The 55,817-nt window shown below is 62.2% G+C and carries 51 protein-coding genes, 3 tRNA genes and 1 pseudogene (1 of these 55 running past the window's edge); 29 read left to right on the forward strand and 26 right to left on the reverse strand.

Annotated features, from left to right (window positions below; all coding sequences use genetic code 11):
• Positions 1-85 precede the first annotated feature (85 nt).
• Entirely contained in the window at positions 86-1,582 is a 1,497-nt protein-coding gene (locus AC19YR_RS16780) for a M60 family metallopeptidase (protein ID WP_500599327.1), read from the reverse strand.
• A gap of 273 nt (positions 1,583-1,855) precedes the next feature.
• Between AC19YR_RS16780 and AC19YR_RS16785 the strand changes: the two genes are divergently transcribed.
• Entirely contained in the window at positions 1,856-2,299 is a 444-nt protein-coding gene (locus AC19YR_RS16785; protein WP_500599329.1) for a carboxymuconolactone decarboxylase family protein, read from the forward strand.
• A 64-nt stretch (positions 2,300-2,363) separates the two neighbouring features.
• Here the strand turns inward: AC19YR_RS16785 and AC19YR_RS16790 are convergent, their stop codons facing one another.
• The 5 genes from AC19YR_RS16790 to AC19YR_RS16810 form a co-directional block, all read right to left on the reverse strand.
• On the reverse strand, positions 2,364-3,515 hold the full coding sequence (locus tag AC19YR_RS16790) for an MFS transporter (RefSeq protein ID WP_500599331.1): 1,152 nt from the start codon (positions 3,513-3,515) through the stop codon (positions 2,364-2,366).
• A 336-nt stretch (positions 3,516-3,851) separates the two neighbouring features.
• Positions 3,852-5,447 (reverse strand): glucan 1,4-alpha-maltotetraohydrolase domain-containing protein, encoded by a 1,596-nt coding sequence (locus AC19YR_RS16795; protein WP_095110994.1) that lies wholly within the window; start codon positions 5,445-5,447, stop codon positions 3,852-3,854.
• Between the two features lie 250 nt (positions 5,448-5,697).
• A complete protein-coding gene (gene codA, locus AC19YR_RS16800; RefSeq protein WP_095110993.1) occupies positions 5,698-6,939 on the reverse strand; it encodes a cytosine deaminase in 1,242 nt (413 codons plus the stop codon).
• Between the two features lie 164 nt (positions 6,940-7,103).
• On the reverse strand, positions 7,104-7,460 hold the full coding sequence (gene queD / locus AC19YR_RS16805) for a 6-carboxytetrahydropterin synthase QueD (RefSeq protein WP_017736453.1): 357 nt from the start codon (positions 7,458-7,460) through the stop codon (positions 7,104-7,106).
• Positions 7,461-7,563: 103 nt separating this feature from the next.
• A complete protein-coding gene (locus AC19YR_RS16810; protein WP_095110990.1) occupies positions 7,564-8,643 on the reverse strand; it encodes a patatin-like phospholipase family protein in 1,080 nt (359 codons plus the stop codon).
• A 124-nt stretch (positions 8,644-8,767) separates the two neighbouring features.
• Between AC19YR_RS16810 and AC19YR_RS16815 the strand changes: the two genes are divergently transcribed.
• From AC19YR_RS16815 to AC19YR_RS16830, 4 genes are read left to right on the forward strand one after another with little or no spacing between them, the layout of a single operon-like run.
• A complete protein-coding gene (locus AC19YR_RS16815; RefSeq protein ID WP_095110989.1) occupies positions 8,768-9,076 on the forward strand; it encodes a PepSY domain-containing protein in 309 nt (102 codons plus the stop codon).
• Complete coding sequence (locus AC19YR_RS16820) at positions 9,076-9,390, forward strand: PepSY domain-containing protein (protein ID WP_095110988.1); 315 nt, start codon at positions 9,076-9,078, stop codon at positions 9,388-9,390. Before AC19YR_RS16815 ends, AC19YR_RS16820 begins: the two co-directional genes overlap by 1 nt.
• Complete coding sequence (locus tag AC19YR_RS16825) at positions 9,390-10,058, forward strand: response regulator transcription factor (protein ID WP_095110987.1); 669 nt, start codon at positions 9,390-9,392, stop codon at positions 10,056-10,058. Before AC19YR_RS16820 ends, AC19YR_RS16825 begins: the two co-directional genes overlap by 1 nt.
• Positions 10,055-11,386, forward strand: a complete 1,332-nt coding sequence (locus AC19YR_RS16830) for a sensor histidine kinase (RefSeq protein ID WP_500599332.1) — start codon at positions 10,055-10,057, stop codon at positions 11,384-11,386. Before AC19YR_RS16825 ends, AC19YR_RS16830 begins: the two co-directional genes overlap by 4 nt.
• Positions 11,387-11,556: 170 nt before the next feature.
• On the opposite strand, the gene AC19YR_RS16835 is transcribed toward AC19YR_RS16830, so the two are convergent.
• Together AC19YR_RS16835 and AC19YR_RS16840 are read right to left on the reverse strand one after the other, a co-directional pair.
• Positions 11,557-12,312: a methyl-accepting chemotaxis protein gene (locus AC19YR_RS16835; protein WP_500599385.1), complete on the reverse strand. Its 756-nt coding sequence runs from the start codon at positions 12,310-12,312 to the stop codon at positions 11,557-11,559.
• Between the two features lie 102 nt (positions 12,313-12,414).
• Positions 12,415-13,704, reverse strand: a pseudogene (locus AC19YR_RS16840) (methyl-accepting chemotaxis protein); the annotation flags it as partial.
• A gap of 299 nt (positions 13,705-14,003) precedes the next feature.
• Between AC19YR_RS16840 and AC19YR_RS16845 the strand changes: the two are divergent.
• Positions 14,004-15,323: a Na+/H+ antiporter family protein gene (locus AC19YR_RS16845; RefSeq protein WP_176465168.1), complete on the forward strand. Its 1,320-nt coding sequence runs from the start codon at positions 14,004-14,006 to the stop codon at positions 15,321-15,323.
• Positions 15,324-15,560: 237 nt separating this feature from the next.
• On the opposite strand, the gene trhP is transcribed toward AC19YR_RS16845, so the two are convergent.
• The gene (trhP, locus tag AC19YR_RS16850; RefSeq protein ID WP_500599333.1) at positions 15,561-16,931 is read right to left on the reverse strand and encodes a prephenate-dependent tRNA uridine(34) hydroxylase TrhP; all 1,371 of its coding nucleotides are present in this window, start codon (positions 16,929-16,931) and stop codon (positions 15,561-15,563) included.
• A 154-nt stretch (positions 16,932-17,085) separates the two neighbouring features.
• On the opposite strand from trhP, the gene AC19YR_RS16855 reads away from it, so the two are divergent.
• Positions 17,086-18,147 carry an AI-2E family transporter gene (locus tag AC19YR_RS16855; protein WP_500599334.1) on the forward strand — a complete coding sequence of 354 codons (1,062 nt, stop codon included), beginning with the start codon at positions 17,086-17,088 and terminating at the stop codon, positions 18,145-18,147.
• Here the strand turns inward: AC19YR_RS16855 and AC19YR_RS16860 are convergent.
• From AC19YR_RS16860 to AC19YR_RS16870, 3 genes are all read right to left on the reverse strand, one after another.
• On the reverse strand, positions 18,144-18,317 hold the full coding sequence (locus tag AC19YR_RS16860; RefSeq protein ID WP_500599335.1) for a hypothetical protein: 174 nt from the start codon (positions 18,315-18,317) through the stop codon (positions 18,144-18,146). The genes AC19YR_RS16855 and AC19YR_RS16860 overlap by 4 nt on opposite strands.
• A gap of 105 nt (positions 18,318-18,422) precedes the next feature.
• Complete coding sequence (locus tag AC19YR_RS16865) at positions 18,423-18,617, reverse strand: hypothetical protein (RefSeq protein ID WP_095110980.1); 195 nt, start codon at positions 18,615-18,617, stop codon at positions 18,423-18,425.
• Positions 18,618-18,841: 224 nt separating this feature from the next.
• The gene (locus tag AC19YR_RS16870) at positions 18,842-19,234 is read right to left on the reverse strand and encodes a hypothetical protein (protein WP_095110979.1); all 393 of its coding nucleotides are present in this window, start codon (positions 19,232-19,234) and stop codon (positions 18,842-18,844) included.
• A 185-nt stretch (positions 19,235-19,419) separates the two neighbouring features.
• Here AC19YR_RS16870 and AC19YR_RS16875 point away from each other — a divergent pair, with 185 nt between their 5' ends.
• Positions 19,420-20,238: a shikimate 5-dehydrogenase gene (locus AC19YR_RS16875; RefSeq protein WP_500599338.1), complete on the forward strand. Its 819-nt coding sequence runs from the start codon at positions 19,420-19,422 to the stop codon at positions 20,236-20,238.
• Positions 20,239-20,503: 265 nt separating this feature from the next.
• Here the strand turns inward: AC19YR_RS16875 and AC19YR_RS16880 are convergent, their stop codons facing one another.
• A complete protein-coding gene (locus tag AC19YR_RS16880) occupies positions 20,504-21,148 on the reverse strand; it encodes a YceH family protein (RefSeq protein ID WP_095110977.1) in 645 nt (214 codons plus the stop codon).
• 118 nt (positions 21,149-21,266) lie between these two features.
• Between AC19YR_RS16880 and AC19YR_RS16885 the strand changes: the two genes are divergently transcribed.
• Positions 21,267-21,776, forward strand: coding sequence for a DUF1993 domain-containing protein (locus AC19YR_RS16885; protein ID WP_095110976.1), 510 nt, complete (start codon positions 21,267-21,269; stop codon positions 21,774-21,776).
• A 64-nt stretch (positions 21,777-21,840) separates the two neighbouring features.
• Here the strand turns inward: AC19YR_RS16885 and sstT are convergent, their stop codons facing one another.
• Positions 21,841-23,070 carry a serine/threonine transporter SstT gene (gene sstT / locus AC19YR_RS16890; RefSeq protein WP_500599340.1) on the reverse strand — a complete coding sequence of 410 codons (1,230 nt, stop codon included), beginning with the start codon at positions 23,068-23,070 and terminating at the stop codon, positions 21,841-21,843.
• A gap of 262 nt (positions 23,071-23,332) precedes the next feature.
• Here sstT and AC19YR_RS16895 point away from each other — a divergent pair, with 262 nt between their 5' ends.
• A complete protein-coding gene (locus AC19YR_RS16895; RefSeq protein ID WP_095110974.1) occupies positions 23,333-24,487 on the forward strand; it encodes an MFS transporter in 1,155 nt (384 codons plus the stop codon).
• Here AC19YR_RS16895 and nhaR read toward each other — a convergent pair.
• Complete coding sequence (nhaR, locus tag AC19YR_RS16900; RefSeq protein WP_095110973.1) at positions 24,484-25,383, reverse strand: transcriptional activator NhaR; 900 nt, start codon at positions 25,381-25,383, stop codon at positions 24,484-24,486. The two genes, AC19YR_RS16895 and nhaR, sit on opposite strands and share 4 nt — an antisense overlap.
• 137 nt (positions 25,384-25,520) lie before the next feature.
• Between nhaR and AC19YR_RS16905 the strand changes: the two genes are divergently transcribed.
• Entirely contained in the window at positions 25,521-25,772 is a 252-nt protein-coding gene (locus AC19YR_RS16905) for a hypothetical protein (protein ID WP_095110972.1), read from the forward strand.
• Between the two features lie 28 nt (positions 25,773-25,800).
• On the forward strand, positions 25,801-26,550 hold the full coding sequence (locus AC19YR_RS16910; protein ID WP_095110971.1) for a TerC family protein: 750 nt from the start codon (positions 25,801-25,803) through the stop codon (positions 26,548-26,550).
• Between the two features lie 74 nt (positions 26,551-26,624).
• Here the strand turns inward: AC19YR_RS16910 and AC19YR_RS16915 are convergent, their stop codons facing one another.
• A complete protein-coding gene (locus tag AC19YR_RS16915; protein WP_500599343.1) occupies positions 26,625-26,792 on the reverse strand; it encodes a hypothetical protein in 168 nt (55 codons plus the stop codon).
• 209 nt (positions 26,793-27,001) lie between these two features.
• Here AC19YR_RS16915 and AC19YR_RS16920 point away from each other — a divergent pair, with 209 nt between their 5' ends.
• Positions 27,002-27,676 (forward strand): peptidase C39 family protein, encoded by a 675-nt coding sequence (locus tag AC19YR_RS16920; protein WP_500599344.1) that lies wholly within the window; start codon positions 27,002-27,004, stop codon positions 27,674-27,676.
• A gap of 53 nt (positions 27,677-27,729) precedes the next feature.
• On the opposite strand, the gene pbpG is transcribed toward AC19YR_RS16920, so the two are convergent.
• The 3 genes from pbpG to folD all read right to left on the reverse strand — a co-directional run bounded on the left by pbpG (position 27,730) and on the right by folD (position 30,128).
• Positions 27,730-28,668 (reverse strand): D-alanyl-D-alanine endopeptidase, encoded by a 939-nt coding sequence (gene pbpG, locus AC19YR_RS16925; protein WP_500599345.1) that lies wholly within the window; start codon positions 28,666-28,668, stop codon positions 27,730-27,732.
• Positions 28,669-28,868: 200 nt separating this feature from the next.
• Positions 28,869-29,117, reverse strand: coding sequence for a DUF1654 domain-containing protein (locus tag AC19YR_RS16930; protein ID WP_095110969.1), 249 nt, complete (start codon positions 29,115-29,117; stop codon positions 28,869-28,871).
• Positions 29,118-29,273: 156 nt separating this feature from the next.
• Complete coding sequence (gene folD, locus AC19YR_RS16935) at positions 29,274-30,128, reverse strand: bifunctional methylenetetrahydrofolate dehydrogenase/methenyltetrahydrofolate cyclohydrolase FolD (protein ID WP_500599347.1); 855 nt, start codon at positions 30,126-30,128, stop codon at positions 29,274-29,276.
• A gap of 280 nt (positions 30,129-30,408) precedes the next feature.
• Between folD and AC19YR_RS16940 the strand changes: the two genes are divergently transcribed.
• The 10 genes from AC19YR_RS16940 to AC19YR_RS16985 all read left to right on the forward strand — a co-directional run bounded on the left by AC19YR_RS16940 (position 30,409) and on the right by AC19YR_RS16985 (position 40,864).
• Positions 30,409-30,485: transfer RNA gene (locus AC19YR_RS16940), tRNA-Arg, on the forward strand.
• Between the two features lie 40 nt (positions 30,486-30,525).
• Positions 30,526-30,601, forward strand: a tRNA-His gene (locus tag AC19YR_RS16945).
• A 57-nt stretch (positions 30,602-30,658) separates the two neighbouring features.
• Positions 30,659-30,743: transfer RNA gene (locus AC19YR_RS16950), tRNA-Leu, on the forward strand.
• A gap of 411 nt (positions 30,744-31,154) precedes the next feature.
• A complete protein-coding gene (tig, locus tag AC19YR_RS16955; protein ID WP_095110444.1) occupies positions 31,155-32,465 on the forward strand; it encodes a trigger factor in 1,311 nt (436 codons plus the stop codon).
• A gap of 91 nt (positions 32,466-32,556) precedes the next feature.
• A complete protein-coding gene (clpP, locus tag AC19YR_RS16960; RefSeq protein ID WP_095110445.1) occupies positions 32,557-33,198 on the forward strand; it encodes an ATP-dependent Clp endopeptidase proteolytic subunit ClpP in 642 nt (213 codons plus the stop codon).
• A gap of 106 nt (positions 33,199-33,304) precedes the next feature.
• Positions 33,305-34,588, forward strand: coding sequence for an ATP-dependent Clp protease ATP-binding subunit ClpX (gene clpX / locus AC19YR_RS16965; protein ID WP_095110446.1), 1,284 nt, complete (start codon positions 33,305-33,307; stop codon positions 34,586-34,588).
• A 161-nt stretch (positions 34,589-34,749) separates the two neighbouring features.
• Positions 34,750-37,146, forward strand: coding sequence for an endopeptidase La (gene lon, locus AC19YR_RS16970; protein WP_095110447.1), 2,397 nt, complete (start codon positions 34,750-34,752; stop codon positions 37,144-37,146).
• 148 nt (positions 37,147-37,294) lie between these two features.
• Positions 37,295-37,567: an HU family DNA-binding protein gene (locus AC19YR_RS16975; RefSeq protein ID WP_095110448.1), complete on the forward strand. Its 273-nt coding sequence runs from the start codon at positions 37,295-37,297 to the stop codon at positions 37,565-37,567.
• 229 nt (positions 37,568-37,796) lie between these two features.
• Positions 37,797-39,656: a SurA N-terminal domain-containing protein gene (locus tag AC19YR_RS16980; RefSeq protein ID WP_095110449.1), complete on the forward strand. Its 1,860-nt coding sequence runs from the start codon at positions 37,797-37,799 to the stop codon at positions 39,654-39,656.
• 314 nt (positions 39,657-39,970) lie between these two features.
• Positions 39,971-40,864, forward strand: a complete 894-nt coding sequence (locus tag AC19YR_RS16985) for a DUF2242 domain-containing protein (RefSeq protein ID WP_500599350.1) — start codon at positions 39,971-39,973, stop codon at positions 40,862-40,864.
• A gap of 286 nt (positions 40,865-41,150) precedes the next feature.
• Here the strand turns inward: AC19YR_RS16985 and AC19YR_RS16990 are convergent, their stop codons facing one another.
• Both AC19YR_RS16990 and AC19YR_RS16995 read right to left on the reverse strand, forming a co-directional pair.
• A complete protein-coding gene (locus AC19YR_RS16990; protein ID WP_095110451.1) occupies positions 41,151-42,206 on the reverse strand; it encodes an AraC family transcriptional regulator in 1,056 nt (351 codons plus the stop codon).
• Positions 42,207-42,209: 3 nt separating this feature from the next.
• Positions 42,210-43,238 (reverse strand): carbon-nitrogen hydrolase family protein, encoded by a 1,029-nt coding sequence (locus tag AC19YR_RS16995; RefSeq protein WP_500599351.1) that lies wholly within the window; start codon positions 43,236-43,238, stop codon positions 42,210-42,212.
• A 208-nt stretch (positions 43,239-43,446) separates the two neighbouring features.
• On the opposite strand from AC19YR_RS16995, the gene AC19YR_RS17000 reads away from it, so the two are divergent.
• Complete coding sequence (locus AC19YR_RS17000; protein WP_500599353.1) at positions 43,447-45,486, forward strand: oxidoreductase; 2,040 nt, start codon at positions 43,447-43,449, stop codon at positions 45,484-45,486.
• A gap of 83 nt (positions 45,487-45,569) precedes the next feature.
• Positions 45,570-46,502, forward strand: coding sequence for a 1-aminocyclopropane-1-carboxylate deaminase/D-cysteine desulfhydrase (locus tag AC19YR_RS17005; RefSeq protein ID WP_500599354.1), 933 nt, complete (start codon positions 45,570-45,572; stop codon positions 46,500-46,502).
• 301 nt (positions 46,503-46,803) lie between these two features.
• Here AC19YR_RS17005 and AC19YR_RS17010 read toward each other — a convergent pair whose 3' ends face one another.
• Positions 46,804-47,352 carry a cytochrome b gene (locus AC19YR_RS17010; RefSeq protein ID WP_095110454.1) on the reverse strand — a complete coding sequence of 183 codons (549 nt, stop codon included), beginning with the start codon at positions 47,350-47,352 and terminating at the stop codon, positions 46,804-46,806.
• A 322-nt stretch (positions 47,353-47,674) separates the two neighbouring features.
• Here AC19YR_RS17010 and AC19YR_RS17015 point away from each other — a divergent pair, with 322 nt between their 5' ends.
• Complete coding sequence (locus tag AC19YR_RS17015) at positions 47,675-48,115, forward strand: hypothetical protein (protein WP_500599355.1); 441 nt, start codon at positions 47,675-47,677, stop codon at positions 48,113-48,115.
• Between the two features lie 75 nt (positions 48,116-48,190).
• Here the strand turns inward: AC19YR_RS17015 and phnX are convergent, their stop codons facing one another.
• Positions 48,191-49,018 (reverse strand): phosphonoacetaldehyde hydrolase, encoded by an 828-nt coding sequence (phnX, locus tag AC19YR_RS17020; protein WP_095110456.1) that lies wholly within the window; start codon positions 49,016-49,018, stop codon positions 48,191-48,193.
• An 80-nt stretch (positions 49,019-49,098) separates the two neighbouring features.
• A complete protein-coding gene (locus AC19YR_RS17025) occupies positions 49,099-50,208 on the reverse strand; it encodes a 2-aminoethylphosphonate--pyruvate transaminase (protein ID WP_095110457.1) in 1,110 nt (369 codons plus the stop codon).
• 111 nt (positions 50,209-50,319) lie between these two features.
• Between AC19YR_RS17025 and AC19YR_RS17030 the strand changes: the two genes are divergently transcribed.
• A complete protein-coding gene (locus tag AC19YR_RS17030; protein ID WP_095110458.1) occupies positions 50,320-51,177 on the forward strand; it encodes a LysR substrate-binding domain-containing protein in 858 nt (285 codons plus the stop codon).
• Between the two features lie 31 nt (positions 51,178-51,208).
• Here AC19YR_RS17030 and AC19YR_RS17035 read toward each other — a convergent pair whose 3' ends face one another.
• Complete coding sequence (locus AC19YR_RS17035) at positions 51,209-52,084, reverse strand: LysR substrate-binding domain-containing protein (protein ID WP_500599357.1); 876 nt, start codon at positions 52,082-52,084, stop codon at positions 51,209-51,211.
• Between the two features lie 287 nt (positions 52,085-52,371).
• On the opposite strand from AC19YR_RS17035, the gene AC19YR_RS17040 reads away from it, so the two are divergent.
• Together AC19YR_RS17040 and AC19YR_RS17045 are read left to right on the forward strand one after the other, a co-directional pair.
• A complete protein-coding gene (locus AC19YR_RS17040; RefSeq protein ID WP_500599358.1) occupies positions 52,372-53,697 on the forward strand; it encodes an MFS transporter in 1,326 nt (441 codons plus the stop codon).
• 44 nt (positions 53,698-53,741) lie between these two features.
• Complete coding sequence (locus AC19YR_RS17045; RefSeq protein ID WP_500599359.1) at positions 53,742-55,133, forward strand: FAD-dependent oxidoreductase; 1,392 nt, start codon at positions 53,742-53,744, stop codon at positions 55,131-55,133.
• 7 nt (positions 55,134-55,140) lie between these two features.
• Here AC19YR_RS17045 and tssI read toward each other — a convergent pair whose 3' ends face one another.
• Positions 55,141-55,817 carry the 3' portion of a type VI secretion system tip protein TssI/VgrG gene (tssI, locus tag AC19YR_RS17050; RefSeq protein WP_500599360.1) on the reverse strand. 1,297 nt of this gene lie beyond the right edge of the window, so 677 of the gene's 1,974 nt are visible here — the last part of the coding sequence; its start codon lies off the right edge, out of view — the gene reads right to left on this strand; its stop codon occupies positions 55,141-55,143.

Here is a 55,817-nt window from a genome sequence, read left to right on the forward strand (position 1 = left end):
TAAACGCTTCGATTTCAAATGTCCGATCGAAATGATGGGCGAGGTGATGCAGAACGCCATGACTATGCGGCACGATGCGCCCGCTTCAATTCAATAACCGTGTTGCACTCAGCTCCTGCAACCGCCCGCCTATGGGGAAATTATTGAGATGGATCTCAGGTGACGTGATCGTTTGCAAGCGTGAAATGTTGCTGCCGTCTTTTATCAGCAGCACTTTGCCTTGGCTTTCCTTGAAACTCTGGGCATTCATGGTGAGCTTCAGGCTGCCTTTGAGGTCGGTGGTTTTCAACTGGCGGCTATCGACCAGGGAAAGGGGCGTTTTAAGGCGCAGGGTCTGCTGGATCTGCCGCAGGCTGGCCGCAGGGACCAGGCGATAAAGCGGCCAGGCAGGTATCAGGTTGTTGTAGAGGTTGGTGTTGCGCAGGCGGTAGGACAGTGGCGCCTGTACAAATGCCATGAAGGGGCCGATATCCACGTTTGCCCGTGTAGCACAAATGCGTGCGATGACATCCATCATGGGGTGATCTGCCAGTTTGAAGTCGTCTTTGGAAACGAGGTGACGATATTCCTGGTTGAACAAACTGATAACGTGCTCCCCCGCCTTGTCGAAGATGAATAGGAAGAAAAACAACCGCTCCCAATAGTGCCATGTCGTGATGGGCGTATTGCTGTCTAAGCGGTTTTGCAATTCAACGAAGGTGCGTTCCGAGTTTCCACCGTACATCCAGCCTCGTTCATAAATTTCATTGCCCATTATTTTATGCTGGTAATACGCGGCGTAGACGTTGTTCCAGACTTCGCCACTGGGAACCGTGGTGTTTTGCATAAAGACACCTTGGTAGCCGTGGGCTATTTCATGCAGGGCGCACCAGTTGTCCGGGCGCACGTCCAGGCCGCAGGTGGCTATTGAAGGGCTGACTTGCGCTATCCAGCTGTGACCATAATAGGCCCCCCCGCCACCGCTTTTATCCGCCTTTATAAAGTAACGGTTGGGGATGTTTCTGTCGGTGCGCACGGTGGTGGTAAAGGATATTCCAGCCAGTGAGTTGAAGTACTCGAAAACGCTGGTGTAGAACGTCTCCAAACTGTCGAGCCCACAGGTTTGGTGCAGTTCTTTGGTTTTCTGTTTATCGAAGGCCGGTACGAGTAAGTTGGCATAAGTGGTTTGGATAAGTGCAAATTCTGCGTCCTGTTCGTCCCAGGTTTGGAAGAAAGCTTGGGCATTGCCTTGTGGGGTGTAGATTGGCAGCGGTTTTTCGCGGGTAACGGTGTATTCAATCTCGGCTGTAATTGCGCTATAGGGCGTCTGGATAAAAACAACGGCCGGGTGAGTGGCGGTAAATGTGGTCCACTGGCTGGTAATAACGACGCTACTCTCGGTGCGTCTGTCATCATTAAAGAAGTTGAGTATCAGGTCGGTATCAATGGGGCTTGAGCGCCGCACGTTGATACTTTCCCCCGCGGGCAGAATGAACCCCAAGGCCTGCCGATCATGGAACGTGCCTTTTCTCAAGTCAGCTGCCAATAACCAGACGGGGTTTTCCAGGGTGTAAGGCGTGAAGCGTTTAATGGGGTTGTTCATTATGTCTGCCTATTGTGTGATAGGGCTTGGGGTACATAACGTTGTAAAGCGCAAGTGAGGGAATGGCTACTGTCATAATTGACAGTTTTTTAGAGGCTCTTTGCTGGTTTTACATCGGGGTTATTCACTCGCGGTCTATGGTGTTGGTTTTTTTTTGGAGGTTTTTACCCCGCGGCGCACATTGGCTCCCTCATCTTCCCTCGCATTGGCTATTTGTGCCGGGCCGCCAGGGGGCTAACGTAGCGCCTCCCCATCCTCAACGGAGCCACCCACATGCAACCGCGTATCGATTTCTACACCGCATCCCCCAATGCCCTCAAAGCTATGCTGGCCCTGGAAACCGCGGTGTCGAAACTGCCTCTGGAAAAAAACCTGCTGGAGCTGATCCGCCTGCGGGTGTCGCAGATCAACGGCTGCGCCTTTTGCGTGGACATGCACGCCGCCGATGCTCGCAAGGATGGCGAAACCGAGCGACGCCTATACGCCGTGGCGGTGTGGCGCGAAGCGCCGTTCTTCACCGCCCGCGAGCGCGCCGCCCTGGCCTGGGCCGAATCGGTGACCCTGATTAGCCAGACCCACGCCCCGGAGGCCGACTACGAGCAACTGAGCGCCGAGTTCAGCCCCGCCGAGATGGTCGACCTGACCGTGGCCATCGCCACCATCAACAGCTGGAATCGCCTGGCCGTCGGTTTTCGCAAACTGCCCCAGGAGGATTGAGGTGCTAGCCCGGCCGCCCTAGCACGGGCAAGCCTGCTGGCTACAAAGGGGCGTACACGGGGCCTCAGGCCTTGAGGATTTTGCCGCTGATGGCCACGCCCAGTAGCGCCACGGCGATCAGGCCGAAGGCCAGGCTCAGGCTGCTGGCGTGGGCGACGAAGCCGATCAGCGCCGGGCCGGCGAGGATGCCGGCGTAGCCCAGGGTGGTGATGGCCGGTACGGCGATGCTCTCGGGCATGAGGGTTTGCTTGCCCACCGCGGTGTACAGCACCGGCACGATGTTCGAGCACCCGGCGCCCACCAGTGCATAGCCCACCAATGCCGCTTCCCAGGACGGCGCCAGGGTGGCCAGCAACAGGCCCGCGGCGGCGGTCAACCCGCCCAGCACAATCACCCGGGTGGTGCCGAGGCGGCGCACGATGGCATCGCCGGTCAGGCGCCCCACGGTCATGGTCAGGGCAAACGCCGCATAGCCAAGGCCGGCATAAGCGGCGTCCAGGTTGCGCTCGGCGGTGAGGAACACCGCACTCCAGTCCAGCACCGCGCCTTCGGCCAAAAACACCACAAAGCACAGGCAACCGATAAACAGCACCACGCCATGGGGGATGGCGAAGGCCGGGCCGCTGCTTTGACTGCCATAGGCCAGCATGTGCGGGCCGGCCTTGAGCAAGGCCAGCAGGATCAGGGCCACCACCACCCACATCGCCCCCAGCGGCGTCATGCCCAGGCCCAGCAAGGCACTGACCCCGGCCGCGCCGACGATTCCGCCCAGGCTGAACATGCCGTGGAAGCCCGACATCATGGTCTTGCCGCTGGCGCGTTCGACGATCACCGCTTGCAGGTTGACGGTGGAGTCCACGCAACCGAGCCCGGCGCCGAACACAAACAGCGTCGCGATCAGCAACGGCAGCGAAGTCACCGTGGCCAATAACGGTAACGCCAGGCAGATCAGCAAGGTGCCGCCGACCATCACCCGCCGGCAGCCATAGCGCGAAGCCAGCGCACCGGACACGGGCATGGCGATGATCGAACCTACCCCCAGGCACAGCAGCAATAACCCCAGGGTGCCTTCATCCAGGGCCGCGCGGGCCTTGGCGTAGGGCACCAACGGCGCCCAGGCAGCGATGCCGAAACCGGCGATGAGATAGGCGAGGCGAGTGGACATTTGCTCCAGGCGCCCGGGGATCACCGGGGCTGGGGTGCTGATGGCGGTCATGAAAATCCTTGGCATTGCGGGGTGGATTAAAGGCAGGGCGCCATCCTTGCACATCGATCCAACCGCCGCGAGGGTAAAGCCCCTGCCTGTGGTGCCGCGCAGGTGGGTGGCCGCTCTATTGTGGAAGCGGGCGGTGTCGGGGGGCGGGTTGTGCAGATGCAGCGCCTGGGTTGGCCTCATCGCGGGCCGGCCCGCTCCCACAGTTGAACGGTGGTGTGGGGCGGGATTTTCATTTTCCTCTGCGGGAGCGAGCCTGCTCGCGACGGCGGCACTGGGGGGGCGATGGCGAGTGGGAAGACAGTTGCTCCCACACAAGCCCGCCCCCTCAGAGGTTGCCTAGAAGCTCCCCACGCTTTCAGCCGTGGCTCCCGGCACGACGCGGTTGTTGGGGTCGCCTTGCCAGTACACCTCGTTGACGTTGCTCAGGCTGCGGATCAGGCATTTCCACTCGATGCTCTGTTGCGTCGCCAGGCTTACAGTGCCGCTCCAGCGGTTTTGTGTGCCCGGTTGCAGGGCGATGGCGTGGGCCGGGTCCCAGGCGCCCAGTGCCAACGGCGCGCCCACGGCAAACACCGCTTGCCCGGGGCCGGGGCGCACGTTGTCGCAGTGCAGGGTGGTGGCCGCGCCGGGGGTGGCCGGGGCGGCCAGCCACACGCGAATGCGCTGCCCGTCGGCGTCCAGTACCGGGGTAAAGCCCTCTGGTACTTTCGACAGGTCCGAGTCCAGGGCCAGCAGCACCTGCTGGCGGCTGCCCTCGGTGGCCGCCACCAGCCCGGAATACTGGGCCTGGAAGCGGATGGGCGAGTCGGCCTTGATGCCGGCGTCCTTGCGCAGCTTTATCAGTTTGCGGATCAGGTCACCGCGGCCCCAGTCGTACATGTCCGGCCAGTACACGGTGGGCGTGCCGGGGCTGAGCAGAATGTAGGTGTAGGCCAGGTTGCGCAGCGGGTCGGGCAATGCCCAATGGTGCTGGCCACCGTACTGGCCAGGGGAGTAGCCGGTGTCGTGGTTGTCGACGAAGGTCACTGCGGTTTGCCGCCACGCCGCCTCGGGGTTGCCGTTCAGGCCATGGCGCCAGTCGGCTACACCGCCATTTTGCAGGCGCTCCTTGAGGGCGAAATCGAACACCGCGCAGTGGGAGCGATCTGCCCAGTCCTTGAGGGCGTCCTGCCAACTGGCCTGGTTGCGCCAGTCCGTGGCCGGGTATTCGCCGGGGCTTTTCCACAATTCGCCCACGCAAAACGCCTGGTCGTTGAAGTCCTTCATCCACAGGTCGACCCGTTCTGGCGTGTAGCCGCGTACGAAATCGAAACGCAGGCCCTTGGCTGCGTAGTTGTCGCGCAGGTTGCGAAATTCCTGCATGAAACGCGGCGAGACTTCGGGGCTCGCGGTGTTGAGGTCGGCAAGCCCGTTCATGAACGGGTCGCCTTCATCGCACTGTGCAGGCGCCGTGCAGTCGTCGCGCCACAGTTTGTAGCCCCGGGGCCAGCGCACCAGGGTGGCCGGGAGCTTGTCGTTCTTGTGGTTGGGCACCACGTCGTACACCGCTTGCACGCCGGCGCTGGTCAGGGCCGCGACCGCTTGTTTGAGTTGGGCGTCGGTGCCGTATTGGCTGTTTTTGTCGAAGTCGTGCCAGAAGTAGCCCTCACCGCCGCCCGAGGTGCCCTTGGCCGGGTCGCTCCAACTGGATTGGTCCGTCCAGGGCGGCGGCAGCCAGATTTTGCTGAAACCGTCCTGGCCAATCGCGGGTGCCATGCGTGTGAGCACCTCGTACCACTTTTGTGGGCTGTTGCGGCTGGAGTTCCAGTGAAAGCCTTGCAGGATGATGTCCTCGCCGCCGCCATTGCGCACGGTGGGGGCGGCAGCGTTGGCCAGGCTGGCCAGCAGGCAGGCCGCGGCTGCGGCTGCGTAGTAGAGCAATGAGCGTTTCATGTTGAGCCTCCCGTTAACCGGAACAGGCTTCACTCTGCGCCGGGGGTGGGGGCTTGTCTGCTGTCAGAAATGACAGGTAAAAGGGATCGTTTTGTGCTAATTCACCGCCTCAAAATAACCAAAGCCCACTGGACATGAGCATGGAGCAAGTGGGCTGGCCCGCGCTCGGTTGCACCGCGGCCGTAAAATCTTTCTGGGCGCTCCACCGCTGAGGGGCTGCTCTGCACCCCGGTGCGGGCCAGTTCGCCTGCTACCGTTGCGGCCACTCCAGTTCGGCCATGCGGCGTTTCATCAACACCCGGCCATGACGGATCGAGTACAGCGCCAGGCCCTGGCTGCGGATCATCTCGTAGTCGCTGTCGGCCGAGAGGATCAGCAGGTTGGCCGGGCGCCCGGGGTGCAGGCCATAGCCTTCGCCCAGGGCCATGGCCCGGGCGCTGTTGTCGGTAACCAGGTCCAGGGCGCTTTGCAGGTTGCGGTAGCCGAGCATGTGGCAAATGTGCAGCCCGGCCTCCAACACCCGCAGGATGTTGCCGTTGCCCAGGGGATACCAGGGATCGACGATGGAGTCCTGGCCAAAACATACGTTCATGCCCGCGTCGAGCAGCTCACTGACGCGGGTCACGCCCCGGCGCTTGGGAAAGCTGTCGAAGCGCCCCTGCAAGTGGATGCTCTCGGTGGGGCACGAAACGAAGCTGATGCCGGCGTGGCCCAGCAGGCGGAACAGTTTGGCGCAGTAGGCATTGTCGTAGGAGCCCATGGCCGTGGTGTGGCTGGCCGTGACCCGTGCACCCATGCCACGGCTGCGGGCCTCTTCGGCCAGCACTTCGAGAAATCGCGAGTGCGGGTCGTCGGTTTCGTCGCAGTGCACATCCACCAGGCAGCCGCTGCGCTCGGCCAGGTCCATCAGAAACTTGATCGAACTCACGCCTTGCTCGCGGGTGTACTCGAAGTGGGGAATGCCACCCACCACATCCGCACCCAGGCGCACGGCTTCTTCCATCAGTTGCCGGCCATTGGGGTAAGACTCGATCCCCTCCTGCGGGAAGGCGACGATTTGCAGGTCCACTAGGTGCCGGCATTCCTCGCGCACCTGGAGCAAGGCCTTGAGGGCAGTCAGCGCCGGGTCGGTGACGTCCACATGGGTGCGCACATGCTGGATGCCGTGGGCGGCAAGGGCCTGGAGTGTTTTGTGGGCGCGGTTGCGGGTGTCGTCGAAGGTCAGGGTGGCCTTGCGCTCGCCCCAGCACTCGATGCCCTCGAACAGCGTGCCGCTCATGTTCCAACGCGGCTCGCCCGCCGTCAGCGTGGCATCGAGGTGGATATGGGGCTCGACAAAGGGCGGCACCACCAGGTTGCCGGCGGCGTCCAGGTCGTCGGGGCCGAGGGTCGGTGCTTCGGCCTGGCGGGCGATGCTGGCGATCAGGCCGTTTTCCAGGTGCAGTACGTGCAGGCCGTCGTGGTGGCGCAAGCGGGCGTTGATGATGAGCATGCGGCGGTCCTCGGGGCGTGGGGCGAATGCTTACTGTAGCCGTTGCTGTTGCGTAGGAACCAGGGCGGGTGGCCTGCGACGGCCCCCAGATGGCGGTGCGGCCCTCAGTGCTAGCAGGCTCGCTTCCACAAGCCTGGCTGCAGGGGCGTTCGCCGGCGGGACTGTTACTCCCCGCGATAGATACAGCCGCTGGTGCAAGTTTCGTGGATGCGGATGGCGGACAGTTCCGGGAGCAGGGGCTTGAGTTCGGTCCAGATCCACTTGGCCAGCACTTCGCTGGTGGGGTTTTCCAGGCCGGGGATGTCGTTGAGGTAGTTGTGGTCCAGGCGCTCGTAGAGCGGCTTGAAGATCGCTTTGATTTCGGAGAAGTCGCGGATCCAACCGGTGTGCGGGTCGAGGTCGCCGCTCAGGTGGATCGCGACTTTGAACGAGTGGCCGTGCAGGCGCCCGCACTTGTGGCCATCGGGCACGTGGGGCAGGCGATGGGCGGACTCGAACGTAAATTCCTTGAAAATTTCCACAGTGTCTAAAGCTCTGTCAGGTGGCGGGCGGGCGCGGCGTTAAAGGCGGCGGCGAGTTTAGCAGCTTGGCTTTGGCCGTGCGGAAAAAGCCTGACGGGGGGCGTTACAGGGCCAGCAGGCGTGGGCCGAGGCCGCCGTTGTCGGCCAGTTCGAGGAACTCGTCGCCCAGGCGTTGGCTGGCGTCCATAGCGGTGCGCCAGTATTTTTGCCGGCCGGCCGGGTCACCCATAAAGCGCTTGAAGTCGTTGCGGTCGGGCAGTTTGCCGTAGGGCAGGCGTGCCAGGTACTCGCGCGACGGCGCCACCAGCAGCACATCGCGCAAGCGCTGGGGGCTGGCGCGGCGCCAGGGCAGGCTTTTGTCGAACCAACCGGGGATGACCCGGTCGGTGAAGTGCGGGTAGAGCACGATGTCATCGCCGCTGTAGGGCAGGTCGAGGTGGTAGTCCAGCAGGCCGCCGTCGCGGAAGGTGCCCGCGCCGGCGCCAGGCAGGTCGCGTACGCCCTGCATCACCATCGGGATGGAACCGGAGGCGAGCAAGGCCTGGCGCAGGTTGGCGGCATCGAGCGGCACCAAGCGCGAGGGGAAGTCGGTGAGGGCGTGCAGCGGCGGGGCCAGGCGCGGGTCGTGCAGCACCAGGCGCTCGAAATGCCGCGCCAGGCGCGAACGGCCGCGCAGGTTGTCGGCAATCACCGACGACAGCCCCAGCCCCAGGCGCCCACGGTGGTCGTCGGCGAGCAGGCCGTGGCTTTTGACCACCATGATGTTGAGGCGGTAATGGGGGTTGTCGAGGATTCGCGCGTCGCGGCCATCGAGCAGGTCGTGGAGCATGCGCTGCGAGCTTTGGCTGATCTGCGCCATGGTCACGCCTTTGGCAAAGCGTTGCTCGTTGTAGAGCTGGCCGAGGCGGCGCAGGCCTTCGGCGGCGTCCGGTAGGCAAGCGCTGGCAAAGCGCCAGGAACCCACCGAAGCGCCGATCAGCGAGCGCTCGCGGGGTGCCGCCGCCAGCCATTGGCCGAACAGCGCCAGGTCCAGCCCCTGGATGCCCAGGGCCTTGGGGCCACCGGCCGCGCCGGGCAGGGTGCCGACGTCGCGGGCATGCAGGCCGTTATCGCGGATGCGCGCCAGGGCACGGGGGCCGGCCTTGAGGGTGAGGGCGGGGAACTTGATGTGGATGGCGGTCATACCGGCCTCTTTGCGGGCGAGCGGGTGATTATAGAAGGCTGGCCGATGATGGCTATTCAGTTTCAGTTAAGTTCGGCGCGCTACCGTACAGGCCTTGTGCTACACCGCCTCAATGGAGAACCCCATGAAAATCCTCATTGCCCTGTCCGCCACCTGCCTTCTGGGCTTGGGCATCGGTCTGGTCCAGGCCCGCGACCTGGGCCCCGACGAAGCCCTGCGCCTGCGCGACGCTGGTACTATCGCCTCCTTTGAAACCCTCAACGCCAAGGCCCTGGCCGAACACCCTGGGGCGACGATCACGGAAACCGAGCTTGAGCAGGCATACGGCAAGTACATTTACCAACTCGACCTGCGCGATGCCCAAGGTGTTGAGTGGGACCTGGAATTGGACGCCGTTTCCGGGCACATCCTCAAGAACCATCAGGACAGGTAATGACGCGAAATAGGCGCGCCCGCACTCGAGCGGCGTTGGTATTGATGCTGTTTTGCTCCCTGGCACTGGCCCGCGACCTGGACCAGGACGAAGCCCTGCGCCTGCGCCAGCAGGGGGTGATCCTGCCGCTGGAGCAATTGCTGCAACAGGCGCTGGGCCGCTACCCCGGCGCGCGCTTGCTGGAGGCCGAGCTGGAAGAAAAGCACGACGTGTACATCTATGAAGTGGAGTTGCTGACGGCCCAAGGCGTGGTGCGCGAGCTGGACCTGGACGCCACCACCGGCCGCTTATTGAAAGACGAGGAAGACGACTGATGCGCCTGCTTTTGGTGGAAGACCACGTACCCCTGGCCGACGAACTGATGGCCGGGCTCAGCCGCCAGGGCTATGCCGTCGATTGGCTGGCCGATGGCCGCGACGCGGTGTACCAAGGCAGCAGCGAACCCTACGACCTCATCATCCTCGACCTCGGCTTGCCGGGCCTGCCGGGGCTTGAGGTGCTGGGCCAGTGGCGCGCCGCCGGGCTGGCCACGCCTGTGCTGATCCTCACCGCGCGCGGCTCCTGGGCTGAGCGCATCGAAGGGCTCAAGGCCGGGGCCGACGACTACCTGAGCAAACCCTTCCACCCGGAGGAACTGCACCTGCGGGTGCAGGCATTGCTGCGCCGCTCCCACGGCCAGGCGAACCAGCCGACCCTTAAGGCTGCCGGCCTGCACCTGGATGAAAGCCGCCAGTGCGTGACCCGCGACGGTGCCGAGGTGCAACTGACGGCGGCGGAATTTCGCCTGTTGCGCTACTTCATGCTGCACCCGGGGCAGATCCTCTCCAAAAGCCATTTGGCCGAGCACCTGTACGACGGCGAAACCGAGCGCGACTCCAACGTGCTGGAAGTGCACGTCAACCACCTGCGCCGCAAACTGGGGCGCGATGTGGTCGAGACTCGCCGTGGCCAGGGCTATCTGTTTGGCGGGCCGGGGCAGTGAGGTCGATCCAGCGGCGCTTGAGCCTGGGGCTGGTCAGCGTGCTGGTGATTGTCGGCCTGGTGCTGGCGCAGACCAGCCTGTGGCTGTTTGAAGTGGGTTTGCAGCGCTACCTCGAAGCGGGCCTGCGTAACGACAGCGAGAACCTGCTGGCGGCCCTGGTGCGTGGCCCGCAAGGGCTGCAACTGGATGAGCGGCGGTTGTCGCCGGCCTATCAGCGGCCGTTTTCCGGGCACTACTTTCGCATCGATTTTGCCGACACCCATTGGCGCTCGCGCTCGCTGTGGGACCAGGAGCTGCCCCAACTGCAACAGGCCGGGTTGCAGAGCAACCTGCAACTGGGCCCCGAAGGCCAGCAGTTATTGGTGCTGCGCAGCGATTACCGGCGTCTGGGCCAGGCGATTTCCATCAGCGTTGCTCAGGACTACACCCCGGTACGCGACAGCTTCTTGCGCATGCGCCAAGTGGGCCTGGCCCTGGGCGCGGCGGCGTTGCTGCTGATCCTCTTGCTGCAACGGCTCACCGTGCACCGCGCCTTGCGCCCGCTTGAGGCGGCGCGCGAGCAAATCGCCCAATTGCAGCGTGGCCAGCGCTCGCAACTCGACACCCAGGTGCCCCAGGAACTGGAACCGCTGGTGGCGCAGATCAACCATTTGCTGGCCCACACCGAAGACAGCCTCAAGCGTTCGCGCAATGCCTTGGGCAACCTGGGCCATGCCCTCAAGACGCCCCTGGCGGTACTGATGAGCCTGGCCGCCAGCGAAAAACTGCGAGGTCAGCCGCAGGTGCGGCAACTGCTGGAGCAACAACTGCAACAGGTACAGCAACGCCTCAACCGCGAACTCAACCGCGCGCGGCTGGCCGGCGACGCCTTGCCCGGCGCGCAGTTCGACTGCGACGCCGAAGTGCCGGGTTTGCTCGCCACCTTGAACATGATCCACGGCCAACACCTGGCCCTCGACGCGGTGATGAGCCCCGGGCTGCACCTGCCCCGAGACCGCGAAGACGTGCTGGAACTGCTGGGCAACCTGTTGGATAACGCCTGCAAATGGGCCGACGCCCAGGTACGCCTGAGCATCGGGCAGGACGGTGCGGGGTTTTACCTGGCGGTGGAAGACGACGGCCCGGGCATTCCTGCATCGCGCCGCGACCAGGTGCTGGGCCGTGGCACGCGCCTGGATGAGCAAACCGACGGCCATGGCCTGGGCCTGGGCATCGTGCGCGACATTGTCGACGCCTGGGGCGGGCGGTTGTACTTGGCCGACAGTGACTTGGGCGGGTTGAAAGTGCTTGTCGAGTTGCCGCAAGGCGCAGGCCCTGCCCGGGCTTGAACTCGCCCAATCCCCTGTGGGCGCGTGCTCGCCCGCGATAGCGGTGTGCCAGGCTGTGAGGTTGCTGGACATGCCGCCGCCATCGCGAGCAAGGCCCCCACAGCGTGGCGGTTTCCACTGGCGGGATTTGTGAGGCGAAGGCCTGCTTTTACAGAAGGCCTTGCGATGTTTTACACCCGAAACTGATCCATCAACCCCTGCTGCTGGTTGGCCAGGTTATTGAGGGCCTGGCTGACCCGGGCCGATTCGTTGGCTTGCCCCGAGAGGGATTCGGTGACGTCGCGGATGGTCGCCACGTTGCTGTTGATCTCTTCGGCCACGGCGCTTTGTTCTTCGGCGGCGCTGGCGATTTGCAGGTTCATGTCGCTGATGACCGTCACCGCGTCACCGATTTGGCGCAGCGCCGTCACGGCTTGGCCGACCTGCTCCACGCTGCCCTGGGCCTGGCGATGGCTGTGGTGCATTGAGGCCACGACTTCCTGGGTGCCGCTTTGCAGTTGCTCGATCACCAGGCGGGTTTCTTCCACCGACTCTTGGGTGCGCCGCGCCAGGTTGCGCACTTCGTCGGCCACCACGGCGAAACCTCGGCCGGCCTCGCCCGCGCGGGCGGCTTCGATGGCGGCGTTGAGGGCCAGCAGGTTGGTCTGCTCGGCAATGGCGCGGATCACTTCCAGCACCGAACCGATTTTCTCGCTGTTGGCGGCCAGGCCTTCGACCTGGGCCATGGCGGTGCTCATGTCGGCGGCCAGGGTGTCGATGGTGCTGGTGGTGCGGTCGATCACGGTGAGGCCTTCACGGGTGGCCTGGTCGGCATCGCGGGCCGCGTGGGCAGCCTGGGCGGCGCTGCGGGCGACGTCATGGGCGGTGGCGCTCATTTCGTGGGAGGCGGTGGCCACCTGATCGACCTGGCGGTATTGCTGCTCCATGCCGGCGCTGGTCTGGGTGGCGATGGCAGACGATTGGTCGGCGGTGCTGCGTGCGTCCTGCACCGAGCGTTTGACCTCGGCGATGATCGGTTGCAGCTTGTCGAGGAAGCGGTTGAACCAACCGGCCAATTCGCCCAGTTCATCCTTTTTGTCGTAGGCCAGGCGCCGGGTCAGGTCGCCTTCGCCGCTGGCGATGTCTTCGAGCATGTGCGCCACGCCGAGGATCGGCCGGGTCACGCTGCGCGCCATCAGCCACACCAGCAACAGGCCGACGATGGCGGCCAACAGGCCCAGGCTCAGTTCGATCAGGGTGCCGGCGGTGCCGCGTTCGTCCAACTGGGTTTTTAGGGTTTCGGCCGGGCCCACCAGTACCTTCTCCGGCACCGTGAGCAAAATGCCCCAGGCTTTGCCGCCGGGGATTGGCTGGAACGGCGCTAGCACGGTGAGTTTGCCGTCGCTGTGCAGGCTTTGCGGTTGGCCGCTGCTGGCGAGCATGGCGATCAGCCGCGCGCCGTTGGTTTTATCGACGCTGTCCAGGCGCTGGCTGAGTTTGCTGGCATCGCTGCTGTAGCCGGCGAGCAGGCCCACGGCGCTGATGATGCCGACGTTGGTCTGGCCGTCGTAGAGTTTTTGGCTGGCGTCCTGGCTGACCGCTTGCAGGCTGTTGAGGTTGATGTCCACCGACAGCGAGGCGATGACTTTGCCGTTGACCGTCAGCGGGAACACGATGCTGGTCATCAGCACGTTCTGGCCGGCGATTTCGTAGAAGTAGGGTTCGATCACGCACGGCTTGAGGGTGGTGCGCGGGCAGGTGAACCAGGCGTTGGCCGGCTCGCCGCTGGGGCCGCTGCGGGTGTCGGCCATGTCGCTTTCGGGCAGGGCCATGGAGGTCAGTTGGCCAGGGGTGGGCTGGGACCAGTACAGGGCGAAGCGGCCTTTGTCGTTGCTGCCCAGCGCTTGCTGGCCGGCGAACAGTTCGTCCTTGCCGTCCAGGGCATTGGCCTCGAACACCAGGGACAGGCCCAGCAGCTCAGGGTTGGCCTGCAGGGCGGACTTGACCTGGCGGGTCAGGTCTTCGCGCAGGTCAAAGGCATCGAGAAAGCGCTTCTCGGCCTGCTCGCGCAAAAACAGCACCTGGCGCGAAAAGCCATGGCCGTATTGGTAGGCGTCCATGAACTGGCGGCGGATGTTCAGCGCCTGGACTTCACCCTGGGCTTCGATCCGCGCCTGCGCCGCGTCGGTCAGCATGGCCATGCTCGAGGCCTTGACCAGTTGCGAGTTGTGCTCGGCACGATAGAGCGAAATCCCCACCAGCAGGCTGACGACGCCCAACAGGCAGAGGCCGGCCAGGAGGGTGATTTTCCATTGGATGGAAAGCTGTCTGAGCGACATGGAGGAGTCCTTGAACGGGGAAACGGGAGAGGCGTTTGCACTGTAACGGCCCGGGGCGGGTTTTCTTTATTCAAACGCTTGATTTAAAGCGCGCACCCGCTTGCTACATAGATCGCATGCGCCGTGTAGCCCGCGGCGCGTAATTCTAGGGGCGCTTTGACATCCCGGGGCCCGTGGGGCAAAGTGCGCGCCCTCTAATAAAACCTCCATTCAATCTGGCGTGCGCGCGTGTCGCGGCGTGGCCGGACTCATCCCGTTTGGCGCCGATTTGGCCGGCGCCGTGTTCTGAGGTAACGATGATTAATGCAGTAATTGCTGCGGTCGGCGTGATGCTGGTGCTCAGCCTGTCCCGTGTGCATGTGGTGATCGCGCTGATTGTGGGGGCGTTGGTGGGTGGCTTGAGCGGTGGCTTGGGTATGGAGGCCACGCTCAAGGCATTCAACGGTGGCCTCGGTGGCGGGGCGACGGTGGCGTTGTCCTACGCCTTGCTTGGCGCTTTCGCGGTGGCGATTGCCAAGTCCGGGTTGGCCCATGCCCTGGCGGACAAAGCACTGCTGCTGGTGGACCGCCAGGACGCCGCCGGCGGCGGCCAGGTCAAGTGGTTGCTGATCGGCCTACTGTGGGTGGTGGCCATTGCCTCGCAGAACATCCTGCCGATCCACATTGCGTTTATCCCGCTGCTGGTGCCGCCGCTGTTGTATGTGCTGACCAAGCTGCAACTGGACCGCCGCCTGATCGCCTGCGTGATGACCTTCGGCCTGATTACGCCCTACATGTTCCTGCCCGTGGGCTTCGGCAACATCTTCCTCAATGAAATCCTGCTGGCCAACGTGGCCAAGAGCGGCGTGGACATCAGCCAGGTCAACGTTACCCACGCCATGGGCATTCCGGCCCTGGGCATGGTGTTCGGCCTGCTGGTGGCGGTGTTCATCAGCTACCGCAAAAAGCGCGTGTATGACCTGGCGCGCATCGAGAAAGTCGAGCAGGTGGCAGTGCAGTACAACCCGCTGACCCTGCTGGTGGCGGGGGTGGCCATTGCGGCGGCGTTCATCATCCAGTTGCTGCTGGACTCGATGATTGTCGGCGCCCTGGCCGGGTTCCTGATTTTCTCCGTGTCAGGGGTGGTGCGCTGGCGCGACACCGATGACTTGTTCACCGAAGGCATGAAGATGATGGCCATGATCGGCTTCATCATGATCGCCGCCTCGGGGTTCGCCGAAGTGATGAAGGCCACGGGCGAGGTCAACACCCTGGTGCAGAGCTCGGCGGCGTGGATCGGCCACAGCAGGGGCGTCGGTGCGTTGCTGATGCTGTTGGTGGGGCTGCTGGTGACCATGGGCATCGGCTCGTCGTTTTCCACGGTGCCGATCCTGGCGACGATTTTTGTGCCGCTGTGCGTGCAATTGGGCTTCAGCCCGCTGGCCATCGTGTGCATCGTCGGCACCGCCGGGGCCTTGGGCGACGCCGGCTCGCCCGCTTCGGACTCGACCCTGGGGCCTACCTCGGGCCTGAACATCGACGGCCAGCACCACCATATCTGGGACACGGTGGTGCCCACTTTCCTGCACTACAACCTGCCGCTGCTGGCCTTTGGCTGGGTGGCGGCGATGGTGTTGTAGGCCGGGGCTGTTTTGCCTCGTGGGTGCGGGCCTTGCCCGCGTCTCGGTGTGTCATTCGGCGAGGTGGTTGGCTGTGCCGCTGTCATTGCGGGCGGAGGGGGGCCGACGCTCATCTCACCTACCCCCACGATCCACTGTGGGAGCGAGCCTGCTCGCGATGGCGCCAGCACATCCGGCCTCGATGTCGGCTGGCGCACCGCGATCGCGAGCAGGCTCGCTCCCACAGGTTTTCAGCTTTTATTTGGCCGTGACAGCCAAGGCCGGCTGAGGGGCGGGCAGCAACCCCTCCAACCGCACATCCCGCATCAGCAAGCCAAAGCGCAAGTCCACCTGGTCGGGGATGGGCAGGTAGACGGTGTGGCCGTCGCCCGGGGCAACGGTGATGGCCTGGCCCTTGGCGTCTTGCAACTGGTGCAGGTCGAAGTGGAAGTTGCCCTTGGGGGTCATCAGTTCCAGGTGATCGCCCAGTTGGAAGCGGTTTTTCACCCGGACTTCAGCTAACCGATCGCGGCGTTCGCCGGTCAGTTCGCCGACGAATTGCTGGCGTTCGGATACCGAGCTGCCGTTCTGGTAGTTCTGGTATTCATCGTGCACGTGGCGGCGCAAAAAGCCTTCGGTGTAGCCGCGTTGGGCCAGGGATTCCAGGTCGTTCATCAGGCTGCGGTCGAATTCGCGGCCGGCCACGGCGTCGTCGATGGCCTGGCGGTACACCTGGGTGGTGCGCGCGCAATAGAAGTGGGACTTGGTGCGGCCCTCGATTTTCAGCGAGTGCACGCCCATTTTGGTCAGGCGCTCGACGTGCTGCACGGCGCGCAGGTCCTTGGAATTCATGATGTAGGTGCCGTGTTCGTCCTCGAACGCGGGCATCGGTTCGTCCGGGCGGTTGGCTTCCTGGAGCATGAACACCTGGTCGGTGGGGGCGCCGACGCCCAGGGTCGGCTCGGGCGAGTACTGCTGCACGATGTCGCCCAGCAGGTTTTCGCTGGCCGGTTGGGCGCTGTACTTCCAGCGGCAAGCGTTGGTGCAACTGCCCTGGTTGGCATCGCGCTTGTTCATGTAGCCCGACAGCAGGCAACGCCCGGAATAGGCCATGCACAGGGCGCCGTGGACGAAAATCTCCAGCTCCATGGCCGGCACGTGCTCGCGGATTTCGGCGATTTCTTCCAGCGACAGTTCCCGCGACAGGATCACCCGGCAGATGCCTTGTTGCTGCCAGAACTCGACACTGGCCCAGTTCACCGTGTTGGCCTGCACCGAGAGGTGGATGGGCATCTGCGGGAAGTGTTTGCGCACCAGCATGATGAGGCCCGGGTCGCTCATGATGAGGGCGTCCGGGGCCATGGCGATCACCGGCTCCAGGTCCTTGAGGAAGGTGCGCAGCTTGGCGTTGTGGGGCGCGATGTTGACCACCACGTAAAAGCGCTTGCCCTGGGCCTGGGCTTCGCTGATGCCCAGGGCGAGGGTGGCGTGGTCGAATTCGTTGTTGCGCACCCGCAGGCTGTAGCGCGGCTGGCCCGCGTACACCGCATCGGCGCCGTAGGCGATGGCGTAGCGCATGTTTTTCAGGGTGCCGGCGGGGGCAAGCAGTTCGGGCGAGGCGAGGGGCATGATGGTTTCGATCGCAAAAGGGCGCGAGGGTAGCCGGATGGGCCGGCGCGGATATTGACCTGGGTCTATACCAGCGAAGAAAACACGGCACTCGGGCGCGCCCGTGCGGACTAAGCATCAGCGACGTCGCAATCCTTTTGCCAGAGACCGGCCCATGACCCCAGATGTCTTTCACAACAAATCCCTACCCGTGCTGCTCATCCTGGTGACAGTGGCGTTTATCTGGATTCTGCTGCCGTTCTACGGTGCGGTGTTCTGGGCGGTCATCCTCGGCATCCTGTTCGCGCCGTTGCAGCGGCGCCTGCAATTGAAGTTCGGCTGGCAGCGCAACCTCACGGCGCTGTGCACCTTGGGCGTGTGTTTGCTGATCGCGATTCTGCCGGTGATCGTCATCGCCACCTTGCTGGTGCAGGAAGGGGCGACGATCTACAAGAACATCGAAAGCGGGCAACTGGACATCTCCGGCTATATCGCCCAGTTCAAGCACAGCCTGCCGCCGTACTTCCAGCAGTTGCTGGACCGCTTCGGCATGGGCGAGTTGGAAGGGCTGCGCGAGAAAATCGTCAAGGGCGCCATGCAGGGCAGCCAGTTCCTCGCCAGCCAGGCGTTCAGCTTTGGCCAGGGCACTTTTGAGTTCGTGGTGAGTTTTTTCATCATGCTGTATTTGCTGTTCTTCTTTTTGCGCGACGGCGCCGAGCTGGTGCGCAAGATCCGCACCGCAACGCCTTTGGCCGAGCACCAGAAGCGCCGTTTGCAGCTCAAGTTCAACCGCGTGGTGCGGGCCACGGTCAAGGGCAACCTGCTGGTGGCGGTGACTCAAGGGGCGTTGGGCGGGTTGATTTTCTGGTTCCTGGACATTCCCAGTGCGTTGCTCTGGGCGGTGCTGATGGCGTTTTTGTCGCTGTTGCCGGCGGTGGGGGCGGGGATTGTCTGGGCGCCCGTGGCGGCGTACTTCCTGCTCAGCGGGGCGATTTGGCAAGGGGTGGTGCTGGGCTGCTTCGGGGTGTTCGTGATTGGCCTGGTGGACAACGTGCTGCGCCCGATTCTGGTGGGCAAGGACACCAAGATGCCGGATTACCTGATCCTGATTTCCACCCTGGGCGGCTTGGCGGTGTTCGGCCTCAACGGGTTTGTCATCGGGCCGTTGATCGCCGCGTTGTTTATGTCCAGTTGGGCGCTGTATGTGGAAACCCAGCCGCGGGTGCAGTTGCCCTAGGCGCGCAGGTCGATCTGCCGGGACAACGCTTGCGCCGCCGGTAGGGAGGTCAGCGGGCCACTGACCGGCACGCCGTCGCGCACCAGGTACCAGCAGGCGAGCAGGCCGGTTTCACGCAAGGGTTTGGGCACGGCGCTGCCGATCACGGACATGATTTGGATACGGGCCATTGAGGTGCTCCTGGGCATCGATCATGGGGCACACCTTATGCAGCCGTTGGGGCGAGGGCCAATCATCGCGCTCGATAGTGCTCATCGACAGCGCGAGCGCAGGTGTCAGTCCACCACTTGATCGAGCATGTTCAGCACTTCGTGTTCATTGAGCAGGCCCTTGCGCACCAGGTTTTCGGCCAGTAGCGAAAGGAATTTGGCGCTGCGGTGGCCTTCCAGGTGCTTGAGTTCGGTTAGCGCGCTGTAAACCTTGCTGGAAGTGCACAGGCCTGCGGTGCGGTGGGGATGCTGCGTGGGCATGGTGGGTCGTCCTTGTTTTTATGGGGGGTGTACGGACACCCGGGAGGGTGGCGCGCGGGCATGACAGCAATATGACAGCCATAGCACGGTGCGGCCAATACGACATTGGGTGGCCATGATGTCAGAAAGGGCTGCATTCGCTGTGCCAGGAACGACCTCAAGTAGGACGTTTCAGTCATCCCAACGCCTCAGGCCCCGCTGTCGGGGCGGGGCCTGAGGGTGCATCACCAGCGCGGCGGGCCGTAATGGCCGGGGGGCGGGCCGTAGTAGCCACGGGGTGGCCCGTAGTACACGGGCGCAGGGCGGTAGTACACCGGTGGCGGGCGGTAATACACCGGTTGCTCGATGTAGACCGGTTGCGGCGGGTAATACATTGGTGGGGGCTGTTGTACGTAGACCGGTTGCGGCGCGTAGTACACCGGTTGCTGCTGCACATACACCGGGCGGTCACGGCTGATGACGGCACCGCCGATAATGGCCGCGCCGACCACCGCACCGAACACCGCCGGGCCGCGCCAATCGCCACCGCGGCCGTGGCCATGGCCGTGGGCAGAGGCTTGACCGGTGATCGCCAGCGCTGCGATGAGCAGGGCGCTGGTGGTGATTTTTCCCATCATGATGGCTGTTCCTCGTTTCGCTCCCGGCGCCCGGGCCTGCGGTAGGCCCGGGGAATGGCGCGGGGATAACCTTTAAGACAGCCTGTTTGGGAAAAACTGCGCCGGTGCTGGGTAAATATTGTGTAAGGTCGGTGCCTTGCTGTAACGATTCACCTCAACCCAAACGCCCCGTGCAGGAGACGCCCATGCAGATGCACCCCAACAAAGACACTCAACTGTGCATGTCGCTCTCGGCGCGCCCGGGCAACTTCGGTTTGCGCTTTCACAACCATCTGTATGAACAGTTGGGCCTGAACTTCTACTACAAGGCGTTCAGCAGCCAGGACCTGCCGGGCGCGGTGGCCGGCATCCGCGCCCTGGGTGTTCGCGGTTGCGGCGTGTCGATGCCGTTCAAGGAAGCGGCCATCGCCCTGGTGGATGAGTTGGACGCCTCGGCGGCGGCCATCGCTTCGATCAATACCATCGTCAACACCGCGGGCCACCTTAAGGCCTACAACACCGATTACCTGGCTATTGCCCAACTGCTCGACAGCCACCGTGTGCCCAAGGAATACCGCTTTGTGCTGCGCGGCAGCGGTGGCATGGCCAAGGCCGTGGCCAGTGCCTTGCGTGATGGTGGCTACCGCAACGGCGCGATCCTGGCCCGCAACGAACGCGCCGGCCGGGCCCTGGCCGAGGCGCTGGGTTACACCTGGCAGGCGCAACCGGATGACCTGCCGGCGCAGTTGCTGATTAACGTCACGCCCATCGGCATGAGCGGCGGCGCCCAGGCCGACGACCTGGCGTTCAGTGGCGAGGCGATTGCGGCGGCGCAGATCGTCTTTGATGTGGTGGCGATCCCCGCAGAAACCCCACTGATCCTGCGCGCCCGTGCCGAGGGCAAGCAGGTGATTACTGGGCTGGAGGTGATTGCGCTGCAGGCACTGGAGCAGTTTGTGCTGTACACCGGCGTGCGCCCCACGCCGGCGCAGTTTGACGCGGCGGTGAGGTTTGCACGGGGTTGAACGGTTCTGTGGCAACGGGTGTGCTGGTGCGGGCGCGCCGCGATGGGGTCAGTACAGCCATTACCGCTCTAGCGCCAGGAATGCTGTATCGCGGGCAGGTCCGCTCCCACAGCTGAACGGTGGTGTGGGTGGGATGTTCATTTTTCCTGTGTGGGAGCGAGCTTGCTCGCGATGACGGCACGCAGTGGCGGTGACGAATGGCAGGGGTGAGACAGTTGCTCCCGCACACGTGGGCTCACACAAGCCCGTTTCTCTAAGGGGGGCCTCACTCCAGGCGCGAGAGGCGCTCTTCCAGCGCGGCGATCCGGGCTTCGAGTTCTTCGATGCGTTCCACCGACACGCCGCTGGCTGGGCTGCGTTCGGCCGCTTGCTGGCGGGCGGCGAGCAGGGTGTCGATGTCGGCTGGGTCGCCCAGGGCGTGCATATAGCGGTCTTCGCGCTGGCCGCTCTGGCGCGGGATCAGCAGGGCCAGGCCCCGGGAGATCAGGCGTTCGAGTTGGTGCACCACTTGTTCGCTGTCCTCGAAGTCGTGCATGCGCCCGCTGCGGGTCAGCAGTTCGTTGACGGTCTGCGGGCCGCGCAAAAACAGCAGGCCGCAGAGGATTACCTGGGCCGGCACCAGCTCCAGGGCTTTGTCCACGCGATGCTCCCAGCGGTCGGCGCGGCTGCCCATCACCAGGCGCGTGAAGCCCAGCCCTTCGAGCACCCGCAGGCTTTGGCCGACCTGGCCTTGGCTGAGGTTCATCACTGGCTCGCGGCTGGTCTTCTGGTTGCAGGCCAGGACGAGGGCATTGAGGGTCAGGGGGTAGGTTTCCGGGCTGGTGGCCTGCTTTTCGATCAGGGCGCCCAGAATCCGGATTTGCGTGGCGTCCAAGCGCTGCGGTGCGGGGGTGGTGTCTTCGGTGCTCATCGCGCGTTCCCTATGCTGTTCAAGCGGCCTAGCCTAATCCTTGCGCGGTAAAAGACAAGCCGCACCGTGGCCCGGGCATGGCTATAATCGCGCCACGTTCACCCCTTGCGAGATTGACATGACTATTTCCCTGCACGCCGCCTCCGTTCCTGTGTTCAAGCAAATGCTCAACGCCCTGAGCAACGTCCTCACCAAGGCCGAAGCCCACGCGAGCGCCAAGAACATCGACCCGGCCGTTTTCCTGCAATCGCGCCTGTACCCGGACATGTTCCCGCTGGTGCGCCAAGTGCAGATCGCCGTGGACTTCGCCAAAGGCGTCAGCGGCCGCCTGGCCCAGGTCGAACTGCCTAAGTACGACGACAGCGAAACCACCTTCGCCGAGCTGCAAGCACTGATCGCCAAGGTCCTGGCGTTCCTCGACGGCATCGCCCCGGCCCAGATCGACGGCAAGGAAGGCATCGAGATCATCACCCGCCAGGGCACGCCAAAAGAGAAGCGCTTTAGCGGCCAGGCCTACCTGCTGACCTACGGCTTGCCGCAGTTCTTCTTCCACGTCACCACCGCGTACGCGATCCTGCGCCACAACGGTGTGGAAGTGGGCAAGCGCGACTACATGGGCGCGTTCTAACCCCCCAGATGCACAAAAGCCCGCCCCGGTTCGCGCCGGGGCGGGCTTTTTTGTGCCGCGAAGGTCAGGCGGCGCGTTGCGCCTGTTCTTCCTGGGCCATGCACGCGGCGGCGGTAAAGAGCACGTCGGTGGAGGAGTTCAGCGCTGTTTCGGCCGAATCCTGCAACACGCCGATGATGAAGCCGACAGCCACCACCTGCATGGCGACTTCGCTGGGGATGCCGAACAGGCTGCACGCCAGCGGAATCAGCAGCAGCGAGCCGCCGGCCACGCCCGAGGCGCCACAGGCGCAGATCGCCGCGACCACACTGAGGAGGATGGCGGTGGGGATGTCCACGGTAATGCCCAGGGTGTGCACGGCGGCCAGGGTCAGCACGGTGATGGTGATCGCCGCGCCGGCCATATTGATGGTGGCGCCCAGGGGGATGGAGACCGAGTAGGTGTCTTCATGCAGGCCCAGGCGCTTGCTCAGCTCCAGGTTGACCGGGATGTTGGCCGCGGAGCTGCGGGTGAAGAACGCGGTGATACCGCTTTCGCGCAGGCAGGTGAACACCAGCGGGTAAGGGTTGCGGCGCAGTTTCCAGTAGACGATGGCCGGGTTCATCACCAGCGCCACGAACAGCATGGAGCCCAGCAGCACAGCCAGCAGTTGCAGGTAACCGAGCAGGGCGCCGAAACCGGAGGTGGCGAGGGTGGAGGCCACCAGGCCGAAGATCCCCAGAGGCGCAAAGCGGATGACGACGCGCACGATCAGGGTCACGCCGTTGGACAGGTCATCCAGCACCGTGCGGGTGGTTTGCCCGGCGTGGCGGATGGCGATGCCCATGCCGATGGCCCAGGTCAGCACGCCGATGAAATTGGCGTTCATCAGGGCGCTGATGGGGTTGTCCACGGCGCTGAGCAGCAGGCTTTGCAGCACTTCGCTGATGCCTGCGGGTGCGGCGACGGCCACGTCGTGGGTCACCAGCACCAGGGTGGAGGGGAACAGCATGCTGGCGATCACCGCGACCACCGCGGCGGCGAAGGTGCCCAGCAGGTACAGGAACAGAATCGGGCGGATGTGGGTTTCCTGGCCGTGGCGGTGGTTGGCGATGGAGGCCATCACCAGGATGAACACCAGGATCGGGGCCACTGCCTTGAGCGCCGAGACAAAGACCTTGCCGATGAAGGCCGTGGACCGTGCCGCGTCGGGCAGCACCAGGGCCAGGGCGATACCGGCCAGCAGGCCGATGAGAATCTGGGTGACCAGGCTCATATTCTTGAGCTTGTGCAACAGGGAAGGGGCAGCAGTCATGGCGCTATCTCTGATTGTTAGGGGTGCTGTGATTCACGTGGGGCGTGCCAGCGGCGGCGCCATCCACGGGGGGGTGTGGCGTTGGCAGGGGGCGGACTTTATCACAGCGTCAGCCAAGTCCTTCAGACCTGTGACGATCCGTCGCCGGAATGTTTTAGGGGGAATGTATCCGAAAGTCTCTGTTAAGCTGCGCCATCTTTTTCCATCTTCAGTCAGTGGGCCTTCGGGCTAGCGCTGGCGTTGCCGTTTGCGGAGTTTTTGCATGCTGTTGCCCATCCTTCTGTTGTCTGCCGCCGGGTTCACAGTGCTAACCACGGAATTCATCATCGTCGGCCTGTTGCCCGCCATCGCCCGGGACCTGGACGTCAGCGTGCCCCAGGCCGGTTTGCTGGTAACCCTGTTCGCCTTTACCGTGGCCGCGTTCGGGCCGTTTCTCACCGCGTATTGCGCGCGGTTCGAGCGCAAGCGCCTGTTCGTCTCGGTGTTGGTGATGTTTGGCCTGGCCAATACCCTGGCGGCGCTGGCGCCTAATATCGGGGTGATGGCGTTGGCGCGGCTGGTGCCGGCGCTGGGGTTGCCGGTGTTTTGGGCGCTGGCCAGTGAAACGGCGGTGGGCATCGTCGGGCCGGCCTACGCCGGGCGGGCGATTGCGAAAATCGGCTTCGGCATCGTCTGCGCCACGGTGTTTGGCATCCCGGTGGGCACGCTGATTAGCGACGCGTTTGGCTGGCGCAGTGCCTTCGCCCTCCTGGCGGTGATCGCGTTCGCCAAGGCGTTGCTGCTGTTGGTCTACCTGCCCCGAACCGACCTGCATAAACAGCAGGTGAGTTTGCGCGACCAATTCAAGATCCTGCGCGAGCCCTTGATGCAGGGGCATGTGCTGCTGTCGATCCTGGTGTTCAGCGGCATGTTCACCGCCTACACCTACCTGGCCGACATCCTCGAACGCCTGGCCGGTTTCGATGGCACCCTGGTGGGCTGGTGCCTGATGGGCTTTGGCGCGGTGGGGTTGATCGGCAACTCCCTGGGCGGGCGGATGGTCGATCGTCACCCGTTGATCGCTTCGATGGTGTTCTGCTTCTTTATGATCGGCGGCATGGTGGCCTTGGTGCCGAGTATTCACTCCACCCTGGGCCTGGCGGCCGCGATGGGCATCTGGGGTGTGACCCAGGCTGCGCTGTTTCTGGTTAGCCATGTGCGCTTGATGAAGGCCGCGCCCCACGCACCGGCCTTCGCCGCTTCGCTAAACATTGCCGGGGCGAACCTGGGCATTGGCCTGGGGGCGATGGTGGGGGGGCGGGTAATCGATACCCTCGGGCTGGGCAGCCTGGGCTTTGCCGCCGCCGGGTTTATCCTGCTGTCGATCCTGCTGGCGTTGGGCTTGATGCGCCTCAAACCGGCCCAGGCCTGTGCCTAAAGCGCGGTAAACAACTCGCGGCGGGCGCCTTCGGTAATGGCCACGATGCCAGGGTGCTTGACCTTGCGCTCCACGGAAATGGCATAGAACGACTCGCTTACCGCATCGGTCTGGCCGATCAACTCGACGCCGTACTGGCGTGTCACCTCGTCGGCAATCACGCTGGGGCTGATGAAAATGCCACTGCCCGATTGCCCGAACGCCTGCATCAAGGCGCTGTCGTCGAATTCACCAACGATGCGTGGCTGGATCTGTTGCTCGGCGAACCAGCGCAACAAACGGCTGCGCACCACGGTTTCCTGCCCGGGAATCAACAGCGGCGCGCCATGCAGGCTGCGTGGGAAGTCCTGGCCATAGCGCTGGGCCAGGGCGGGGGTGGCGAAAAAACTGATACCGCATTCCCCCAGTTTCTGGCTGTAGCCCTTGATGTCCAGGTGCGAAGGCATGGGGCTGTCGGAGATCACCAAGTCCAGGCGCTGGATCGCCAGGTCGGCCAGCAGGCGTTCGAGTTTGTCTTCGCGGCAGGTGATGTGGATCGGCTCGCTCAGTTCCATGGTCGGGGCGATCAGGCGATAGACAATGGATTTGGGCACCACATCCGCCACGCCGACGCGAAACTGTACTTGCTGCTGGTTGGGTTGGGCGCGCAGCATGGCTTCGAGTTCGTTGCCGGTCTGGAACATCTGCTCGGCGTAGGGCAGGGCCTGGCGGCCGGCTTCGGTCAGCTCCAGTTGCCGGCCGACGCGGCGAAATAGCTCAAGGCCATAGGTTTGCTCCAGCAGGCTGATTTGCCCGCTGATGGTCTGGGGCGTGAGGTTCAGTTGCTCGCACGCGCGCACGATGCTGCCGGTTTTGGCCACGACCCAGAAGTAATGCAGTTGCCGGTAGTTGAGCATAAGGGCGCCAATATTCGTAAAAACCGAAGTATAGCTGCTGAAAATACGAATTTTACTGAAGTATTTGCCTCCTTAGAATGCCGCGCTATTGACGGGCCATCACTGGGCCCGGTTCAGGCCACTGAGGACACCCCACCATGAACATCAAAAAACTTGGCGCTGCGGCGCTGCTGGCAGCATCCTTGTTGGCGTTGGCCGGCTGCGACCAGGCCGAAAAAAGCGCCCAGCAGTTGATGGGCAAAGCCGCCGAAACCGCCAAGCAGGCGATCGACGATACACAAAAAGCCGCAGAGCAAGCCCTGAGCGACGCCACCGGCGGAATCATCAGCAAGCGCCAGACGCCTGCCGAAGACGATGAAAAGCAATCCAGCACCTCGCAAGAAATCTAATCCGCGTACACCGAGTCAGGACTGACCCATGGACTATCTGTTACAGCTCGCTGCAAGCCCCACCGCGTGGGTGGCCTTGGCCACCCTGGTCGTCATGGAAATCGTGCTTGGCATCGATAACCTGATCTTTATCTCGATCCTGACCAACAAACTGCCCGAGCAGCATCGCGCCAAGGCGCGACGCATCGGTATCAGCATGGCGCTGATCCTGCGCCTGGGCCTGTTGAGTACCATCGCCTTTATCGTGCAGTTGACGGAGCCGGTGATCGACGTATTCGGCCATGCGTTCTCCTGGAAGGACATGATCCTGATCGCCGGCGGCCTGTTCCTGCTATGGAAAGCCACCACCGAAATCCACCACAGCATGGACCCTTACGAGCAGACCGAAGCGAGCGTCAGTTCCAAGGTGACCATCGGTTTTGCTGCGGCCATTGGCCAGATCCTGATGCTCGACCTGGTGTTTTCCATCGACAGCATCATTACGGCGGTGGGCATGACCGAGCACTTGCCGATCATGATTATCGCGGTGGTGGTCTCGGTGCTGGTGATGCTGCTGGCGGCCGAGCCTTTGGCCAAGTTCATCAATGACAACCCGACGGTGGTGATGCTGGCGCTGGGCTTCTTGATAATGATCGGCATGACGCTGATTGCCGAAGGCTTCGGCGCCCATGTGCCCAAAGGCTACGTCTACGCCGCCATGGCGTTCTCGGCCGTGATCGAGTGCTTGAATATGCTGTCGCGCCGGGCGCGGCAAAAGCGTAGCGCCGAACAGGCCTGACGCGAACCACGAAAAACGGCCGCCTGCGCTAATCGCGTGGCGGCCGTTTTTTTATGGGGATTTTGCAGGGTTTTTCAGTGGGCGTTTGCCGGGCGTGCAGGGGGTTTCTTCAGGGGTGTGGGGCGAGGTTCCGTGTGCGGGTGATGGTGCCGGCGGGCGATGCGCAGCACGCCCCATAACATCGCGGTGGCGACGGCCAGCCAGCTGAAAATCAGCAGTGTGATAGTGGTTGCCAGGCCCATGAGTGCCTCCTTTGCCCCGTCGCGGGGCCTACGCTCTTTACAGGGGACAGTCTAGTCTGTGCAGTGTTTCAGGCTATTGACCAATGGTCGTGTGCGCTCAACTTGTTTGCTCTATCGAGGCTGGGCAACTGGCGCTTAAGGCTATAGGGGCCCTATGATCGGGGGCCGAGCCGGGTGCCTGTCTGCCTGGTGTGTTCAAGAGAGTGATGATGTTGCCTGTATTTTCTCGATTTAAATTTGTGCTGCTCGCGGGTGCTTGTGTCCTGGGCCTGATGGGCTGTGCGGGCAGTCCAAGGCCCGGCTTGCAGGGGTTGCCGGAGCGCGTTGAGCTGACGGGGCTGCCGTTCTTCCGGGGCGATGCCTATCAGGGTGGGCCACAGGTGCTGGCCAGCATGATTTCCCAGCAGGGCATCGTGATTACACCGGGGTTGCTGCTCAAGTCCCTGCACTTGCCGGGCGCCGAGGCGCACCTGGAGCAAAACCTCCAGGTCGCGGCCCGGGATTTCGGCATGGTGGTCTATCCCCTGGACAACGCCCTGGCGCAGGTTCTGACTCAGGTGGCCGCTGGCTATCCGGTGATGGTGCGCATAACTGAAGGGGCGGCGTTCTGGGCAGAGCCGCGTTACGCCATAGTCGCCGGCTACAACCGGCACAAACAAACGATACTGCTGCGCTCGGGGATGAACCGACGCCTGGTGATGGGGTTTGGCAGCTTTGAGTCTGCCTGGGACAGTGCCGGGCATTGGGCGATTTTGGTCCAGGGGCCGACGCAGATCCCGGCCAAGGTCGATTCACAGCGGTGGCTCAAAGCCGCGGCTGACTTGGCCCAGGCTGGGCAGGAGCAAGCGGCGGCCAGAGCGGTCAAGGCCCTGGGCGCCCACTGAAGCAAGCAAAAAACGGCACATCGAGTGCCGTTTTTTTTCATCTGCAGCTCGCCTTACTTGGCAGCTTCCACCAGGCCGGTTTGACGGGCCTTGAGGTTCTTGTCCGCTTTATAGCGCAGCGCGACATCCGGCACGTCACCGCTTTTCCCGGTCTCAACCCACTTGCGGATGCGGCTGGCATCGGCGAAGTGGGTGTATTTGCCAAAGGCGTCCAGTATCACCAGCGCCACTGGGCGCTGGCCCATGGTGGTCACCAGCACTAGGCAATGGCCGGCCTGGTTGGTGAAACCGGTCTTGGTCAGTTTGATGTCCCAGTTCTCTCGGTTCACCAAATGGTCTGTGTTACGAAAGCCCAGGGTGTAGTTGGGCTTGCGGAAGGTCACGGTTTTCTCCTTGGTGGTGCTCAGCTCACTCAGCAGTGGGTACTTGCGGGCGGCCAGCAGCAACTTGCTCAGGTCGCGGGCAGTGGACACGTTCTGAGTAGACAGCCCGGTAGGCTCGACATAGTGGGTGCTGTTCATACCCAGGGCCTTGGCCTTGGCGTTCATCGCGGCAATGAACGCGGCGTAACCGCCGGGATAATGGTGGGCGAGGCTGGCGGCGGCACGGTTTTCCGAGGACATCAGGGTTATCAGCAGCATGTCCCGGCGGCTCAACTCGCTGTTGAGCTTGACCCGGGAAAACACACCTTTCATTTCCGGGGTGTTGCTGATGGAGACCGAAATGTACTCATCCATGGATTGTTTGGCTTCCAGCACGACCAGCCCGGTCATCAACTTGGTGACTGAAGCGATGGGCACCACGACGTCGGGGTTGCTTGAGTAGATGATTTTGTTGGTCTGTAAATCCAGCAGCATGGCGCTGCCGGAAGCGATATGGAGTTGGGAGGTGTCGCGGGGGGCTTCTATGGTTTCACGAGCGACGACGCTCGAGGTAATGGCAGCGCCTGTAAATGCAAACAATAAGCTGAGGATCGAAATACGAATTTTCACGCAGGTGCGCTCACTCAAAAATGGGTACGCCGTTATGCAACGGGCTTTTCTCATTAAAGCGTTACATTTTATGAGTATGTGCGAGAAAAGCGAAAGGCGCCCGTAAAGCTTGGGTAATACGCGGGTGTCTGTTAGGTCGGTACCGGTTCTGTCGCCCTCTTTTTCGAGAAAGCCCGCACTTTGCGGGCTGTGCGGGTAGTTCAGTCCTCTTTCGGGACAACCCAGGAAACCTGCACGCCGCCATCCTCACGGTGCACCAGGGTGACATTGTCGGCTTCGTCAATGTCTTCCAGCAGTTGTGTCCAATCGTCAGAGGACTCGTCAGGGGATTTGTGGATCACGGCACGCTTGGAGGTTTGCGCGCCGGTGGAATTGATGATTTTCTGAATTCGAGTGGCAAGCAGCTCATAAGACGTAGGTGGCTTGGGGGTTGCGGCTTTCTTGGCCATGGGTAAGTCTCGCTTTACTGTTTAAATATACAGTATATGGCGTTTGCTTCATTTGACAAGATGACCAGTGCGCAAATTTTGGCTTCGGGCACCCACAAAAAAACCGGCGCTCATGACAAGCGCCGGTTTTTTGAGGGGCGGGCTGCTGGCCGGCGATCAGCCGTGCAGGGTTTCCGCCGCGTAAAGGGTGTTTTCAAGCAGGCAGGCACGGGTCATCGGGCCGACGCCGCCAGGGACGGGTGTGATCCAGCCGGCACGGGGCAGGGCGGTCTCGTAGACCACATCGCCTACCAACTTGCCGTCTTCCTGGCGATTGATACCAACGTCGATCACGATCGCGCCTTCCTTGATCCACTCACCTTTCACCAGGCCGGGTTTACCGGCAGCCACGACAACGAGATCAGCGCGGCCAACGTGGCCGGCGAGGTCCTTGGTGAAGCGGTGGGTGACGGTGACGGTGCAGCCGGCGAGCAGCAGCTCCATCGCCATTGGCCGGCCAACGATGTTGGAAGCCCCCACGACAACGGCGTTCATGCCATACAGGTCTGCGCCTGTGCTTTCCAAAAGGGCCATGATGCCCTTGGGAGTGCACGGGCGCAGCAAGGGAATGCGCTGGGCAAGGCGCCCTACGTTGTAAGGGTGGAAGCCGTCGACGTCTTTGTCCGGGCGAATGCGTTCTAACAGCTTGGACGCGTCCAGATGCTCGGGCAGGGGCAGTTGCAGTAGCACCCCGTCGATGTTCGGGTCGTCATTAAGACGGTCGATTAGGTCAGTCAGGGCCTGCTGGGTGGTATCGCTGGGCAGGTCATAGGCCTGGGAGAGGAAGCCAACCTCTTCACAGTCTTTACGCTTGTGCGAGACATAAACCTGAGAGGCAGGATCGCTGCCGACCAGAATCACCGCGAGGCCAGGCGTGCGCAGGCCTTGCTGGCTACGCTCGGCGACACGTTTGGCGATCTGCTGGCGCAGGCTGGCGGCGATTGATTTGCCGTCGATTAGTTGTGCAGTCATTGCGCGTGATTAACCATCGAGAGGGAGAAGAAAAGAGGCCGCATTCTCGCATGCCAGGACGTGAGGGCAAAGGCGCTTGGTCTGCAAATTCCCCTAACCCCTTTAATTAAATGAATTTTTTTTAAAAAAGAGTTGACGATCTTTAGGCTCACCTATAACATTCGTCGCACTTGTCGGGCACAGCCTAGCACTGGTTGAGAAGGTCGAGCTGAATCGAAGTTTGATTTGGTAAGGCTGAAAGCACTTAGTTTGTAATCGTCAAAGAATACAGATTAACAAGGCGCCCGTAGCTCAGCTGGATAGAGCATCCGCCTTCTAAGCGGATGGTCGCAGGTTCGAGTCCTGCCGGGTGCGCCATTAGGCAGCTTTGGCACAAGTAGCGCAACATGGCAATATGGTGGGCGTAGCTCAGTTGGTAGAGCACGGGATTGTGACTCCCGTTGTCGAGGGTTCGATCCCCTTCGTCCACCCCATATTTAGAAAGGCGCCAGGCTAAATAGTCTGGCGTCTTTGCTTTAAGAGCTTGATACGCGGATGTGGTGGAATTGGTAGACACACTGGATTTAGGTTCCAGCGCCGCAAGGTGTAAGAGTTCGAGTCTCTTCATCCGCACCAAACAAGTAGCTATTGGCTAACAAAAAGCGGCGCAGCACCTGAAAAGGGCTGCGCCGTTTTCGTTTCAGGGCATGGTAGTTCTGGAATGCGTGTTTTGGTGAAAAAGGGTTCTTGGCGTTCATCATTGTGTTTCTTGATGCTGCACGGGTGTTCGTCGGTCTCCTTGTTGGGTCGATAGTCGGGTTCTGGCGTGTGTTCTTCTATATATAGAAGGGTTGGTTCAGGGATTTGGCGCGATTTGCTGTATTTGCTCTCGGGATAGGCCTACTGGCTTATGTCTATCCATAAATGGTCTGCTGTTTTTTACCCTTTTTCAGTAGGGTGACTTCTTGAGTTCGACCCTCTAGAATGCATGCCCTTGATTCTGGGGTCGGAAACGGCCGGCTAACGTCTGTGCAACGAGGAATATCCATGCAAGTTTCTGTTGAAAATACTTCTGCTCTTGAGCGCCGCATGAGCATCACCGTGCCAGCTGAGCGCATTGAGACCCAGGTCAACAAGCGTCTGCAGCAGACCGCCCAAAAGGCCAAGATTGCAGGTTTCCGCCCTGGCAAGGTGCCAATGAGCGTGATTCGTCAGCGTTATGAAGCTGATGCTCGCCAGGAAGCGGTCGGTGACGTGATCCAAGCCTCCTTTTATGAAGCCGTGGTTGAGCAAAAGCTGAACCCGGCTGGCGCGCCTTCCGTAGAGCCAAAGGTTCTGGAGAAGGGCAAGGATCTGGAATACGTTGCTACTTTTGAAGTGTTCCCAGAGTTCACTGTTGCCGGTTTCGATTCGATTGCTGTTGAGCGCCTGAGTGCTGACGTGACCGATGCGGACTTGGACAAGATGCTGGAAATCCTGCGCAAGCAAAATGTGCGCTTTGAGCTGGCTGATCGTGCTGCGCAGAACGAAGATCAATTGAACATCGATTTCGTCGGTAAGGTTGACGGCGAAGTGTTCGCTGGCGGTTCCGCTAAGGGCACTCAACTGGTATTGGGTTCCGGTCGCATGATCCCTGGCTTTGAAGATGGTTTGGTTGGCGCCAAGGCCGGTGAAGAGCGTGTATTGAGCCTCACTTTCCCGGCCGACTATCAGAACCTTGACCTGGCTGGTAAAACTGCTGAGTTCACCGTTACCGTGAACACCGTGTCTGAGCCGAAATTACCTGAGTTGACCGAGGAATTCTTCGCCCAGTTCGGTATCAAGGAAGCAGGTATCGACGGTTTCCGCACCGAAGTTCGTAAGAATATGGAGCGTGAATTGCGTCAGGCGATCAAGTCCAAGGTCAAGAATCAGGTAATGGATGGTCTGCTGGCCACCAACCCGATCGAAGTGCCGAAGGCATTGCTCGACAACGAAGTCAATCGCCTGCGCGTACAGGCCGTTCAGCAGTTCGGTGGCAACATCAAGCCCGACCAATTGCCGGCTGAGCTGTTTGAAGAGCAAGCCAAGCGCCGCGTCGTGCTGGGCCTGATCGTGGCTGAAGTGGTCAAGCAATTCGACCTCAAACCGGACGAAGATCGCGTTCGCGAGCTGATCCAGGAAATGGCTTCTGCTTATCAGGAACCAGAGCAAGTCGTGTCTTGGTACTACAAGAACGATCAGCAAATGAACGAAGTCCGTTCGGTTGTGCTGGAAGAACAAGTTGTGGATACTGTTCTGCAGAAGGCTAGCGTGACCGACAAATCGGTCTCTTACGAAGAAGCGGTCAAGCCGGCAGAAGCAGCACAAGCCGACTGATATCTGATTCGTTTGAAAATACACACATAAGCCAGCCTCGCGCTGGCTTATGTGTATTCAAGACATGACTATTTGGGAGTGACTGCAGGACATGTCCCGCAATTCTTATTATCAGCAGAGTTCTGACATCCAGGCCGCAGGCGGCCTGGTCCCGATGGTAGTCGAGCAGTCCGCCCGTGGCGAACGCGCCTATGACATCTATTCGCGCCTCCTCAAGGAGCGCGTGATCTTCCTGATTGGCCCCGTAGAAGACTACATGGCCAATCTGGTTGTGGCGCAACTGCTGTTCCTTGAAGCGGAAAACCCGGACAAGGACATCCATCTCTACATCAACTCGCCAGGTGGTTCCGTAACGGCAGGGATGTCGATCTACGACACCATGCAGTTCATCAAGCCTGACGTTTCCACCATGTGTATTGGCCAGGCCTGTAGCATGGGTGCATTCCTGCTCGCCGGTGGCGCAGCGGGCAAACGCCACTGCCTGCCTAACTCGCGGATGATGATTCACCAGCCGCTGGGTGGTTTCCAGGGGCAGGCGTCGGACATCGACATCCATGCCAAGGAAATCCTGTCCATTCGTCACCGTCTCAATACTTTGCTGGCTCATCACACCGGTCAAAGCCTCGAAACCATCGAGCGCGACACCGAGCGTGACAACTTCATGAGTGCAGAGCGAGCGGCTGAATATGGCCTGATCGACTCGGTGCATGCAAAGCGCAATATGCCCGCCTAAGTAGCCTGGATGCGGGTGGTTGGTTTAACTGACCACCTGCGGACTTGAAAAAGCCCGCAATAGCCTTCATCTTGTGTTGCAAGCCTATCGGATTTGGATCGATCGAATGACTGACACCCGCAACGGCGAGGACAACGGCAAACTGCTTTATTGCTCCTTCTGTGGCAAAAGCCAGCATGAAGTGCGCAAATTGATTGCCGGCCCCTCGGTCTTTATCTGCGACGAGTGCGTCGACCTGTGCAACGACATCATCCGTGAGGAGGTGCAGGAAGCACAGGCCGAAAGCAGCGCGCATAAATTGCCTTCGCCTAAAGAAATTAGCGGCATCCTTGACCAGTATGTGATTGGTCAAGAGCGTGCAAAAAAGGTTCTGGCCGTAGCGGTGTACAACCACTACAAGCGTTTGAACCAGCGTGACAAGAAAAATGACGACGTCGAACTCGGCAAAAGCAATATCTTGCTGATCGGCCCGACAGGTTCAGGCAAGACCCTGCTGGCCGAAACATTGGCCCGCCTGCTGAATGTGCCGTTCACCATCGCTGACGCAACCACGCTCACCGAAGCCGGTTACGTGGGGGAGGATGTCGAAAACATCATTCAGAAGCTGCTGCAGAAGTGTGATTACGACGTAGAGAAAGCCCAGATGGGTATTGTCTATATCGATGAAATCGACAAGATTTCCCGCAAATCTGACAATCCGTCCATCACCCGGGATGTTTCCGGTGAAGGCGTGCAGCAGGCACTGTTGAAACTGATCGAAGGTACTGTCGCCTCCGTTCCGCCTCAAGGTGGTCGTAAGCATCCTCAACAGGAATTTCTGCAGGTCGACACGCGCAACATCCTGTTTATCTGTGGCGGTGCATTCTCGGGGCTGGAAAAGGTTATTCAGAACCGTTCCACTCGCGGCGGCATCGGCTTCGGCGCAGAGGTTCGCAGCAAGGAAGAGGGCAAAAAAGTCGGCGAATCCCTGCGTGAAGTTGAGCCTGACGATTTGGTCAAGTTCGGCTTGATTCCAGAGTTCGTAGGTCGGTTGCCGGTTCTGGCAACCCTGGACGAACTGGACGAGGCTGCGTTGATGCAGATCCTCACCGAGCCCAAGAATGCCTTGACCAAGCAGTATGCCAAGCTGTTTGAGATGGAAGGCGTTGATCTTGAGTTCCGTGCCGATGCCCTCAAGTCGGTCGCCAAACGCGCCCTTGAGCGTAAGACTGGTGCTCGCGGCCTGCGCTCCATCCTTGAAGGTGTACTGCTCGACACTATGTATGAAATCCCCTCGCAGTCTGAGGTGAGCAAAGTAGTGATCGACGAAAGCGTCATAGAAGGCAAGTCCAAGCCACTGTATATCTACGAAAACAGTGAGCCGACCGCCAAGGCAGCGCCAGACGCCTAAGCGTCACCCTGCTGGAATAAAGAAGGGGCCTTCGGGCCCCTTTGCTTTTACTGTCTTTAAGTGACGCCTTGGAGCTTGTTTTTTTTCAGGGCTGCCCCCATCTTGGCTTCAAGCTTACATCCATCTGTTTACGGCCTTATGGCCGCCGTAGAGGCGAAATCATGAAGACAACCATCGAATTGCCTCTCCTGCCATTGCGTGATGTTGTGGTCTATCCGCACATGGTTATCCCGCTGTTCGTGGGGCGTGAGAAATCTATCGAAGCCCTCGAGGCCGCGATGACGGGCGACAAGCAGATTCTCCTGCTCGCCCAGCGAAATCCCGCTGATGATGATCCTGATGAAGACGCTCTCTATCGTGTAGGCACCGTTGCAACGGTCCTGCAGTTGCTCAAACTGCCCGATGGCACCGTGAAGGTGTTGGTGGAAGGAGAGCAGCGTGGCACCGTGGAGCGCTTCAGTGAAGTTGATGGGCATTGCCGTGCTCAAGTCGCGCTGATTGAAGAGGCGGACGCTCCCGAGCGTGAGTCGGAAGTCTTCGTGCGCAGCCTGCTGTCGCAATTTGAGCAGTACGTACAGTTGGGTAAGAAAGTGCCTGCCGAGGTACTGTCTTCGCTCAACAGCATCGATGAGCCCGGTCGCCTGGTGGATACCATGGCGGCGCATATGGCGCTCAAGATCGAACAGAAGCAGGAAATACTCGAGATTATCGACCTGTCTGCTCGGGTCGAGCATGTGTTGGCGTTGTTGGACGCCGAAATTGATCTGCTACAGGTTGAAAAGCGCATTCGTGGGCGCGTGAAGAAGCAGATGGAGCGCAGTCAGCGCGAGTACTACCTGAATGAGCAAATGAAGGCCATTCAGAAAGAATTGGGTGACGGTGACGAAGGTCACAATGAAATTGAAGAGCTGAAAAAGCGTATCGATGCTGCCGGGTTGCCGAAAGATGCAATGACCAAGGCCATGGCTGAGCTGAACAAGCTCAAACAAATGTCGCCGATGTCGGCTGAGGCAACAGTCGTACGTACCTATATCGACTGGTTGGTTCAAGTTCCTTGGAAGGCCCAGAGCAAGGTGCGCCTGGACTTGGCACGTGCCGAAGACATTCTCGACGCTGACCACTATGGCCTTGAAGAGGTCAAGGAACGGATTCTTGAGTACCTCGCCGTACAAAAACGAGTGAAGAAGATCCGCGGCCCTGTGCTGTGCTTGGTCGGCCCTCCTGGTGTAGGTAAAACCTCTTTGGCTGAGTCGATTGCCCACGCAACAAACCGTAAATTCGTACGCATGGCCCTTGGCGGTGTGCGAGACGAGGCAGAAATTCGTGGTCATCGACGGACATACATCGGTTCGATGCCGGGAAGATTGATTCAAAAAATGACGAAAGTGGCGGTGCGCAACCCGCTGTTCTTGCTCGACGAAATCGACAAGATGGGCAACGACATGCGTGGCGATCCGGCCTCGGCATTGCTCGAGGTGCTTGATCCTGAGCAGAACCACAATTTCAACGACCACTACCTTGAAGTCGATTACGACCTCTCCGATGTGATGTTCCTGTGCACGGCGAACTCCATGAACATTCCGGCAGCCTTGCTTGACCGGATGGAAGTCATCCGTCTGCCGGGTTACACGGAGGATGAGAAGATCAACATCGCAGTCAAATACCTCTCACCCAAGCAGATTCAGGCCAATGGCTTGAAAAAGGGCGAGCTGGAATTTGACGCGGAGGCGATTCGCGACATTATCCGCTACTACACACGCGAGGCCGGTGTGCGTGGGTTGGAGCGCCAGATTGCCAAGGTATGTCGTAAGGCGGTCAAGGAACATGCGTTGGAAAAGCGATTCTCGGTGAAAGTCACTGCTGACTTGCTTGAGCATTTCCTCGGTGTGCGCAAATTCCGTTATGGCCTTGCTGAGCAGCAGGACCAGATCGGCCAGGTGACAGGCCTTGCCTGGACTCAGGTGGGCGGCGAACTGTTGACTATCGAAGCGGCCGTAGTGCCTGGTAAAGGTCAGCTCATCAAGACCGGTTCGCTGGGCGATGTGATGGTCGAGTCGATCACCGCAGCCCTGACGGTCGTACGCAGTCGTGCGAAAAGTCTGGGTATTCCCCTGGACTTCCACGAGAAGCGTGATACTCACATCCACATGCCGGAAGGGGCCACCCCCAAGGATGGGCCGAGCGCCGGTGTGGGTATGTGCACGGCCTTGGTGTCGGCGCTGACCGGGATTCCTGTACGTGCGGATGTAGCCATGACCGGTGAAATCACTTTGCGTGGCCAGGTGCTCGCTATTGGTGGTCTGAAAGAAAAACTGTTGGCGGCTCATCGCGGTGGAATCAAAACCGTGATAATCCCGGAAGAGAACGTTCGTGATCTGAAGGAAATTCCTGACAACATCAAGCAAGATCTTCAGATTAAACCGGTTAAATGGATTGACGAAGTCCTGCAAATTGCGCTGCAATACGCGCCGGAGCCCTTGCCGGATGTGGCTCCCGAGATAGTTGCAAAGGATGAAAAGCGCGAGTCTGACTCTAAGGAAAGAATTAGCACGCATTAGTACGTATTAGCCTGGGGGGCTTCCTTGACAGCTTTTTAGAGCCCTTGTTATAAAGCGGCTCTTAGGTGCCTGTAGGCCACTCAGCACTCGTTTTTGCTTTTACCAAAAAACTTAGAATCATACTCAATAGATATAAGGGGACTTACGAGTGAACAAGTCGGAATTGATCGAAAAAATCTCTGAAAAAGCTCAAATCTCGAAAGCTACTGCTGGCGTTGTGCTGGACGCAGTGATCGAATCCGTTACTGGCGCACTCACGGCCGGCGACTCTGTTGTACTGGTTGGTTTCGGTACTTTCTCCGTGACTGATCGTCCAGCTCGCATTGGTCGTAACCCACAGACCGGTAAGACACTGGAAATCGCAGCCGCTAAAAAGCCAGGCTTCAAAGCCGGTAAAGCGCTGAAAGAAGCTGTCAACTAAGCCTCCTTCAGGTTTTTTACCTATCCGGGTCGGGGTCATTCCTGACTTGGCAGCGGAGCGGCAGTCCAGTGAGTCAAACGACTTGCTGTGACGCCGGGAGCGCGGATTCGGCTCCCTCTGCTCCGCCAGTTACGAGAAGGCGCATCCTCGGATGCGCCTTTCTTCTATCCGGATTCTACCCACGCTCCACGGTTGTCTAATTTGAAGTACAACCGTTTCTGGGGGACGCATGCTGCAGAATATCAGGGACAATTCACAAGGCTGGATTGCCAAAACCATTATCGGGATCATCGTTGTATTGATGGCATTCACCGGTATCGAGGCCATTTTCCAGGCAACGACCAACAGCCAGGACGCCGCCAAGGTCAATGGTGACGAAATCAGTCAGAACGAGCTGAGCCAGGCGGTCGACATGCAACGTCGGCAACTGATGCAGCAACTGGGCAAGGATTTCGATGCGTCCTTGCTCGACGAACAGATGCTGCGTGAAAGCGCGCTCAAAGGGCTGATCGACCGCAAGCTGTTGCTGCAAGGCGCAGACAAGTCGAAGTTCGCCATCTCCGAGCCGGCGCTGGATCAGGTGATCCTGACCATGCCGGAGTTCCAGGTCGATGGTGCATTCAACGCCGAGCGTTTTGACCAGGTGATTCGTCAGTTGGGCTATAGCCGCCTGCAATTCCGCCAGATGTTGGCCCAGGAAGTGCTGATCGGTCAGGTTCGTGCTGGCTTGGCCGGCAGTGCCTTCGTCACCGACGCCCAGGTACTGGCGTTTGCCCGTCTGGAAAAACAGACCCGTGACTTCGCTTCGTTGAACGTCAAGGCGGACCCGGATGCGGTCAAGTTGACCGACGAAGAGGTCAAGGCCTACTACGACGAGCACGCCAAGGAGTTCATGACGCCGGACCAGGTGGTCATCGATTACCTGGAGTTGAAGAAAGCTTCGTTCTTCGACCAGGTCACTGTCAGCGACGAACAGTTGCAAGCCCAATATCAGAAAGAAACCGCAAACCTGGCTGAACAACGCCGTGCCGCGCACATTCTGATTGAGGTCAACGACAAGCTGAACGAAGCGCAGGCCAAGGCCAAGCTTGAAGAAGTTCAGCAGCGCCTGGCCAAGGGTGAAAGCTTCGAGGCCCTGGCCAAGGAGTTCTCCCAGGACCCAGGTTCTGCCACCAACGGTGGTGACCTCGGTTACGCCGCTCCAGGCGTCTATGACCCCGCGTTTGAGACGGCGCTGTATGCCCTGGGCAAAGATCAGGTTTCAGCCCCGGTGCGCACCGATTTTGGCTGGCATCTCATCAAACTGCTGGGTGTAGAAGCGCCTGAAGTGCCGAGCTTCGCCAGCCTGAAAGACAAGCTGACCCGTGAACTCAAAGCCCAACAGGTCGAGCAGCGTTTCGTCGAGGCGACCAAGCAATTGGAAGACTCCTCCTTTGAAGCGTCTGACCTAGCCCAGCCTGCGCAAGAGCTCAAGCTGACCGTGCACACCTCCGCGCCGTTTGGTCGCGAAGGGGGCGATGGGGTGGCTGCCAGCCGTACCGTGGTGCAGGCGGCGTTCAGTCCGGAAGTGTTGGATGAAGGTGCTAACAGTACCGCCATCGAACTGGACCCGGAAACGGTCGTAGTCGTGCGGGTCAAGGAGCACCGCAAGCCTGAGCAATTGCCGCTCGACGCCGTGTCCGCGAGCATCCGCGCACAGTTGGCCAAAGAGCACGCCAGCGCTGCGGCCAAGACTAAGGCTGAGGAGTTGATCGCCAGCCTGCGTGATGGCAAGACGCCGTTGAACGGTCAGGACTGGAAAGTCGTGCAAGCGGCGACCCGCAGCCAGGAAGGGATCGACCCTACTGTGTTGCAGGCGCTGTTCCGCATGCCTAAGCCTGTATCCAAGGACAAGCCGAACTTCAGCAGCGTCACGCTGGCGGACGGCAGCCTGGTGATCGTGCGCCTGGACGGCGTGAACGAAGCGGCCGCCCCGAGCGAGGACGAGAAGGCACAGATTCGTCGCTTCCTGGCTTCGCGGATTGGTCAGCAGGACTTCACGGCTTACCGCAAGCAATTGGAAAATGAAGCAGACATCAAGAAGTTCTGATGCCTGACTGAGTGTTCGCGCTGTAAAAAAGACCCCGGCCGCAATGCCGGGGTCTTTTTTTGTGCCGTACTCAGCGAACGCTTGGGAAGCCGTGGGCCCGGGCGTCCACGGCGCTTTTCGCGAGCACGGCGTGCCGCAGCGCCCCGATGACCTGGCGGACCACGCCTGCGTTGCGGGTATTTATCGATCATCTGTGTGCGCGACTTTTTCCGGCCATCCTCGGGGCGTAAGCTGGGCGTCGCGCTTAAAGGAAGCGCCCCTGTGTATCGATCTGTTGCACAATACGCCCCGAACCGTTTTGCTCAGGATGCTCAATGTTTAATTCATTCCACAGGCGTGCCTTGCTCCTGGCGCTGGTGATGGCAGGCGTAGCCGGTTGCTCGTCGAAGAAAACCGCCATTTACGAACATGAAAACTTCGCCCAGTCCGGCACCTTTTCGCGCAACTACCCGGTCAGCGACACCGCCAGTTGCGAGGCCGCGCGCCGTGCGCTGCTCAGCCAGGGTTACATCATCACCAGCAGCGACCCCAAACTCATCAGCGGGCACAAAAGCTTTCAACAGACCGGCGACACTCACATGGAGATCAGCTTCAGCGTGGTCTGCGCCGAAGACGGCAGCGCCGGGCACCATGCCACGATGTTCGCCAATGCCCTGCAGGACCGTTATGCGCTGAAGAAGATCAACAACTCCGCCAGCCTGGGCGTTGGGGTGTTGGGTTCGGTGTCGATGCCGATCGGCTCCACCGATGATTCGATGGTCAAGGTCGCCAGCGAGACGGTGTCCTCGCCCAAGTTCTACGAGCGCTTCTTCGCTTTGGTGGAAGTCTTCCTACCCGCTCAGGTGAAGGAAGCTGCCCATATCCCGGAAAAACCCCAGGCCGACCTCGGTATGCCAGAAGCCGCGACTGCAGAGCCTGCACCGCTTGAACCGCCGACGCCCGCGCCGGCCGTGGAGCCTGCGCCCGTGGCCCCGGTGGAGCCCGCCCCGGTAGAGCCTGCATCGCTACCGCAGGAAGCCGCGCCGGCGGCCTCGCAACCGCTGGCGCCACCGGTCGAAGCGGCGCCGATTGCCCCGGCCGCGGCCCCTGAACCGGCCCCTGAGCCAACCCCGCAACCGGCGCCAGACAGCATCACCCCCCCTGTGCAGGACAGCAGCCTGCCGCCGCCCACAGAACCGATCCCGGCATTGCCGGGCAGCGGGCAGTAACCTCGGGTCGCCACGGGCTTGGGCGGGGTCGGATCGACTTAGCAGCGGCTGATGGCCGGCCCCGGTAAATCGCCAACAGCCTGTTGCGTTTAAGAGCTACAGGCGCGATTCATTTTTCCTTCACATCCTCGCCCTATGCTCAAACCCAGACTCAGCGAACCCAGAGGTTTGGACAATGGACGACTATCAGGAAGAACTGCTCGAATTCCAGGCGTTTGAACACGACCCGAGCGAGGACGCTACGGAGCTTTGAGCCGCAAGCGGCAAGCAGGTGCGGCACTTGCAGCTAGCCGCTTGCAGCTCCCCCTCCTATCCGTTGCGCCCGGCGAAATTCCCCCGGCGTTTGGCTATTCCACCGTTTGAACGCGCGTTGGAAGGCTTCGGCCGAGGCGAAGCCGAGCAGGTAGGCGATTTCGCCGAACGCCAGTTCGGTGTCGCGGATGTAGGTCATGGCCAGGTCGCGGCGGGTGTCGTTGAGGATGGCGCGAAATTGCGTGCCTTCTTCGGCGAGTTTGCGGCGCAGGGTCCAGGTCGGCAGTTTCAGGCGGGCTGCCACTTCTTCCAGGTCGGGTTCCCGACCGCCACTGAGCAATGGCCCCAGCAGGGCGATGATGCGTTCGCGCAGGCTGCGGGTGCGGGTCAGTTGTTCCAGTTCCCGTTCGCATAATTGCAGCAAGTGCCGCCAGGTACTGGGGCAGTGCACCGGGTTGCGCAGGGCCAGGCTGGCCTGGCCCAGGCGCAGCTGGTTGTGCTCGGCGGCAAAATACAGCGGGCAATTGCCGAGCACGGCATAGGCCTGGCGGTAGGGCGGCTCAGTGAATTCGATGTCGATGCGTTCGGCCAGCAGGGTTTGCCCGGCGACGCGGGACAACTGCTGCAACCAACTGGTGATGATCGAATCCACCACGAAGCGGTTGTAGGCGTTGTAGGGGCTGATGGAGTAAAAGCGCAGCCACGCGCCTCGGGCATCTTCATGGAAGCTCGATTGGCCGCGGTAGTTGGTGCCGTACAACGCTTCAAAGCGAATCAGGCAGCGGGCCGCCTCGCGCACGGTGGGCGCCTGGGCGGCGGTGACGCCGGCCAGCCCCAGTTGCTCCAGGCGACTGAGCCGGCCCATGCGCAGGCCCAGGGCCGCATCGTCGGTCAATTGAATGGCGGCGTGGCCCAGGCGCATGTAGCGCGGGATCGACAGCCGCGCCCCCGCTTGCCCGAGCCTGGCGCTGTCCAAACCGTATTGATCGAGCAGCGGTTGCGGGTTCAGGCCATGGCTGGCCACGGCGTCGGCCAGGCTTTGGACGAAGCCCACCGACAAGTCCCCGAGGCGCATCGGCTGGGGTTTCATGGCTTACAACCAGAGGTTGAGCAGGCGCGCCACGGGGGCGCTTGGCGCTGTGAAGGCCTGGGCGCCCTGGCGGATCACGCTGATTCCGCCCAGGCGTTGTTCCCAGAACTGGCCGTGGCTGAACACGCTGACGCTCGCGGTGCCCTGTTGGCCGAGCAGGGGCGCCAGTTGCGCCGGGGCCAGCCCGGCGCCTTGCCACGGGGCCAGCCCTGTGAAGGCCACCGGCGCGGCCACCAGTTTCACGCCTTGGGCATCGAGTTGGCGGTAGTTCTGCAGTTCGGTGCTGGCGTTACCCAGCAACAGGCCCAAGGGCCCGGCGGGGGTGGGGAAGACCTGCAACGGCTGCGCCTCGGCGCCGGGCCGGGCCTGGCGTTGGGGCTGGCCGATGGGGAGGCCGTCGCGGCCGAATACCAGCGCGCTGTTGTAGAGCGCGCCGCTGCCAACGACCAGTACGCCGTTGCGCACGCTGGGCTCGGGCAGTACCACGGAGCCGGCCACCAGGGTTACGCCGAATTCCCGGGCCAAGCCGCCGAACAGTTGTTGATAGTCCGCCGCCACACCCGCGGCCTTCATGCGCAGGTAGCTGTCTTGCAGCCTGCCGGGGCCTTGGGCGCCGACAAAGGCGCGGGCGAACGCCACTGGGTTGCTCGCGGCCAGCCAATTCAGCGCCTGGGCCTGGTTGGCGGCTTGGTACAGCTCGTCTTTCTCACCGCCCAGTAGCAGCCAGGTGCCGATGTGCTCGGGCAGCACGACGATGGTTTTTTCATTGAGCAGGTGCTGTTCGCGGGCCTGCTGCAAGTAGGCGCCGAGCTTGCGCTGCAGGCGTTGCGGGTTCTGGTAGTCGGTGGCGAACAGCAACGGTTCGATGCCCAGCAGGTTGCCGCGCTCGCCTGGGGTGCCCTGGTTCACTGCGACCATGCTACGCAGGTCCGACAGGTAGTGGCCCGCCGGGCGCTTGGTGGTCCACAGGCCATAGGTGGTGAGGGCGGCGGCCAGGGCCGCGATGAAGATCAAGCAAAGCAATTTGCGCATGGAGAAGCAGTCGGCGGCCGTGGGCGAGTGGGCCTCTAGGTTAGGACTGCCGGGCGCGATTGCCAAGGGGCGCTGCGCATTTGGATCAATAAGTTGTCAGTTACGGTCATTGAGTGGCCCGGTGCCTGCTCTTAGGCTGGCGAGCATGCCTGACGCACGCCGCAAGAGCCTGCGCAGTTTCCCGTGATTGCTTGTTGTGGAGCTTCCAATGACCGCCGCTCATTACCCGCACCTGTTGGCCCCGCTGGACCTGGGTTTTACCACGTTGCGCAACCGCACCCTGATGGGGTCGATGCACACCGGCCTGGAAGAAAAACCCGGTGGCTTCGAGCGCATGGCCGCGTACTTTGCCGAGCGCGCCCGTGGCGGTGTGGGCTTGATGGTCACCGGCGGCATTGGCCCCAACGATGAAGGCGGGGTGTATTCCGGCGCCGCCAAGCTGACCACCGAGGCCGAGGCCTTGCAGCACCAGATCGTCACCCGCGCCGTGCATGAGGCGGGCGGCAAGATCTGCATGCAGATCCTCCACGCCGGGCGTTATGCCTATAGCCCCAAGCAAGTTGCGCCCAGTGCGATCCAGGCGCCGATCAACCCGTTCAAGCCCAAGGAGCTGGACGAGGCAGGCATCGAGAAGCAGATCAGCGACTTCGTCACCTGCTCGGTGCTGGCCCAGGTCGCCGAGTACGACGGCGTCGAGATCATGGGCTCGGAGGGGTATTTCATTAACCAATTCCTCGCCGCCCACACCAACCATCGCACCGACCGCTGGGGCGGTTCCTACGAAAACCGTATGCGTTTGCCGGTGGAAATCGTGCGCCGCGTGCGTGAGGCGGTAGGGCCGAACTTCATCATCATTTTCCGTCTGTCCATGCTTGACCTGGTGGAAGGTGGCAGCACCTGGGCAGAAATCGTGCAACTGGCCAAGGCCATCGAGCAGGCCGGCGCGACCATCATCAATACCGGCATCGGCTGGCACGAAGCGCGCATCCCCACCATTGCCACCAAGGTGCCGCGTGCCGCATTCAGCAAAGTCACCGCCAAGTTGCGCGGCGAAGTGGCGATCCCGCTGATTACCACCAACCGCATCAATACCCCGGAAGTGGCCGAGCAGATCCTGGCCGAGGGCGACGCCGACATGGTGTCCATGGCGCGCCCATTCCTCGCCGACCCGGACTTCGTCAACAAGGCCGCCGCCGGCCGGGGCGACGAGATCAACACCTGCATCGGCTGCAACCAGGCGTGCCTGGACCACACCTTCGGCGGCAAATTGACCACGTGCCTGGTCAACCCCCGCGCCTGCCACGAAACCGAGCTCAACTACCTGGCGGTGCAGCAGGTGAAGAAAATCGCCGTGGTCGGCGCCGGCCCCGCAGGCCTGGCCGCGGCCACCGTGGCCGCCGAGCGCGGGCACCAGGTGACCCTGTTCGATTCGGCCAGCGAAATCGGCGGCCAGTTCAACGTCGCCAAGCGCGTGCCGGGCAAGGAAGAGTTCTTCGAAACCCTGCGCTATTTCAAGCGCAAGCTGCAGACCACCCACGTCGAGCTGTGCCTGAACACCCGGGTGGACGTTGCCCAACTGGTAGCCGGCGGCTATGACGAAATTATCCTGGCCACCGGCATCGCCCCGCGCCTGCCGGCCATTCCCGGGGTGGAACATGCCAAGGTACTGAGTTACCTAGACGTCATCCTGGAGCGCAAACCGGTGGGCAAACGCGTGGCGGTGATCGGCGCTGGCGGCATTGGTTTTGACGTGTCCGAGTTCCTCGTGCATGAGGGCGTGGCTACCAGCCAGGATCGCGAAGCGTTCTGGCGCGAATGGGGTATCGATACGGCCCTTGAGGCCCGTGGCGGCGTGGCGGGCATCAAGGCCCAACCCCATGCCCCGGCACGCGAGGTGTTCTTGCTGCAACGCAAAAAATCCAAGGTCGGCGACGGCTTGGGCAAGACCACCGGTTGGATCCACCGCACGGGCCTGAAGAACAAGCAGGTGCAAATGCTCAACAGCGTCGAGTACCTGAAGATCGACGATGAGGGCCTGCATATCCGCATCGGCGAAACCGGCGAACCCCAACTACTGGCGGTGGACAACATCGTTATCTGCGCCGGCCAGGACCCACTGCGCGAGCTGCATGAAGGCCTGCTGGCCGCCGGGCAGAACGTGCACCTGATCGGTGGCGCTGACGTGGCCGCCGAACTGGACGCCAAACGGGCCATCAACCAAGGCTCGCGCCTCGCCGCCGAGCTCTGACCCCCCTGTAGCAAGTGGGCTCGCCCGCTTGCTACAGGCGTATTCAAGTAGAATGCCGGGTCTTTCCCATGGGCCCGGCCTTTATGTTTTCTCCTCCCGCCGACTGGCATCCCTGCGCTCCCCTGCAAGCCCTGCGCCTGGAATGGCTCGCGGCCGCCGGGGTCGAGGTGGCCGTATTGCGCCTGGATTGCATCGACGCGCTTATCAGCGGCAATAAGTGGTTCAAGCTCAGCGAGCACCTGGCCGCCGCCGACCAAGTGAAGGCGGCAGGGGTCATCAGCCTGGGCGGTGCCCATTCCAACCACCTGCATGCCTTGGCGGCGGCGGGCCAACGCTTTGGTTTCGCCACCGTGGGCCTGCTGCGCGGCCATGCCCAGGACACCCCCACTGTGCTCGACCTCAAGGCCTGGGGCATGCACCTGCATTGGCTGGGTTATGGCGGTTACCGGGCGCGCCACGATGCGGATTTCTGGCAACCGTGGCAGGCCCGCTACCCGGGGTTCTACCCCGTGCCGGAGGGCGGCGGTGGGTTGGCCGGCGCCCGCGGCTGCCGGGTGTTGCGCCAACAGGTGAGCCAGCAATTGGCCGCCCTGGGCTGGGGTGATTTTGATGGCTGGTGGCTGGCCTGTGGCACCGGCACCACGTTGGCGGGCCTGGTGCTGGCCGAGCAGGGCGCACGCACCGTGCACGGCGCGCTGGCGGTGCCGGCGGGCCATGGCGTGGCGCAGCAAGTGGCGGCGATCCTGCGCGCCGCCGGCGCCCATGACCACGGCTATGCCCTGATCGACGCCAGCCGTGGTGGTTTTGCCCGGGTCGATGAGGCCCTGCTGGCCTTTATCGACGCCGCCGAACAGGCCAGCGGCCTACTGCTGGAGCCGCTTTACACCGGCAAGGCGTTGCTGGCGTTGCAGCAAGCGGTGGCGGCGGGGCGCTTTGCGCGCGGCACGCGGTTGGTGTTTGTGCACACCGGCGGCTTGCAGGGGCGCCGGGGCATCGCCATGGCGACCGGTGGGTAGCTGCACGTGCGGGGGCGGGGTGAGCGGCTCGGGCGTTTGTGTTTGTTCAACTGCCGTCATGAGGGGCACGGCGCTTTGCGTAGATTTTATTGTCGATATCGCTGCGTGGCGCTGGGCAACTTTTAGTTGTGCAAGTTACACCGGTAATGCCCGTTCTTATTCATTGCGCCGGCGCGGCCACAGCCTTGTAAGTTCATGGCCGCTGATTTAATAGAGTGGACTAATAGATTTAAGACAAGGTGATAAAGAGGATGCCCGCCAACCCACTGTTCAAGTCGCTGGCGGACAAAGCGTGCACTTTTCAGCCGCGCTTTGGCGCCATGCGCCGTAGGGTGTTATCCCCCAGCACATAGTGGTGATACAACCCCGCCACCGCGTGCAAGCCGATCAGCCAATAACCGATGGTTCCGCCCAGCACGTGCCAGCCTTCGATCTGCTCGGCCAGGTCCTTGTTTTCGTCTATCAGCAGCGGCAACTCGATGCCGTAGAACAGCACGTGGTGGCCCGCTGCACTGGTGACGAGCCAACCCATGATCGGCATGGCGATCATGAACACGTAGAGTGCGCAGTGCATCAGGCTCGCCAGCAGGCTTTGCCATTTGGGCGGCGGTGGCAGGATCCGTGGCGTGGCGCTCAGGGCGCGGCCCAGCAGGCGTAGCCACACCAGCACGAACACCGTCAGGCCCAGCATGAAGTGGGCTTCTTTTATCAGGGTGCGGCCTTCGGTGCCCTTGGGGAACAGGCCGCGCAGTTCGATGGTGGCGAACACCACAGCCAGCAGTACCAGCATCAGCCAGTGCAACGTAATCGAGAGCGTGCTGTAACGCGAACTCGGGTTGATGAAATTCATGGGCTTTCCTCGTTTATCAGGTCTGAAGCCTCCGTTCTTGTTTGACGGAGTGGCGCTACTGTAATCCCGTTTGCCCGGCAAAACCTGAGAGAGGTCAGGTTTTTCGAGAAAAAACTGAAACCCTGCCTGTTTGTTAGTTAAGTCTGAAGTTGAATGGTAAGTATTCCGTATGTGGCTGTGTAATGTCGCCCGAGGCTGTAAGTGGGTTCTGTTTTTTTTGTTGTCTGTGCCGGCGTGTTGAACTGGCGGGCAGCGTTATTAATAGTGGGTGCGCATCCGTAGGGTGCGAAGTGATAAACACAATATTAATTAAGGAATGAATATGGAACAGTGCTTGGACGCAATGGTGCGCGGTGAAGTGAAAACCTATACCTGGGGAACCCTCGGCGCCGACGGTTCAAAACAGTACAACAATGGGGCCATTCAGTATGCCGACGGCACCCTGGAGTTTTGTGGGTTGACCTTCTACCCCGACGGCGTGGTGATCGATGCCGAGGGGCAGCAGGTCGGTTTGGTGGAATCCGCGTGCGAGGTGTTAACCGAGACCACGGTGGTCGACGAGTTGCCGGCCCCGGTCGAGCCTGCCGTCGAGACGCCAACCCCGCCACCCCAGCTGAAAGAGGCCCGCGAGTCACTGCCGGACCCCATCGAGCCCGTGCTCGAAGAGCCCCTGCCAAACCCCGTGCCGGGACTTGAGGAACAACCACCCGCGCCCGACAGCGATGCCGAACTGACCCAGCCCGACGGTGCTCCGGGCCGCTAACGGCCACTGGTCTGCGCTGAAATGCACAATGGCGCAGCAGGCGAAAACCTGCTGCGCCATGGGTGTCGCGGTCGGTCAGTGGCCCTGGGGCATTTCACCGCGCGCCAGGCGCTGGTTGATGTCGGCGATCACCTGGGGCAGGTCGGTGATGGTGTCGATCATGTAGTGCGGGCGTGAACCCTTGAACAGGGCCTGGATGCGCTTGCGCTCGCTGTCCAGGGTGGCACTGTCCAGGGCCCGGTAGCCCTCGTAGGTCAGGCCCAGGGCGTTGCCCGAGCAGGTCAGCGCCACCGTCCACATGCCGGCGCTGCGGCCTTCGAGGATGCCCGGCACGGTGTCGTCGATTTTCACGCATGCCGCTACGTCGCTGATGCCCAGGGCGATCACGTTGGCCAGGGCCTGGGCCGGCCATGGGCGGCCGTTGGGCACTTCGTCGGTGGCGACCACGTGGTCGGCGACATAGCCATTGCTGGCCGCCAGCTCCACCACTTTATCCATCACCTGCTTGGGGTAGCCGGAGCAGGAACCGATCTTGATCCCTTGCCCGCGCAGGGCCGCGATGGTGTCCAGGGCGCCGGGGATCAACGCCGAATGCTCGGCGATTTTCTCGATCTGCAATGGCATGAAGCGCTGGTAGATGGCTGTGACGTCGTCGTCGGTGGGCGTGCGGCCGAACACCTGACGGTAGCGCTCGGCCACCTGGGGCTGGTTGCAGAGGGTGCGGATGTGGTCCCACTTGCCCATGCCCATCGGGCCGCGGGCTTCTTCGATGGAAACCTGCACGTCGAACTCGGCGAAGGCCTCGACAAAAATCTGCGTCGGCGCAAAAGAGCCGAAATCGACCACGGTGCCGGCCCAGTCGAGGATGGCGGCTTGCAGTTGGCTTGGTTGGCTGTAGTTCATGGTGGGCGGTGTCCTGAGGAAATGGATTAGGGCTTTTGTGGGATTCGGCGGGTGTTGAAGCAGGCCTTTATGGGAGCGGGTCAGCAGTCGAGCACTTCCATCTCCCGCAAAACCTGGGCGATGGCCGCGACCGCGGCGCGCATTTCGCCTTCGTTGACGTGGCCGATGCAGCCCACGCGGAAGGTCTCGACCTGGGTCAACTTGCCCGGGTAGAGGATGAAACCCTTGGCCTTGACCCGTTCGTAGAACGCCTTGAACTGGTAGCGCGGGCTGTCGGGCGCGTGGAAGGTGATGATGATCGGCGCCTGGATCGCGCTGGGCAGGAAGCTGCGCAGGCCCAGGGCGGCCATGTCATCGAGCAGCACCTGGCAGTTGGCCGCGTAGCGCTGGTGGCGTACCGCCAGGCCCCCTTCTTCCTGGTACTGCAACAAGGCTTCGTGCAGGGCCGCGACCACATGGGTCGGCGGGGTGAAGCGCCACTGGCCGGTCTTGGCCATGTAGGCGTGCTGGTCGTACAGGTCCATGGCCAGGGAGTGGCAGTTACCGGCCGACTCGGCCAGCGCGGTTTTGCGGGCGAAGACAAACCCCATGCCCGGCACGCCTTCCAGGCATTTGCCGCTGGCGGCGATCAGCGCGTCGAACGGCACCTGGCGAGCGTCGATAGGCAGGGCGCCGAAGGAGCTCATGGCATCGATAATCAGGCGTTTACCGTGGCGGGCCACCACTTGGGCAATCTCCTGCAACGGGTTGAGGATGCCGGTGCTGGTTTCGCAGTGGATCAGCGCCACGTGGGTCAGGCCCGGGTCGGCCAGCAGCAGGCGCTCGACATCGGCGGCGGTGGTGGGCTGGTCTTCGGCGGTTTCAAAGGTGCTGAACGGGCGCCCCAGCACTTCGCAGATCTTCGCCAGGCGCTTGCCGTAGGCGCCGTTTATCAGTACCAGCACCTTGCCATCGCGGGGCACCAAGGTGCCGATGGCCGCTTCCACCGAGAAGGTGCCGCTGCCTTGCAGGGGAACGCAGTGATGGCTGTCGGCGCCGTGGAGGATAGCCAGCAGTTGTTCGCAGACGCTGGCGGTCAGTTGGTTGAAGCGCTCATCCCACGAGCCCCAATCGACCATCATCGCCTGGCGGGTGCGGGCCGAGGTGGTCAGTGGGCCCGGGGTAAGCAGGATGGGTTCGGCAATACTCATTCTCGTGTCCTCGCAGTTCGTGGGATGACGCTACGGGACATAAATTGCAGTTTGCCTTACCATCAATCAAATTGTTTGTTGTTATGCCAATCATAAGTGAGGCCGATAGGTATGAACTTGTTCCAGCTCCGTGCGTTCGATGCCGTGGCCCGCGAAGGCAGTTTCACCCGGGCGGCGGCGCGGTTGTTCATCAGCCAACCGGCGGTGACCGGGCACATCAAAGCGCTGGAGGAGCACTACCAGATCACCCTGCTGCGCCGCACCGCGCGGCGGGTGGAACTGACGGAGGAGGGCACCAAGTTGGCGGCCATCACCCGCGCCATGTTCGGCCTGGCCGAAGAAGCCCAGGCGATGCTGGAGGCCAACCGGCAGTTGCTCACCGGGCGCCTGGAGGTGGCGGCGGACGGCCCGCACATGGTCATGCCCATGCTCGCCAGCCTGCGCGCGCGCTACCCGGGGATCACCGTCAACCTGCGCCTGGGCAACGCCCAGGAAACCCTGGCGGCGTTGTTGTCGGAACACGCCGACGTGGCGGTGCTCACCGAGGTCGAACCGCGCAAGGGCCTGCACCTGCAAGCCCTGAGCGAGTCGCGCATCTGCGCCCTGGTGCCCCAGGGCCATCCGTGGCAGGCGTTGCCCGACGGCATCGACATTGCCCTGCTGGACCAGGTCATCATGGTGCTGCGCGAGCCCAGCTCCATCACCCGCCGCACCTTCGACGCGGCCTGCGCCCAGGCCCGGGTCAGCCCACGGGTGTTGCTGGAACTGGACAGCCGCGAGGCCGTCACCGAAGCGGTGGCGGCGCAACTGGGCGTGGGGGTGGTGTCATCGGTGGAAGTCAGCCACGACCCCCGGGTGGCGGCGGTGCCGATCAACGGCGCAGGGCTGCTCAACCGGCACATGATCGGCTGCATGGAGCGGCGCCGGGACCTGCGCCTGATCCAGGCCTTCCTGGCGTTGGCGGTGTAGCGGCCTCGGGCCTGTGGCAGCCTTCAAGCCACTATTGCCCCAGGCTCTCACGCACCATGTCGAGAAAGGTCGCCACCACCCGCCGCGAGCTTTGTTCGCGCAGGCACACCAGGGTTTCGGTCAGGCGCCGGGTGCAGTCGGTGATGGGCAGGGCGCACACCCGTGCATCGGCGCCGAACTCGGCGGCTGACACCACGCCCACGCCAATCCCCACCACCACCGCCTCGCGGGCGGCTTCGCGGCCTTCGACCTGGATCGCCGGGCGGATGCGGTAACCGGCGCGGCTCATTTCTTCTTCCAGGGTCTGGCGGGTCACCGAGCCGGTTTCGCGCAGCACCAGGGGCGTGTCGTCCAGGTCCGCCAGGCAGATGGATTCACGGCTGGCCCAGGGGTGGCTGCGGGCCACGAACGCCACCATCGGGTCGTTGCGCAAGGCCAGCGACAGCAGCCGTTCGTCACTCACTTCGCGCCCCAGCAAGGCCAGATCGGCCTGGTAGCTGAACAGCCGTGCCAGGGATTCGTCGGTGTTGCCCGTCTCGATTTTCACGCTGATGCCCGGGTAGCGCTCGCAGAACCGGGCGATTTGCGGCAGCACATGCACCGGCGCGTCCACGGCCAGGATCAGGCTGCCGGTTTGCAGGGCGCGCGAGTCTTGCAGCAGTTCCTGGGCCTCGGCCTCGATCACAAACAGGCGCTGGGTGATGCCCAGCAGACGTTCGCCCAAGTCGGTGAGGTGCACCGAGCGCTTGTTGCGGTGGAACAACAGCACACCAAAGCGCTCTTCGAGTTTGCGCACCTGGTCGGAAATCGCCGGTTGGGTGAGGAATAGCTTCGCGGCGGCGCGGGTGAAGCTGCCATGCACGGCGACCGCATGGAACGCCTTGAGCTGGGCGTGGGAGACCGACATGGGAATACCTCTTACAAGCTGAACTTATATTTGAAATACGATAAATCGATTTCACTTATTAGTCTGTACTTGTTTTTATCCCTCTCAGCCCCGGTGCCTGTGGTGGTTTCACAGCGCCGGTGGCCATGGGCCTGTGCGTGCAATCGATCCCGACTACAGGGAACAACAGACTCATCTGACCGGTATTGCCCCCGTCACAAGGGCCGTATCGCGGTGCTCAACAATAAAAAACACAGGCGTTTTTCTAAAAATTCTGCCAGCACACTCACCCCGAGGTCAGACTCACCATGAACCAGCACATCGGCACCATCAAGCGTTGGCGCGTGCAGATTTTCGCCATCACCTGGTTGGCCTACGCGGCCTTCTATTTCACCCGTAAAGCTTTTTCCGTGGCCAAACTGGGCATCGGCGAAGACCCCAGTTTTCACCTCGACAAAATGATGATGGCCAACCTCGACGCCATCTACCTGGCGGCCTATGCCGTGGGCCAGTTCACCTGGGGCATCCTCGCCGACCGCTTCGGCCCGCGGGTGGTGGTGCTGGGCGGGTTGTTGATTTCCGCCGTGGCGGCCCTGGTGATGGGCAGTTTCGCCACCTTGCCGATTTTCGCCACCTGCATGCTGATCCAGGGCCTGGCGCAGTCGACAGGTTGGTCGGGGCTGTGCAAGAACTTGGGCAGTTTTTTCCCCGCCCAGCAGCGCGGCCGGGTGTTGGGGCTGTGGAGTTCCTGCTACGCCTTCGGCGGTTTGGTGGCTTCGCCCTTCGCCGGGTGGTGGGCCTACACCCTGGTGGGCACTTGGCACGCGGCGTTTATTTCCAGCGCGGCGGTGGTGGCCGTGGTGGCGGTGCTGTTTTTCATCTTCCAGCGCAACACCCCCCAAGACGTCGGCCTGCCAGCGGTGGAACCGGCGCCGGAACAAACCGCCGAAGAGGCCCTGGCCGAAAGCCGCCTCAGCGTGCTGGCGCCGCTGCGCGAGATCCTGCGTAACCGCACGGTGCTGACGCTGGGCCTGGCGTACTTCCTGCTCAAACCGGCGCGCTACGCCATTTTGCTGTGGGGCCCGGTGATCGTGTTCGAGCAGATGCCCCAGGTGGGCAAGGTCGGCGCGGCGATCATCCCCACCGCATTCGAGCTGGCGGGCCTGTTGGGGCCGATCATGATTGGCCTGGCCTCGGACAAGCTCTTTGGTGCGCGGCGCATGCCGGCCTGTGTCCTCAGCCTGTTGGCGTTGACGGTGGCCCTGGCGTTGTTCATGGGCGCGCTGCACACCGGCAGCGTGCTGCTGGTGGTGGCCCTGCTGTTCGTCATGGGCCTGACCCTGTACGGGCCGGACTCGATGATTAGCGGCGCGGCCGCCATCGATTTCGGCACCGCCAAGGCCGGCGCCACGGCGGCGGGGTTCGTCAATGGCTGCGGCTCGGTGGGGGCGATCCTGGGCGGCTTGCTGCCGGGCTACTTCGATACGGTCACGGTATTCGTGGTATTTGCCGGTTGCGCGTTGTTTTCCGCCCTGGTGCTGGTGCCCCACTGGAACAGCCGCCCGGCGGGCCTGCGCCCCTACTGCGCGTTCGTGCCCAACCGAGCCCTGGCGATCAAACCCTTGCGTAGTTGAATGCCCTTTCTTTTATAAGCCCCTTGAACTGGAGATACCCCCCGATGAGACCGTTTTGGCTGGAACAGGCCCTCAATGCCGAGGGCGGCGAACCCTGCGCGCCCCTGCACGGCGAGACCCGTGCCGATGTGTGCATTGTCGGTGGCGGCTACACCGGGTTGTGGACGGCGGTGATGCTCAAGGAGCAGAACCCGCAGCTGGATGTGGTGCTGATCGAGGCCGATATCTGCGGCGCCGGCGCCAGTGGCCGCAACGGCGGGTGTGCGCTGTCCTGGTCGGCCAAGTTCTTCACCCTGGAGCGCTTGTTCGGCATTGAGGAAGCGGTGCGCCTGGTGCGCGCTTCAGAGCAGAGCATCCATGCCATCGGCGCGTTTTGCGAAAAGTACGCGGTGGATGCCCAGTACCGCCTCGACGGCACGCTCTACACCGCCACCAACCGCGCCCAGTGCGGCGCCACCGACGGGGTGATCGCGGCGCTGGAGCGCAACGGCATCAACTCCTTCAGCAAGCGGCCGTTGGCGGATGTGCAACGTATGGCGGGCTCGGCCCAACACCAGGAGGGTTGGTTCTCGCCGGCCGCCGCCAGCGTGCAACCGGCCCTGCTGGTGCGCGGGTTGCGCCGGGTGGCGCTGCAACTGGGGGTGCGCTTGTTTGAGAACACCGCGATGGTGGGGCTGGAGGAGGGCCGCCCGGCACTGATCCAGACCCCGGACGGCGCCGTGCGCGCCGACCGTGTGGTGCTGGCGATGAACGCCTGGATGGCTCGCGCGTTCCCGCAGTTCGAGCGCAGCGTGGCGATTGTCTCCAGCGACATGGTTATCACCGAGCCGCGCCCGGACCTGCTCCAGGAGATCGGCCTGACCAGCGGTGTGACAGTGCTCGATTCGCGGATTTTCGTGCACTACTACCGCAACACCCCGGACGGCCGGATCATGCTCGGCAAGGGCGGCAACACCTTCGCCTATGGCGGGCGGATGCTGCCGGTGTTCGACCAGCCGTCGCCCTACGCGGGCCTGTTGCGCAAGAGTCTGGGGCAGTTTTTTCCGGCGTTCGCCCAAGTGCCGGTGGCGGCGACCTGGAACGGCCCCTCAGACCGCTCGGTCACTGGCCTGCCGTTCTTCGGGCGCATGGGCAGCGGTGGCAACGTGTTTTATGGCTTCGGTTATTCCGGCAGCGGCGTTGGCCCGTGCCACATGGGCGGGCAGATCCTCGCTTCGCTGGTGCTGGGGCTGGACAACCCCTGGACCCGTTCACCCCTGGTGGACGGGCCGTTGGGGTATTTCCCGCCGGAGCCGATCCGCTATTTGGGCTCGCTGTTGGTGCGCAACGCGATCCGGCGCAAAGAGCGTGCCGAAGACCACGGCCACCGGCCACGGCACCTGGACGTGCGCCTGGCGCGGTTCGCGGCGGCGGCCGGTAAGGCCGACAAAGGCTAAGGCCGCGTCAGGGCTCACCCATCAGCCATTGCAGCAACAGCGGCGCCTCGGCCAGGGCGGCGGGGGCGGCCAGGGCCTTGGCGCAGCGGTGCAAGGCCTGGCGCTGTGGCTGGCTCCAGTGCTGCTGGAAGTATTCGGCCAGGGCTACGCAATGCCCCGGGTACAGCAGGCTCAGTTGCCGAGGCGTGCGGGCGAACTCGCGGGCCAACAGGCGTTTTTGCTGCGGGTTCAGGTCCAGGGCGCCGCTGGCCAGGCTCTGGCCTTGCAGCACAATCGCGTCGCGGCCCAGGCCGGCCGGCTCCTGCAGGTCGGCGCGGGGCATGCGCACGATGTACCACGAGGTGTTGGCCAGGCGCCGCGCGGCCAGCGGTGGGGCGGCGAACAGGCAGATTTCGCCATCCCACAACGCGTCGGGCTCGGCCGCAGGAGGCAGGGTGGGCCGGGGTGTGGCGGCCAAGGCCACGCCGTCGGGATCGAGGCGGATATGCTGGCCATTCACCGTCAGGGTCAGGTGCTCGCTGCCCTGGACCCGCAGCGACTGGCCCGCCTTGAGGTAGATTTGCCGGGTTTTTTCCGCCAGTTGCTGGCCGTTGAGGTACAGGCCCTTGCGTTGGGCCTCGAACGGCGCGCCCGCCAACTGGAACACCACCGGGTAGTCCGGGTCGCCGTTGACAAAACGCACCA

It is taken from the genome of Pseudomonas sp. MF08817 (assembly GCF_059862705.1).

Bases quoted from the DNA above. Each gene is read 5' to 3' on its own strand.
- AC19YR_RS17010 (WP_095110454.1), bottom strand. From the start codon at position 47,352: ATGAATTTCATCAACCCGAGTTCGCGTTACAGCACGCTCTCGATTACG.
- AC19YR_RS16810 (WP_095110990.1), bottom strand. From the start codon at position 8,643: ATGACCGCCATCCACATCAAGTTCCCCGCCCTCACCCTCAAGGCCGGC.
- clpP (WP_095110445.1), top strand. From the start codon at position 32,557: ATGTCCCGCAATTCTTATTATCAGCAGAGTTCTGACATCCAGGCCGCA.
- nhaR (WP_095110973.1), bottom strand. From the start codon at position 25,383: ATGCTCAACTACCGGCAACTGCATTACTTCTGGGTCGTGGCCAAAACC.
- AC19YR_RS17000 (WP_500599353.1), top strand. From the start codon at position 43,447: ATGACCGCCGCTCATTACCCGCACCTGTTGGCCCCGCTGGACCTGGGT.
- AC19YR_RS16920 (WP_500599344.1), top strand. From the start codon at position 27,002: ATGTTGCCTGTATTTTCTCGATTTAAATTTGTGCTGCTCGCGGGTGCT.
- AC19YR_RS16795 (WP_095110994.1), bottom strand. From the start codon at position 5,447: ATGAAACGCTCATTGCTCTACTACGCAGCCGCAGCCGCGGCCTGCCTG.
- AC19YR_RS17030 (WP_095110458.1), top strand. From the start codon at position 50,320: ATGAACTTGTTCCAGCTCCGTGCGTTCGATGCCGTGGCCCGCGAAGGC.
- AC19YR_RS16785 (WP_500599329.1), top strand. From the start codon at position 1,856: ATGCAACCGCGTATCGATTTCTACACCGCATCCCCCAATGCCCTCAAA.
- folD (WP_500599347.1), bottom strand. From the start codon at position 30,128: ATGACTGCACAACTAATCGACGGCAAATCAATCGCCGCCAGCCTGCGC.
- AC19YR_RS16980 (WP_095110449.1), top strand. From the start codon at position 37,797: ATGCTGCAGAATATCAGGGACAATTCACAAGGCTGGATTGCCAAAACC.
- AC19YR_RS17025 (WP_095110457.1), bottom strand. From the start codon at position 50,208: ATGAGTATTGCCGAACCCATCCTGCTTACCCCGGGCCCACTGACCACC.
- clpX (WP_095110446.1), top strand. From the start codon at position 33,305: ATGACTGACACCCGCAACGGCGAGGACAACGGCAAACTGCTTTATTGC.
- AC19YR_RS16780 (WP_500599327.1), bottom strand. From the start codon at position 1,582: ATGAACAACCCCATTAAACGCTTCACGCCTTACACCCTGGAAAACCCC.
- AC19YR_RS16885 (WP_095110976.1), top strand. From the start codon at position 21,267: ATGACTATTTCCCTGCACGCCGCCTCCGTTCCTGTGTTCAAGCAAATG.
- phnX (WP_095110456.1), bottom strand. From the start codon at position 49,018: ATGAACTACAGCCAACCAAGCCAACTGCAAGCCGCCATCCTCGACTGG.
- AC19YR_RS17015 (WP_500599355.1), top strand. From the start codon at position 47,675: ATGGAACAGTGCTTGGACGCAATGGTGCGCGGTGAAGTGAAAACCTAT.
- AC19YR_RS16995 (WP_500599351.1), bottom strand. From the start codon at position 43,238: ATGCGCAAATTGCTTTGCTTGATCTTCATCGCGGCCCTGGCCGCCGCC.
- codA (WP_095110993.1), bottom strand. From the start codon at position 6,939: ATGCTCATCATCAACGCCCGCTTGCGCCACCACGACGGCCTGCACGTA.
- AC19YR_RS16915 (WP_500599343.1), bottom strand. From the start codon at position 26,792: ATGGGCCTGGCAACCACTATCACACTGCTGATTTTCAGCTGGCTGGCC.
- AC19YR_RS16880 (WP_095110977.1), bottom strand. From the start codon at position 21,148: ATGAGCACCGAAGACACCACCCCCGCACCGCAGCGCTTGGACGCCACG.
- AC19YR_RS16835 (WP_500599385.1), bottom strand. From the start codon at position 12,312: ATGGAGCAGCAATACCGCCAGGTCGATCAGGTGGCCACCGCCTCCCAC.
- AC19YR_RS16820 (WP_095110988.1), top strand. From the start codon at position 9,076: ATGACGCGAAATAGGCGCGCCCGCACTCGAGCGGCGTTGGTATTGATG.
- AC19YR_RS17040 (WP_500599358.1), top strand. From the start codon at position 52,372: ATGAACCAGCACATCGGCACCATCAAGCGTTGGCGCGTGCAGATTTTC.
- AC19YR_RS16875 (WP_500599338.1), top strand. From the start codon at position 19,420: ATGCAGATGCACCCCAACAAAGACACTCAACTGTGCATGTCGCTCTCG.
- AC19YR_RS17045 (WP_500599359.1), top strand. From the start codon at position 53,742: ATGAGACCGTTTTGGCTGGAACAGGCCCTCAATGCCGAGGGCGGCGAA.
- AC19YR_RS16865 (WP_095110980.1), bottom strand. From the start codon at position 18,617: ATGCCCACGCAGCATCCCCACCGCACCGCAGGCCTGTGCACTTCCAGC.
- AC19YR_RS16825 (WP_095110987.1), top strand. From the start codon at position 9,390: ATGCGCCTGCTTTTGGTGGAAGACCACGTACCCCTGGCCGACGAACTG.
- AC19YR_RS16870 (WP_095110979.1), bottom strand. From the start codon at position 19,234: ATGATGGGAAAAATCACCACCAGCGCCCTGCTCATCGCAGCGCTGGCG.
- AC19YR_RS16905 (WP_095110972.1), top strand. From the start codon at position 25,521: ATGAACATCAAAAAACTTGGCGCTGCGGCGCTGCTGGCAGCATCCTTG.
- AC19YR_RS16930 (WP_095110969.1), bottom strand. From the start codon at position 29,117: ATGGCCAAGAAAGCCGCAACCCCCAAGCCACCTACGTCTTATGAGCTG.
- AC19YR_RS16895 (WP_095110974.1), top strand. From the start codon at position 23,333: ATGCTGTTGCCCATCCTTCTGTTGTCTGCCGCCGGGTTCACAGTGCTA.
- AC19YR_RS17005 (WP_500599354.1), top strand. From the start codon at position 45,570: ATGTTTTCTCCTCCCGCCGACTGGCATCCCTGCGCTCCCCTGCAAGCC.
- AC19YR_RS16985 (WP_500599350.1), top strand. From the start codon at position 39,971: ATGTTTAATTCATTCCACAGGCGTGCCTTGCTCCTGGCGCTGGTGATG.
- AC19YR_RS16910 (WP_095110971.1), top strand. From the start codon at position 25,801: ATGGACTATCTGTTACAGCTCGCTGCAAGCCCCACCGCGTGGGTGGCC.
- sstT (WP_500599340.1), bottom strand. From the start codon at position 23,070: ATGACTGCTGCCCCTTCCCTGTTGCACAAGCTCAAGAATATGAGCCTG.
- lon (WP_095110447.1), top strand. From the start codon at position 34,750: ATGAAGACAACCATCGAATTGCCTCTCCTGCCATTGCGTGATGTTGTG.
- trhP (WP_500599333.1), bottom strand. From the start codon at position 16,931: ATGCCCCTCGCCTCGCCCGAACTGCTTGCCCCCGCCGGCACCCTGAAA.
- AC19YR_RS17035 (WP_500599357.1), bottom strand. From the start codon at position 52,084: ATGTCGGTCTCCCACGCCCAGCTCAAGGCGTTCCATGCGGTCGCCGTG.
- AC19YR_RS16855 (WP_500599334.1), top strand. From the start codon at position 17,086: ATGACCCCAGATGTCTTTCACAACAAATCCCTACCCGTGCTGCTCATC.
- AC19YR_RS16790 (WP_500599331.1), bottom strand. From the start codon at position 3,515: ATGACCGCCATCAGCACCCCAGCCCCGGTGATCCCCGGGCGCCTGGAG.
- AC19YR_RS16990 (WP_095110451.1), bottom strand. From the start codon at position 42,206: ATGAAACCCCAGCCGATGCGCCTCGGGGACTTGTCGGTGGGCTTCGTC.
- tig (WP_095110444.1), top strand. From the start codon at position 31,155: ATGCAAGTTTCTGTTGAAAATACTTCTGCTCTTGAGCGCCGCATGAGC.
- AC19YR_RS16815 (WP_095110989.1), top strand. From the start codon at position 8,768: ATGAAAATCCTCATTGCCCTGTCCGCCACCTGCCTTCTGGGCTTGGGC.
- AC19YR_RS16860 (WP_500599335.1), bottom strand. From the start codon at position 18,317: ATGGCCCGTATCCAAATCATGTCCGTGATCGGCAGCGCCGTGCCCAAA.